We start from the raw sequence: 55,355 nt of genomic DNA, 5'->3' as shown, positions 1-55,355 counted from the left end.
GTTTGCCGAACCAGGCAGCACATCGGCCTCGCCATGGCTGTTGAAATTGCTGGAGCGCAAGCCGCGCAAACTCGCGGCGGTGGCTCTGGCCAACAAGAACGCGCGGATCATCTGGTCGATGATGACCAGTGGTGAGGCGTACCGCCAGCCGCCGGTCGCCGCCTGATCCAAGCGTTTGTGCCGAGGGTTTAGGGGCAGGCAGGAGATGAGGATCGGTCGAACCGACGAACGACGCATTCCGAAAGAAGCATGGCACCCGATGCCGCTATTTTGTTCGGAAGTCGTTCGCGGATTCCATCTAGGCCAAGCGGTCATGGCACCGCGTCAACAGGCCGGACACATGACCGCACTCGAACCGACGCCAGATCCCGCTAAATTCACCTTGAACCCAAAGGGCCGTCCACACATGCTTCTTTCTTTCAAGAAAGAAGGGCTTTCTTAACCTTTCCGCGCCTAATCTAAGGCCACTTCACCTCAGGCGGCATGCTCATGAGGATGGCTTCGGTGTTGCCGCCGGTTTTGAGGCCGAAGGTGGTGCCGCGATCGTAGAGGAGGTTGAATTCGACGTAGCGGCCGCGGCGGATGAGTTGGGCTTCGCGTTCTTCGGCGGTCCAGGCCTCGTTCATGCGGCGGCGGATGATGGCGGGGTAGGATTCGAGGAAGGCGAGGCCGACGTCACGCGTGAAGGCGAAATCGGCTTCGGGGTTGGCTTCGAGGTAGTCGTAGAAGATGCCGCCGGCGCCGCGGGTTTCGTTGCGGTGGGGGAGGAAGAAGTATTCGTCGCACCATTTTTTGAATTTTGGATAGTATTCGGGGTTGTGGGCGTCGCAGGCGTGCTGGAAGGCGGCGTGGAAGGTGGCGGCGTCGGCCTGGGCGGCTTCGGTGCCGGGTTGGAGGGGGGTGAGGTCGCCGCCGCCGCCGAACCAGCCTTTCGAGGTGACGATCATGCGGGTGTTCATGTGGGCGGCGGGCACGCGCGGGCTGTGCATGTGGGAGACCAGGCTGATGCCGGCGGCCCAGAAGCGGGGGTCTTCGGCGGCGCCGGGGATGGATTTGGCGAATTCGGGGCTGAAGGTGCCGCCGACGATGGAGATGTTGACGCCGACTTTTTCGAACACGCGGCCGCGCATAACGCCCATTTCGCCGCCGCCTTCGAGGTGGTTTTTGCCGTCGGGTTCGCGCGTCCAGGGCGTGATGGTGAAGCGGCCGGGGGGGCGGTCGGCCATCGCGCCGGCGTGCTCGGACTCGATCGATTCGAAGGCGGCGCAGATGCGGTTGCGCAGTTCGGCGAACCAGGCCTGGGCGGCGGGTTTAAGGGATTCGTGTGGGATGGCGGGGCGTGCTGCGGTCATGCCCGTCGTTATAGCCGATTCGTGCGGTATTGAAATTTCGGCGGTTTGGGGTCATGCGGGGGGATATTGCGGTGCAATACAACGGGATGGACGAGGGTATCGATGGCTGAAATCGGCGCGGGCTCGGGCGGGCCTGAACACGGAGCACATTTGGATGAGGAGCGGCGGCCGTTTCTGCCAATCCTGTTCGGTGGCCTGGTGCTGGTGGCCGTGTTGGCGCTGGTTTGGGGATTTGCGGCGGCATTGCGACCGCCGGCGGCGGCGATGAGTGCTGCGCCGGTGGGCAAGGGTGCGGCCGTGATGCTGAAAGGGTTGCATTCATGAGTGACGCGCGATCGGGCCTGGGTGGTGCCGCGCAGCCGGCGCCGGGGTGGCTGGCGGCGCGGTTGCCGCTGGCGGCGTGGTATCGGGCGGTGTGGCTGGATCATCAGGTGCCTGAGAATCTGCCGTTTGCATGTTCGTTCGGTGCGATGGTGGGCGTGGCGCTGGCAGTGCTGACGTTGAGCGGTATCTGGCTCGGGCTGGCCTATGTGCCGACGCCGGGGGGTGCGGCGCTATCGATGGTCGAGTATGCGCGGACCGTGCCGTTCGGGTGGTTGATGGTCGATCTGCACCGCGACGGCGCGACGATGCTGTTCATCGTGGTGTATTGGGCGCTGTTTCACGGGATTTATCACGCGGCGTATCGCAACCGGCGCGAATTGGCCTGGGTGATCGAGATCGTGCGGTTCGCGGCGTTCCTGGTGGTCGGGTTTTACGGGTTTGCGATGACCGGGGGGCCGGATGCGCAGGCGGCGATGCTGGCGATGGCGGCGCATGTCGCGACGGTGCCGGTGATCGGGGTATCGGCGGCGCAGGATTTTCTGGGCGGCGATGGGCTGGGGCCGACCAGTGTGGCGCATATGACGATGGCGCATGTCGCGATCGGGTTTCTGGTGCTGCTGATCGCGGCGCTGGGCTATGCCGCCGTGCGGGTGGCGCCGCCGCAACCGGGGCCGCTGGTGCCGCGGGCGGCCTATGCGCCGCAGTTGTTCGGGGCCTTTTTGCTGTTCGCGCTGATTTTCGGGTTGATAATTACGGTTGATCCGGGGTTGGGTTATCCGGTCGCGCCGGTGCTGCCGGACGCGCTGGCGGTGCCGTTGCAATCGGTGCCGCCGTGGTATCTGCTGGTATTTCATGGATTTGCGCGGGCCGGGCTGACGCCGGGGGGTGGCGCGTTTCTGACAATTCTGGCGCTGGTGCTCGTGGGCGCGCTGCCGTGGCTGGATCGCGGGGAAGGTTCGGCCGTTGGTGCGCGGCCGGTTTACGCCGGGTTCGTGGTGGTGCTGGCGCTCGATGTGGCGGTGCTGGCGATTGCGGCGGCGGCACCGGCGGGCGGCGTGTGGTCTGCCGTGGTGGATTTGGCGACGATCTGGTTTTTCATCCATTTTCTGGTGGTGACGCCGTTGGTGACGATGTTCGAACGGCCGCGTGCGGCAACGACAATGGGGGTCGCGTGATGCGGGCGATTCTGGTCGGGTTGGCGGTGCTACTGCCGGCGGTGGCGTTTGCGGGGGCGCCGCAGTTCGGGTTCCAGTCGTGGTTCGGCGGGTTCGACAAGGCGGAACTGCAGGTCGGGTTTGCGACCTATCAGGCGAATTGCGCGCGGTGCCATAGTTTGAACCTGGTATCGCCCGGTGATTTACAGTCGCTGGGGCTGACGCCGGCGCAGGTGACGGCGCTGCTGGCCAAGGGCAAGCCGCCCGCCTTGTCGAAGACCAAGCCGGACGCGGGCGGTGCGATTGCCGGGGATCTGTCGCTGTACGAGGCGGGGCATCGGCGTGGCGCGGCTGCGGTGTTCGATTTGATGACCGGTTATCGGCCCGCGCTGCCGAATATGACGATGCTGCCGGGGCATTATTACAATATCGCGTATCCCGGCGGGCAGATTGCGATGGCACCGGCGTTGCAGCCGGGGTCCGTGATGCTGGCGGATGGCAAGGCGGCGAGCGTGCCGGTGATGGCGCATGATGTCGCGGCGTTCCTGGCTTGGACGGCGGACCCGACGCTCGATGAGCGCAAGGCGACCGGGCTGCGGGCGATTTTTTTCCTGTTGGTGCTCGGCGTGGTCGGGTTTGTTGTGATGGCGACGAGGATGACGCGATGAGCGATGATGTGCGGACGCCGGTGATCGGGATCATCGGCGGCTCAGGCCTGTATGATATCGAGGGGCTGGAGGATCAACGCTGGCAGCGGGTTTCGAGCCCGTGGGGCGAGGCTTCGGACCAGTTGCTGTTCGGCACGCTGGACGGCGTTTCGGTGGTATTTCTGCCGCGGCACGGGCGGGGGCATAAATTATCGCCGACCGATCTGAACTACCGGGCCAATATCGACGTGATGAAGCGCGCGGGGGTGACGGATATTCTGTCGCTCTCGGCGGTCGGCAGCCTGAAGGGCGAATTGCCGCCGGGGCATTTCGTGATCGTGGATCAGTTCATCGATCGGACCTTCGCGCGGGCCAAGAGTTTTTTCGGCGCCGGCTGTGTCGCGCATGTGTCGATGGCGGACCCGGTGTGCCGGCGGCTGGGCGATGCGCTGGAGCGCGCGGCGGTTGAGCAGGGCCTGCCGGTGACACGCGGCGGGACCTATCTGGCGATGGAAGGGCCGCAGTTTTCGACGCGGGCGGAGAGCCATTTATATCGAAGTTGGGGCTGTTCGGTGATCGGCATGACCAATATGCCGGAGGCAAAGCTCGCGCGCGAGGCGGAGATTTGTTACGCGACCGTGGCGATGGTGACCGATTTCGACTGCTGGCACACCGAACATGAGGCGGTGACGGTGGAACAGGTGGTGAAGGTGCTGCTCGGCAATGCCGACAAGGCGCGCGGCCTGGTGCGGGCGGTGGTGCCGGGGCTGGGCGGTGAGCGCCATGTGTGCAGCGCCGGGTGCGATCATGCGCTGGATTACGCGATCATCACGCCGTCCGCCGCGCGCGACCCCGAAGTAGTGGCGCGCCTCGACGCCGTGGCCGGCCGGATGCTGGGCTGAGTTCGAAAAGTTTCTGGCTCTTTTTTCCAGATGACAACGCTTTCTTAATCTTTGCGTGCCTAAGTTTAGGGCAGATTAGAATGACAAAGGAATGACAGGCGTGCTTTGAACAGGCACGAATCTTGCCTGTTTCGGCGCAACAGATCGAGCTTGGGAGCGACATGATGGCTGAAGCGGCACCGCTGACAATCGAGAGCAAAGGGATCATGCCCGTTACGCCGGCGGAGGCACACGGGCGGCCCCGGGCGCTGTTCGGCCTGTGGATGGCGGCGAATGTGGAATTCGCGACGATCACCACCGGCGCGCTCGCAACCGGCGCGTTCGGGCTTTCCGCGACCGATGCGATCATCGCGATCGTGCTGGGCAATGTGATCGGCGCGCTCCTGCTGGCGTTGTTTTCAACCCTCGGGGTCGAGTACGGGCTGCCGCAGATGATTCAAGGTGCGGCCTGGTTTGGGCGCAAGGGCAATAAACTACCCTCATTTTTGAATTTTTTCGGTGGCTTCTCCTGGTTCGGGGTCAATACGATCATCGGCGGCTACGCGCTGCAATACATGCTCGGCACCGGGCTGATCCTGAATATCCTGGTGCTGTGCGCGGTGCAGGTGGCGATTGCCGCGGTCGGGCATGACCTGATCCACGCGGCCGAGAAATATTTTTTCTATTTGCTGGTTGCGATTTTCGTCGTGATGAGTGTGATTGCCGCAGCGCATATCGGCCATCTGCCCGCCGCTCAGCCGAAACTGCTCAAGAACGTCGGCGGCACCTCCGGCGCGTTCATTCTGACCACCTCCGTGGTGGCGGCCTATGTGATGGGGTGGATTCCCTATTCATCCGACTACACCCGCTACCTACGCCAGCAAGGCGATAACGGTGCTACCAAGCGCGCCGTGTTCATCAACGCGTTCTGGGGCACGCTGATCTCGTGCATCTGGATGGAAGTGCTTGGCGCCATCATCGGCGCGACCGTCGCCCTCAGCAAACCATCCGACCTGTTCACCGCCTGGATGCCGCACTGGTTTCACGCGCCGCTCATCATCGCCATCGTGATCGGCACCATCAGCGCCAATATCCTGAACATCTACTCGGCCACACTCTCGTCGCTGGCACTCGGCATCCGGCTGAAACAAAGCCAGGCCGCGCTGATGTGCGGCGTCATCGGCACCATCATCTCCGTGCTCGCCGCCACCAATTTCATCAAGAATTACGAGGATTTCCTGTTCTTCCTCGGCTACTGGACCGCACCCTGGATCGTCGTCACCCTGCTCGCCCACTTTGGGCGGCGACACTCACGGCTCGGCACGATCAGCGCCGGATTCGTCGCCTGGATCATCGGCATCGCCGCCAGCGTGCCGTTTTTCAACCAGTACCCGCTGTTCGTCGGCGCCTTCGCCGCCGCCCATCCCGGGTTCGGCGATATCTCGTTCCTGGTCTCGGCCCTGGTCGCCGGCATCGCATACCTCGCCCTCAGCACCTCCAACCAAACCGCCGCCAAATTCGAACGCCCCCAGGAAGCGATGCGGGTTTAGCACAGGCGGCTGGGCCGTTTGCCGCGGGGGTAAAGCAAGGAAGGCCAGGGGCTCTCCCTCCGGAGCCATTCCAGCGATGAAGAGCATCGCTGGAACCTTCGGCTCCTCCGCTCCTGGACCCCGTTAAAGGCCCCGCGGGCAAGATGCCCGCTACCATATGATGAGGCGCGCGACGCTCGCCGGGCTTTAAAATCCACCAGTTTTAGGCAAGGGGAGGGCGACCCAGGTCAGATCGACGGAAAGTCCCAGGCAGCGCCCTCCCCTTGCCTAAAACTAGCGGGTTCTAAGGGCTCCGCCCTTAGTGGGGGTCGAGGGGGCAAAGCCCCCCGCTTTACTTGCTTTACCCCCGCGGCAAACGGCCCAGCCGCCTGTGCTAGAACTCGAGATCGAGTTCTGTGATCGTATCGGGTTCGTTTTCGGCTTCGGCGATCCATTCGGCCATATCCGGCCACGCGAGGATGGTTTTGATGTAGGTGGTGCAGGTGGGGTCGAGGGGGACGTCGTAGGTTTGGAAGCGGCTGGCGACGGGGGCGAACATGGCGTCGGCGATGCAGGGGGTGGGTCCGAACAGGTAGGGGCCTGGGGAGGCGGCGAAGCAATCGCGCCAGATGGTGGTGATGCGATCGATATCGGCCTGGGCGCCGGACCAGACGGTGAAGCCGGGGCGGTGGGCGCGGATGTTCATCGGCAGGGAGGCGCGCAGGGCGGCGAAGCCGGAGTGCATTTCGCCGCTGATGGAGCGGCAGCGGGCGCGCGAGATGGGGTCAGCGGGCAGCATGGCGGCTTTGGGGTAGGTTTCATTGAGGTATTCGGCGATGGCGATGGTGTCCCAGACCGTGACGTCGCCATCGATCAGGCAGGGCAGCAGGATGGATGAGGTGCGCATGAGCAATTCGGCGCGGGCCTGAGGATCGTCGGCGGCGGCGGGTTCGACGATGAAATCGATACCGGAGAGGCGGGCGAGCAGGAAGCCGCGCAGGCACCACGAGGAGTAGTTATGGCTGGAGATGGCCAGGCGTGCCGGGGGTTTCTGGCGTTTCGGGGCGGTTTCATGCTGGGGTGTCATGCCGCGCTTTCCTTTTCGTGAGGTTTCCGTCATGCTCAAAAATGGTTGTGCGATGTCTCATGTTTGACGAAACGATCAGCAAGGTCTGATCAAAGCGGAAAACCGGTGTCGATGCAAAGCACAAATGTCGTGGCGGCGGTTTGCGTGACCGGCGGGGAACCCACTTTACGTTAACGGGAAATTCAGGTTTCCTGGCTAGTATTGTTCGATCGAGAGGCAGCCGATGACCATGTTGTACGACGTCTACCAGACCCAGGAAGACATGATGGGGCCGTTCCGGTTCGCCGCGCGGAGCCTGGCGCCGATGGTTGATTTGCTCAGCCCGCCGCGTGCGTTCGGCACGGTGGCGCGGGAGATGCGGGCGGCGCTGGAGATTTTCGGCCATAGCGGGATCATGCACAAGCGGCCGGATTTCGGCATTGCCTCGGTCCGGATGGGCAATCGGGACGTGCCGATCATCGAGGAGGTTGCGCACGCGACACCGTTTGGCAATTTGCTGCATTTTCGCAAGGATAGCGACCGTGTGCAGCCGCGGGTGCTGATTGCAGCGCCGCTGTCCGGGCATTTCGCGACGTTGTTGCGCAACACGGTCGAGGTGCTGTTGCAGGATCATGACGTGTATATCACGGACTGGAACAATGCGCGGGACATTCCGCTCAGTGCCGGGCAGTTCGGGTTTGATGATTACGTCGATCACATCATGAGTTTCATGCGCGAGATCGGGCCGGGCGGGCATGTGGTTGCGGTGTGCCAGCCGGCCGTGGCGGTGCTTGCGGCGACGGCGCTGATGGCGGAGGCCGATGATGCGGCGACGCCGCGCACGATGACGCTGATGGGCGGGCCGATCGATACGCGGCGCAATCCATCGAAGGTGAATGCGCTGGCCAAGACGCGCGATATTGCATGGTTCCGCAAGACTCTGATCGCCACCGTGCCGGCGCGTTATGCGGGGGCGGGGCGTGCGGTGTATCCGGGGTTCATGCAATTGGCCTCGTTCGTGTCGATGAATCTGGACCGGCATATCGGGGCGCATCTGCGTCAGTTCCGCTCGATCGTGACCGAGGATGGCGTGAGCGAGACGGCGCATCGGAAGTTTTATGACGAGTATCAGTCGGTGATGGATCTGACGGCCGAGTTCTATCTGGAAACCGTCGAGCGGGTGTTCCAGCGGCATGACCTGCCGACTGGCCGCCTGGTTTGGCGTGGCCAGGCGGTGAAGCCGGAGGCGATAAGCAAGACGTTTCTGTTCACGGTCGAAGGTGAGCGCGATGACATCTGCCCGCCGGGCCAGTCGGTCGCGGCGCTGGATTTATGTTCGGGACTGAAGACGGCGCGCAAGCGTAATTATTTGCAGTTGGGCGTCGGGCATTACGGGGTGTTCAGCGGGTCGCGCTGGGCGAACGAGATTTATCCGCAGTTGCGCGAGATTATTGCTTTGAACAATTGAGGGTGATGGGAAGGAAGACGTCTTTTTTGTAAAAAAGAAGCAAAAAACTTTTTGACTCGGGGGCACGGGCGTTTTCACCGGCGCGGGCCCAAATTAAAGAAGTTTTTTTTGCTTCTTTTTTGTTTACAAAAAAGAAGACCTTCCTTCCTTTCAACTCGCCTGAACCAGCAGCAGGGACCAGCTGACCATGACCGAATCCAGTCCGCAACCATTGGCAGCGCCGCGCATGGTTTCACCGGCGGGGGCGGTGCCGTTGATCGGGCAGCCGGGGGTTTTGTTCATTGATGTGCGCGAGGCCAGCGAGTTGGCGCAGACTGGGACGATCCTGGGGGCGTTGCATGTGCCGCGCGGATCGATCGGGCAGCGTGCCGATCCGCAGAATCCGGATCGTGATGAGGCGCTGGTGGCGGCGCGGCATCTGGTGGTGTTTTGTGCGGTCGGGATGCGTGCGACGCTGGCGGCTCAGACGCTGATGGCGCTGGGATATCGCGATATCACGTGCGTCGTCGAAGGTGGATTTGCGGCGATGCAGCAGGCAGGCGCGCCGACCGCGTAAATCTCGCGGGCCAAACCACCCATGCCCCAGATTCAAAAAGTTTTTTGCTTCTTTTTTCCAAAAAAGAAGTGCTGTCTTCCCCTGCGCCCGACATCCGCAGTTCAGGCACCTTGTGTGGTGTCGCCGCGGCCGCGTGACAGCATGACGTAGAGTCCGGCGGCGATGATGCCGCCGATGAACAGCGAGAAGGTTTTCAATTCGCCGGGGACGAAGCCGGTGCCGATGGCGATCAGGCTGGCGATGATGACGGATTTGACCGCGACCGGGTTGAAGCCGTTGCTGTACCAATAGGTATCGCCGGGGCGGTCGCTGAACAGGGCGGGGACGTCGATTTTCTGGGCTTTCACCAGGTAGAAATCGGCGAGCAGGATGCCGTAGAGCGGACCGATCGCAGCGGCGAGCAGATCGACCGTGTAGTGGATGGCGGCGGGGTTGTTGAACAGGTTCCACGGCATCAGGAAGACCGAGCCGACGGCTGCGATCATGCCGCCCATGCGGAAGCTGATCCGGCGGGGGGCGCAGTTCGAAAAATCGAAGGCGGGCGAGACGAAGTTCGCGACGATATTGATGCCGATGGTGGCGGTGACGAAGGTGAAGGCACCGAGCAGGGCGGCGGTGGTGTTGCCGATTTTGCCGACGGTGATGACCGGATCGGTGATCATGTGGCCGAACACCGGGATGGTACCGGAGACGACGACGACGGTGACGATGGAGAACAGCAGGAAATTGACTGGCAGGCCCCAGAAATTACCTTTGCGGACATCGGCGTTGCTGCCGCAGTAACGGGCGAAATCGGCGAAGTTCAGCGTGGGGCCCGCGAAGTAGCCGGCGACCAGGGCGATGGCCAGGATCATCTGCCAGAGAATGGCGCCGCCGTGGAGCGGGGTGGCGGCGAGGTTGAAGCTGATGTGGGCGATGCCGGCTTGCGACACGATCCATAGGGCGAGGGCGAACATGACGGCGTAGACGGCGGGGCCGGCCCAGTCGATGAAGCGTTTGATGCTTTCCATGCCCTGCCAGAACACGATGGCCTGGAGCGACCAGACGAGGAGGAAGCTGATCCAGCCGAGTTCCGACAGGCCGAGGATGCTGGTTTTTTCGAGGGCGGCGCTGGCGGGATCGAATTTCAGGATCAGGATGTTGAGGGCGCCGGATGCGAGGTAGGTTTGGATACCGTACCAGACGACGGCGATGGCGCCGCGTATGACCGCGGCGATGTTGGCGCCGAACACGCCGAACGAGACGCGGGCGACCACGGCGTAGGGCACGGCTGCCTGCTGGCCCATTTTACCGAGCAGATTGGCGAAGACCTGCACGATGGAGATGCCGATCAGCAGGCTGATCAGGACTTGCCAGCCGGTGAGGCCGGAGGCGAAGAGGCTGGCGGCGAAGACGTAGCCGCCGACGCTGTGGACGTCTGCCATCCAGAACGCGAAAATGTTGTACCAGGTCCAGCTTTGCGATTTTCCTGGCGCGACATTGGACCCGATCCGCGCGAGGGGGGCGAGATCGTCGTTATAGAGCCGATCGGAGTAGGGTGCGGCGACCGAGCCGCCGTTGGGGCCGGCGTTGGGGCCGGCGATGGGCGTGGCGATGGTGAAATCACTCATGGCAGGCTCCTGTCAGGTTGGAAGTCGGAGCCGTCGCGCTGTTGTTTCCCCTAGACCTGGGTGCCGTTCCGGCTTGTCTGGTCTGTTCGTTCTGAGCATATTCGCGGGATCGTCGCCGCGTTGTCAACAAAAATCAGGTTGATTGTGAACAATATTGGGGTTCTGAACGTCGATGCCGAGGCGGCCGCTGGATGGAGCGCCGGTTTGGCGCCGCGCGCGATCAGCGGATTGACCGAGGCGGAGACTGCGATTTTTATCGCCGTGCGTGGCGCGATCGTGGAGCAGCGGTTGCTGCCGGGGACCAGGCTGATCGAGGAAGAACTCGCAGCGATCTATCAGGCGAGCCGCATGCGCATCCGGCGGGTGTTGCTGGCGCTGGCGCATGAGGGGGTGATCGACCTGCCGCCCGGGCGGGGCGCCACGGTGGCGTGCCCGACGCCGGATGAGGCGCGGTCGGTGTTTCAGGCGCGCCGGTTGATCGAGGTCGGCATGGTCGAGGCGCAGGTGGGGCCGATCGCGCCGGCGTTGGCCGGGGTGTTGCGCGCGTGCTGCGATGCCGAGACCGAAGCCGGGCTTGTGCGGGATCGGGCCCGGATGATTGCCGCTTCCGGGCGGTTTCACGTGGAATTGACCCGCGGCCTGGGAAATTCCGTGCTGGTCGAGATTGTTTCGAACCTGGTCGGCCGGTCGTCGCTGATCATTGCGTTGTTCCAGCGCCATCCGGCGCTGTGCTGCCGGATGGATGACCATCAACGATTGCTCGATGCGCTGGTGGCGGGCCGGGTGAAGGCGGCGGCGGGGTTGATGCGCGCGCATCTCGCCGCGATCGAGGCGGGGCTGGATGTGGCGATGACGCCGACGGAAACGAGCGATTTACGGTTTGTCCTGGGGCGGCCCGACGCCGGATAAGGTGGGGTTCTGGCTCCAAGTTCCGCCTTATGAAACCCGTGTCCAGGAATTGCCATGGCGCTGATGACGCGGTATGGACAAAACCGTTAAAAGACGTCCAGTCTGCATAATCGCCCAGTCCAAGACCGAATTCAAAATAGGGGGAACCATGACCGATCAAATCGACGAACAGGCCGCTGCACGCGCTGCGCGCCATCTGCCACGCCGCGCCGTGATGAACGGGGTTTCGCTAGCTGGTGCTGCCGCGCTGATCGCGGCCGGCACGCGCGGCGCCCAGGCGGCAACGGCGGCACCGTTTCCGACGCATCCGCGCTGGAAATTCGTGTTCGTGAACCACGTCACGACCAATCCGTTCTTCGTGCCGACGCAATACGGCATCCACGATGCCTGTGCGCTGCTCGGCTGCGAGTATCAGTGGACCGGATCGCAGACCTCGAACGTGTCGCACATGGTGAACGCGATGAATGTCGCGATTGCCGGCAAGGCGGATGCGATCGCGGTGCCGATTGTCGACCCGACGGCGTTCAATGCGCCGACCAACAAGGCGCTGGCGGCCGGGATTCCGGTGTTTGCGTATAATGCCGATGCGCCGGCGACATCGGGCAACAAGCGGCTCGCCTATATCGGGCAGGATCTGTTCAAATCCGGCTATCAGATGGGCGAAAAAATCGTCAAGCTGGTGGGATCGGGCGATGTCGCGCTGTTCATTGCAACGCCGGGGCAGTTGAACATTCAGCCGCGCATCGATGGTGCGGCCGCCGCGATCAAGAAGCTCGGCAAGGGCATCACCTATCAGGAGATCACCACCGGGCCGACGGTGAACGAGGAATTGACCAAGATCAAGGCGTATTACCTCGGGCATCAATCGGTCAAAGGGATGTTCGCGGTCGATGCGGGCAGCACCCAGGGCGTGGGTGAAGTGATGCAGCAGTTCGGCCTGGCCAAGAAGGGCGTGCATGGCGGCGGGTTTGATCTGTTGCCCAAAACGCTTGATCTGATCAACGAAGGGCATCTGGATTTCACGATCGATCAGCAGCCTTACCTTCAGGGTTTTTATACCGTGATGGAAATGTTCATGTACAAGGCGTCCGGCGGGCTGGTCGGGCCGGCCGATGTGAATACGGGGCTTAAGTTCATCGATAAGAGCTCGGTCAAGCCGTATCTCGATACCAAGACACGCTATGAGGGTAATTCGTCGAAAGCCGCGATCGTGCCGCGGAGCGGCGCGATTGCCGGCTGAGTAAGGACGGCGAGGGGCTCTGCCTCGCCGGTTCCGCTGATCTGGCCTGGGTCACTTTCCCCTTGCCTGAAACGAATGGATTTCAAAGGCTCCGCCTTTAACGGGGGTCCAGGGGAAAGAGCCCCCTGGCCTTCTTCCTACCCCGCCTAACCCCGCATCGGTCAGGAGTTGTCATGAGTGCAACTACACTTTCATTCCGGCAACGCGGCACCAAGCTGCTGGCTCTGCGTGAGGCCAGTATTGTCGTTGTCGCGTTGGTCCTGGTTATCTACTTCTCTGTGGTCAATGCCAATTTTCTGACCGGGCCCAATCTGCAGACCTTGTCGCAGTTCATTGCGCCGTCGGCGATCATTGCGTGTGGCGAGATCATGCTGTTGATCTGTGGCGAGATCGATCTTTCGGTCGGGCAGATTTTCGCGCTGGCGCCGTTCATCATGGCGTTCACCGACCATGCCGGGCTCGGGATGTTCGTGGGCTTCGTGTTTGCGATGATCGTCTCGGCGTTGGTGGGTTTGATCAACGGGGCGATTACGGTGTTGCTGAAAGTGCCGAGTTTCGTGACGACGCTGGGTACGCTGTTTTTGATCAACGGATTTACCCTTACGGTTTCGAAAGGGTATCCGATCAACACGCCTGGCGGGCAGACGATGGCGAATATTTTTGGCGCTGCCGGGTATAACGAATTTCTCTGGGCGATTCTGATCGTGGTGATCATGCATATGGTGCTGCGCCATCGGCGGTGGGGGCTGCATACGATTGCGGTGGGCGGCAATCTGACCGGCGCGACCGAGGCGGGGATCAATGCCGCGCGCATCAAGATCGGTAATTTCATGCTGACCAGTATGCTCGGTGGGATCACGGGTATTCTCGAGGCGTTCCGGATCGGCTCGACCGATCCGCTGGCCGGCGGCACCAACATCATGTTCCTGGCGGTCGCTTCGGGGGTGATCGGCGGTACGTCGCTGGCGGGCGGGTCGGGCACGATCATCGGCGGGTTGATCGGGGCTACGGTGCTGGGCGTGTTGCAGGACGGGTTCACCTTGCAGGGCATCAATGCTTTCACATTCGATATGATTATCGGTGCTGCGATCCTCATTGCGATGATTGCGAACATTCATGTCGGGCGGTTGAACCGCGGAGGACGGTCATGAGCACGGAGGCGCTGCGGGCGGCGGACATCACCAAGAATTTCGGCAATATATCGGCATTGTCGGGGATTTCGCTGCATGTGAACAAGGGTGAGGTGCTCGGCATTCTGGGTGACAACGGCGCCGGCAAATCGACGCTGATGAAGATCATCACTGGCTATCACAAGCCGAGTTCGGGGCAGATGTTCATCAATGGCGAGGCGGTGACGCTGACCTCGGTGGATCATGCGCGGAGCCTGGGGATCGAGTGCGTTTATCAGGATCTGGCGCTGGTGAATACGTTGCCGATCTATCACAATATGTTTTTGAACCGTGAACTGCGCAACCGGTTCGGCATGCTCGATCATGGGGCGATGCGCAAACGCGCGGCGGCGGCGCTCGATGATATCGGGGTACAGGTGCCATCGGTCGATGATGAGGTGGCGATGCTGTCGGGTGGGCAGCGCCAGGCGATCGCGATTGCGCGGGCGGTGTATTCGAACGCGAAAATACTGTTGCTCGATGAACCGTTAGCGGCGATGGGCGCGCGCGAGGCGGGGTTGATCATCGATCTGATCCAACGCCAGCAGGCGCGCGGCGATATTTCGATCATCATGATCATGCATAATTATGCTCAGACTTTGGAAATCGCGGATCGTATCATGATGATGCAGCGCGGTACCGTGACCTTCGAGGGCAATGCCAGGGACACCTCGGTCGAGGCCTTGCTCGACATCGTCCGGCGGGAATACCGCGCGATGCGCGCGGCAGCACAGTGAGAGTGGTATGACGGAAATTCAGAACGCGATTTATCCCAGCCTGCGTGGCCGCGCGGTGTTCATCACCGGTGGTGGCGGTGGCATCGGCGCTTCGCTGGTTCGGCATTTTGCTGAACAGCACTGCAAAGTTGTATTCGTCGACATCGATCAGGCGGGCGGCGAGGCGGTGGTGCGGGATGTCGCCGGCGATCATCCGGCGCCGCTGTTCATTCAGTGTGATTTGCGCGATATCGCGGCACTCAAGGCGGCAATTGCCAAAGGTCGTGACGCTGTCGGCGATTTCACCGTGTTAGTGAACAACGCGGCGCATGACGAACGCCACGATACGATGGCCGTGACGCCGGAATACTGGGACGAACGGCTGGCGGTTAATCTGCGGCATCAGTTTTTCGCAGCCCAGGCGATCATTCCGATGATGCAGGCCGCGGGCGGCGGCGCGATCGTGAATTTCGGGTCGACCAGTTGGCACCTGAGCCAGGGCGGCATGCCGGCCTATGTGACGGCGAAAGCGGGCATCGAGGCGCTGACCCGCAGCCTCGCGCGTGATTACGGGCCTGACGGCATTCGGGCGAATTGCATTCTGCCAGGCTGGATCATGACGAAACGCCAGATCGAGAAATGGCTGACGCCGGAGGGGGAGGCCGACCTGCTCAAGCGCCAGTGCCTGAAGGAAAAGCTGGCACCGGCCGATTGTGCGCGGATGGCGCTGTGGCTGGCCGCCGATGACAGCCGGTTGATCACCGCGCATAATTTCTACGTCGATGCCGGAGCGGTCTGAGCCGGCCGGCACGGCGCGATGATCGGCGTCGATTGGGGGACCACATCGCTGCGCGCGTGGCGGCTCGACCAGGATGGTGCGGTGCGCGACAGGCGTGCCACGGCGCAGGGCATCATGGCGATAACGGACCGTCAGTTCGAGCCGGTGCTGCGTGACATTGTGGGTGACTGGCTGGCGGACGGCGAACGCCGGGTGCTGTTATGCGGCATGATCGGCAGCCGGCAGGGCTGGCATGAGGTGGCCTATCTGCCGTGCCCGGCCGGGATCGATGAGATTGCGGCGCGGCTGACCCCGGTTGCTTTCGCGGGGGCGGCGGTTCGGATTGTTCCCGGTCTCGCCACGATCGATGAAAACGGCGTCGCCGATGTCATGCGCGGCGAGGAGACCCAGATTCTGGGTGCCGCTGCATGTGATGGCACGGCGCGCGTGATCTGCCTGCCGGGCACCCATTCGAAATGGGCGGTGGTGTCGGCCGGGCGGATCGAGCGGTTCAGCACCTATATGACCGGTGAGATGTTCGCGGCCCTGGCTGAGCATACGATTCTGGCGCGCACCATCGTGGCGGGGCCGATCGACCCGGTGGCATTCACCGCCGGCGTGGCACGTGCCACGGAGGCGGGCGGGTTGCTGCATCATGCGTTCGGCGTGCGCACCCAGGTGCTGCGCCAGGGCATGACCGAGGCGGCGGCTTATGCCTATCTGTCCGGGCTGATGATCGGGCATGAGTTGAACGCGGCGCTGGATGGCGTTGCAACGCCGGTGGCTGTGGTCGGCGCGAGCACGCTGGCGGCGCTGTATGTGACGGCGATTGCTTCGCGCGGCGGGGTGGCGATTGCGGTGGATGAGGCCGCAAGTGCCGCCGGGCTGGCACGATTGGGAGAGCGCGCATCATGGACTTGAAATCGTGCCTCGCTGCATCGCCGTTGATCGCGATTTTGCGCGGGGTGACGCCGGACGAGGTCGGGGCGATCGGTGATGTGCTGGTCGCCGCGGGGGTGGGGGTGATCGAGGTTCCACTCAACTCGCCCGATCCGTTGGAAAGCATCGGCCGCCTCGCGCGGCGGTTCGGGGCGAGCACGCTGATCGGCGCGGGGACGGTGATGACGCCGGCGGATGTCGCCGCGGTGGCCGATGCGGGCGGGCGGATCATTATCACGCCGCACGCCGATCCGGCGATCGTGGCGGCGGCGAAGGCGCATAATCTTCAGGCTGCACCAGGGTTTTTTACACCGGCCGAAGCGTTTGCGCTGCTGGCGGCGGGGGCGGATGCGCTGAAGCTGTTTCCCGCCGAAGCAGGCAGCCCGGCAATGCTGCGGGCGATCCGCGCGGTGCTGCCGGCGGGCACCCTGGTGCTGCCGGTGGGCGGGATCGCGCCGGATAACATGGCGCCCTGGCTCGCGGCGGGTGCGGCCGGGTTCGGCATCGGCGGATCACTGTATCAGCGTGGCGATACGCCGGCGCAGGTGGCGGCGAAGGCGGCGCGGTTTACCGCGGTGCTGGCAGCGCCGAACTGATCGTCACGTCAAACGCCTGCCGCGGGTCAGAGGCGGGACGTGTCGTGGCTGGATTGTTTCCGTTCGCTGTAGCGGTCGACCAGATAGGGGGCGCGGTCGCGCAGCAGCAGGGTGAAGCGGATGAGTTCTTCCATCACGTCGACCAGGCGGTCGTAGTAGGGCGAGGCGAGCATGCGGCCGGCTTCGTCGAATTGTTCGTAGGCCTTGGCGACGCTCGATTGGTTGGGGATGGTGACCATGCGCATCCAGCGGCCGAGCAGGCGGAGCGTGTTGACAGCGTTGAAGCTTTGCGAACCGCCGGACACCTGCATGACGGCGAGAACGCGGCCCTGGGTGGGGCGGACGGCGCCGAGTTCGAGCGGAATCCAGTCGATCTGGTTTTTGATGACACCGGTGATCGCGCCGTGTAGCTCCGGGCTGCACCAGACCTGCGCTTCCGACCAGATCGACAGGTTGCGCAATTCCTGGACTTTGGGGTGATCGGCCGTGGTGGTGTTGGTGACCGGCAGGTCGCGCGGGTCGAAGATGCGGGTTTCGGCACCCATGAGGTCGAGCAGCCGGGCGGCTTCCTCGGTCAGCAGGCGCGAATAGGAGCGGGTGCGCAGCGAGCCGTACAGCAGCAGGACGCGCGGTTTATGGGTGGCGCGCGTGGCGGGCTCCAGGCGGGAGAGGTCGGGTGGGGCAAGCAGGTCAGGCTGCAGGGCGGGCATGTCATCCATGGGCGGTCGATCCCACGATCGGCAGCCACAGGGCAAGGGCTGCGAGGGTCGCGATCAGGACCGGCGGGGTGATCAGCAGGCCGATTTTCATATACTGGCCCCAGGTGATGGTGGTGCCCTTTTGCGCCAGCACGTGCAGCCAGAGCAGGGTGGCGAGGCTGCCGATCGGGGTGAATTTCGGCCCGAGGTCGCAGCCGATGATGTTGGCGTAGACCATGGCATCATGGATCGGCGGGGCGACGTTGGGCAGGTGTTCGATGGCCAGCGCGCCGACCAGAACGCTCGGCATGTTGTTCATGATCGATGACAGGAGTGCGGCGAGAATCCCGGTACCGAGCGCGGCAGCCCAGATGCCGTGGGACGCGAACAGTTTGAGCGCGGCGGCGATGTGGTTGGTCAGCCCGGCGTTGCGCAGACCGTAGACCACCAGATACATCCCGAGGCTGAAGATGACGACTTGCCAGGGTGCGCCTTGCAGAATGCGCCGAATGTCGATGATCGGCCCGCCGGTGGTGAACAGGCGCGCGGCGATGGCGAGCAGCAGCAGAGCCGCGATGATGGTGACGAAGGAGACCGGAATGCCGAGCGGTGCGGTGATGAAATAAGCCGCCAGCAGGATCAGCAGGATCGGCCAGGCGGCGCGGAACACCACCCTGTCGCGGATGGCGGTTTTGGGGATATCGAGCGCTGCGACGGCGTAGTTTCGGTCGACCGTGCGGCGGTAGAGCAGGCCGAGTACGGCGAGGGTGGCGAGCAGGGCGACGATGTCGATCGGGATCATCACCACGGCGTAGCGGTTAAAGCCGATGTGAAAGACATTGGCGCTGACGATGTTGACCAGATTGGAAATCACCAGCGGCAGGCTGGTGGTATCGGCGACGAAACCGGTCGCGATGATGAAGGCGAAGGCGGCGGCCGGCGGGAATTCGAGGCTGAGCAGAATCGCCATCACGATCGGGGTGAGCAGCAGGGCGGCGCCGTCGTTGGCGAAGACCGCGGCGATGGCCGCACCGAGCAGGACGATCAGCGGCAGCAGAATGCGCCCCCGCCCACGGCCCCAGCGCGCGACATGCAGCGCGGCCCAGCGAAACAGCCCGGCCTCATCGAGCAGGAGGGAAATGATGATCAGGGCGATGAAGGTGAAGGTCGCGTTCCAGACGATGTGCCAGACCGTGGGGATGTTGCGCCAGTGGATGATGCCGAGCGCCAGATCGACGATCGCGCCGGCCATGGCGCTCCAGCCGATGCCGAGGCCGCGGGGTTGCCAGATGACCAGGGTCAGGGTGGCGATAAAGATCGCGAGAGCAATCATGGGGAACCTGAAGTAAAGAAGGCTTCTTTCTTGCAAGAAAGAAGCAAAGAACTTTTATTGGTTTAGGTTAGGAGGGGTTTTACTGTTTCGGAGGGGCGGCAGAGTTTTACGGTTTCGGCCGTGACCACGATGGGGCGGTTGATCAGGATGGGGTGTGCCATCATCGCGTCGAGCATTGCATCGTCGGTCAGGGATTCATCATCGAGGCCGAGTTGGGCGTAAGGCGTGCCCTTTTCGCGCAGCAGGGCGCGGACCGGAATGCCCATGCGGGCGATCAGGCCAGTCAGTTCCGCGCGGCTGGGTGGGGTTTTCAGATATTCGATGATGGTCGGCTCGATCCCGGCCGCGCGGATCAAATCGAGCACGTTGCGCGAAGTGCCGCAGGTCGGGTTGTGATAGATGGTGATGTTCATGCCGATTGTGCCTGGTTGAGATTGGTTTGGGGTGGTGCGCACGGGGTGCACGCAACGGCGCCCTGGCCGCAGCAGTTTTGCACCAGAAAGCCGATGAAGTCGTTCATTGCGGTGAAATCGGCCGCGTAAATCACGTGACGGCTGGCGCGGCGCTGGGTGACCAGCCCGGCACGCAGCAGCGCCTGGATATGGAAAGTGAGCGACGAGGCCGCGAGGCCGAGCCGCGCGGCAATCTCCCCCGCAGCCACGCCAGGCGGACCGGCTTCGACCAGCAGGCGATAGGCGGCGAGACGGTGCTCATGCGCCAGGGCGGCGAGGGCGGTGACCATCCAATGAGGGTCGGGTTGGTTTGATGTTTCCATGATTATCGAAATGAGGAAATATCGGGGTGGGGCGGGGCTGTCAAGGCAAGGTTTGACGGGGAGGGAGTCTTCTTTTTTGTGAACAAAAAAGAAGCAAAAAAAACTTTGTTAATTTGGGCCCGTGCCGTTGAAAACGCCCGTACCCCAGAGTCAAAAAGTTTTTTGCTTCTTTTTTACAAAAAAGAAGTCCTTTTTATACTTGGCTCTTCGCTTGGCTGTTTCACGAATACCGCCGATACCCACCCGCCGCGCTCATGATGCAAGCGGTGCTGCTGCAATCGTGCTCGGTCGCGAGGGTGATGTCGGCCTGGTAGCCGCGGGTGATGAGTTCCTGGTCGGAGCGTGCGCAAGGTGGCGCGGGCGGTTTCGGATTCGGCGTCGAGCGGCAGGTCGAGCGCATCGATGATGGCGCCCGCGCCGAGCCAGTCTTCGATGGCGGGGCGGATGGTGTGGTCGGCCCAGCGCTCGCCGGCGGGGATGATGCCGATGGCGCCGCCGTTCGCGATGGTTTGTGCGGCGCGGGCGGTGGCGGTGGCGTTGCGCAGGCATCCGGCCAGAATGGGGGTTGTGCCGGCTGCGAGCGTGATGGTGGCGCCGTTGGGCGGTGGCAGGAGGAGTTTGGTGCCGGGTTCAATGGTTTGCAGGCTGTGCGGCGAGAGCGAGTAGCCGCCGCTTTGTGAGCGGCGGGCGGCGCAGAGGGCGCCGGCCTGGCTTGCGGCTTCGGCGGCGCTTGTTGCATCGCCATGGGGGAACGGGATGATGGTGGCGCCGCGTGCGACCGCGATATCGACGGCGGTGCAGAAGGATAGGACATCGATGATGATGAGAACCGCGACATCGGGTTTAAGGGCGAGGAGGCCGTGGTGGCCCCATTCGGTGAACACGCGGGGCTTATCCATTGAGCGGTCCGCTATCCCAGCGTCTGGCGATACATTTCGCCGAAATAGAGGGTGAGTAGTCCGCAAAACGCGGCGGTATGCAATAGTCGGTTTTTGGAGACCGTAAGAACCACGGCGGCAGGAACGATGAAATAGGCGACCTCGAATGCGGCGAACGAAAATCGTGCATGCTCGATCGCCATTTCGATCCAGGTGACGGCGGCGTTGGCGACGATCAGATGGCCGATATAGAGCAGCCAGAAACGACGTGAGATGCTGTCATAATAGGTGCGTAGATCGATGCCGGCATCTCCGATCGCGTCGGGCAGCGTGGTCGCCGCCATCAGGAACAACAGGACGGCGCCGGTCAGGACGAGCAGGAACATTCCGAATGTCAGTTTGCCGGCAATTTGCGCGCCGCCGAACCAGGTCCACCATTGAGTGACGATTTCGACGAAGACGGTCAGGGCCGCCAATGGGGCCAGCCAGTCCCATTTTACCGTCGCCTTCGCGAGCAGCAGCCGGTTGAGGCTGATGCAGAGATCGGCGATGGCGAGGGCGAGGACGATGGCCGCGAACGAAATCAGGTAATCAAATTGGCGCATCCGGGGTTCCAGTTCTGGCCGATCGATCCGTTTCCGTTTAGATAGTGGAAGGGGTCCAAGCAACGGCTTGGTGGAGGTCGGGGAAGCTCAAGCCGCTTCCGCTATAAAACGCGGGGCTAAGCAGATTGTTGGGCGAGCGGCGGCCGGTTACATAAGGGGTAGGGTTGCGGCGGTTTCTGTGCGGGTTTGGGTCCGGGACGTCGGTAGAGCGATGGGCTTCGCATGGGCTCTGCCCATCCTTACTATATCTGAAAGGTGTTGTGCGTGAGTTCAGGATTTCCGCAACTTACTGCTTCGGCCCGAATGGGAGAGACGGGTGTTCAAATCGTCTCACAAATTATTAATAGTTTTGGCTGGATTTTTCGAAGAAACCATCAGGAAACGGATTTCGGCATCGACGGCCACGTGGAAGTTGTTTCTGATGACGGGTTCCTAACAGGACAGATTTTTGCAGTACAGATAAAATATGGCAAATCTTTTTTTAAAAGTAAAAATAGATGGGGCTACATATATCGCGGTGAAGAAAAACATTTCAATTATATATTTAATTATCCATGTCCAGTTTTTATCATAATCTGTAATCCCGATAGCCAAAAATCATTTTGGTCCGTATTTGAACCTAATAAGACTCAGAAAGCGGGGCTAAGCTGGACATTAACGATTGACTTCGAAAACAATTTCGGTCATGCAAAAGAAACAATAAAAACTATACTTCCACCGATATCTAATGGACTTAATTTATTAGACGAATATTGGAATGAAAATCATCTCATTATCAATTCTGACTATATTTATCTAATAATTGACAGGAGTGATATTGAAAACTTAAATATAGATCAAATTCCAGAATTCTTTAAACGACTTAAAGCAACTAAGGAGCTTGCTTATCACTGTTTGGGGCGTATTGAAATCGGATTCCACGGATATGATGAAGATAGCAGAGAGTTATATGAAATTGAACAGTTCCGAAAATATATATCTGCCGTTGTTCCACTCTTACCGGAATTTTTCTTTTTTGTCCGCACTAATGAGCCAAATTTCACCCTGAAGGTTTTCTTTGCTTCGCTTTGTAATTTAGAAAGAGTAATACACGATAGATCAACCGGACTGAAAAATATCATAATCGAGGCAAAATTTCCAGAAATTGAAAATTTCATGGTAGAAAAATTTCAGGGCCTAAATAACATTTCAGAATGGCTTGGTTTGTCAGAAGATGAAAATTATAAAATATCTAGATCAGTTGCGAAATGCATCTTGCCGGAATCTCCAGGGCAAGTTCAGACTGAATAAATATAATCACTTTTAATGCTACCATCGACTGTGCGAAGCGCCGACTTTCGGAGATCCGAAAATTGCGGATTCCAAAGGCTCCGCCTTTGGCGGGGTCGAGGGGCAGAGCCCCTCGCCTTGCTTGCCTTACTTCCCGAGCGATTGGGCAATTTCTTCGGTCATTTTCTTCGCATCACCAAACAGCATCATCGTGTTGTCGCGGAAGAACAACTCGTTATCCACGCCGGCGTAGCCTGAGGCCATGCTGCGTTTTACGAAGAGGACGGTTTTGGCTTTGTCGACTTCCAGGATGGGCATGCCATAGATCGGCGAGGCCGAATTGGTTTTGGCGGCGGGGTTGGTGACGTCGTTGGCGCCGATGACGTAGACGACGTCGGCGGTGGAGAATTCGTTGTTGATGGTTTCGAGTTCGAAGACTTCATCGTAGGGGACGTTGGCTTCGGCGAGGAGGACGTTCATGTGGCCGGGCATGCGGCCGGCGACGGGGTGGATGGCGTATTTGACTTCGACGCCTTCGGCCTTGAGCAGGTCGGCCATTTCGCGGACGGCGTGCTGGGCCTGGGCGACGGCCATGCCGTAGCCGGGGACGATGATGACTTTCGAGGCGTTGGACATGATGAAGGCGGCGTCTTCGGCGGAGCCGGATTTGACGGTTTTGTCACCCATGGTGGCGGCGGGGCCGCCAGCACCTGAATCGGTGCCGAAGCCGCCGAGCAGGACGTTGATGATCGAGCGGTTCATGCCTTTGCACATGATGTAGGACAGGATGGCACCCGAGGAGCCGACCAGCGCGCCGGTGATGATGAGGGCGTAGTTGCTGATGGTGAAGCCGATGCCGGCGGCGGCCCAGCCGGAGTAGGAGTTCAGCATCGAAACGACGACGGGCATGTCGGCGCCGCCGATTGGGATGATCAGTAGGAAGCCCAGCGCGAGGGCGGCGAGGGCGATCAGCCAGAACAGGGTCTGAGAGCCGCCGGAGGCGACGAAGGCGATGACCAGGACCAGGATCAGGATGCCGATCGCAAGGTTGAGGTAGTGCTGGCCCTTGAAGGTGATCGGCGTGCCTTTCATCAGGGCCTGGAGTTTGGCGAAGGCGATGATCGAGCCGGTGAAGGTAACGGCGCCGATGGCGAGGCCGATCGACATTTCGATCAGGCTTTCGAGGCGGAGGTGGCCGGGGGTGCCGATGCCGAAGCTTTGTGGCGCATTGAGTGCGGCGGCGGCGACGAACACGGCGGCGAGGCCGACCAGGGAGTGGAAGGCGGCGACGAGTTGGGGCAACGCCGTCATCTGGATGCGTTTGGCGACGACCGCGCCCACCGTGCCGCCGATGGCGACGGCGACGATGATCAGCCCGACGCCGCCGAGCATCATGCCGGGATGGGCGAGGGTGGCCAGGATGGCGATGACCATGCCGGCCATACCGAGCTGGTTGCCGCGGCGGGAGGTGACGGGGCTCGACAATCCGCGCAGCGCGAGGATGAACAGGACGGCCGAGACGATGTAGGCGAGCGTGATGCCCGGATCGGATGCGTAATTCATGATTCTGGGCGCCCTTACTTGGTCTTTTTACGGAACATCGACAACATGCGCGCGGTGACCATGAAGCCGCCGAAAATATTCACCGACACCAGCATGATGGCGAGGAAGCCGAAGGCATGGGCCGCGAAATCGCCGTGGAGGCCGGCGGCGAGCATGGCGCCGACGATGATGACCGAGGAGATGGCGTTGGTGACGGCCATCAGCGGCGAGTGGAGCGCGGGGGTGACGCTCCAGATCACGTAATAGCCGACGAACACCGCCATCACGAAGACGGCGAACAGGTCGATCAGCGGGGCGCCGTGGGGGCCGCGCGCGGCTTCCTGTGCGGCGAAGCCGGCGGCGTTCTGCGCGAGGATGGACGCTTTATGGGCGAGGGCGGCGGCCTGGCCTGCGAGTTCGGCGGGGGTCATTCGGGGCTCCTAAGGGAAGGGAAGACTTCTTTTTTGTAAAAAAGAAGCAAAAAACTTTTGTTTGTCTGGGTCACGGGTGGTTTCACCTGCTTGGTCTCATGGAATAAAGTTTTTTTGCTTCTTTTTTTTCAAAAAAAGAAGTGCTTGCTTCCTTATGCTGCCGCCTGCTGCACAAAATTCGGGTGAACGATGGCACCGCCCCGGGTCAGCAGCACGCCTTTGACGATGTCGTCCTCGGGCGGGAGTTTCGGGGTTTTGCTGTCCTTGTCCCAGAAATTGGTCAGGAAGGTGAGCAGGTTGCGGGCGTAGAGCGTGCTGGCGGCGACGCCGATGCGGGCGGGCCAATTGCGATAGCCGAGCACGACCACGCCGTTATCGGTGACGATGCGTTCGCCGGGCACGGTGGCGCCGCAATTGCCGCCGGCGTCCGCCGCGATATCGACGATGACGCTGCCCATGCGCATGGCGGCGACGGCTTCCGAGGTCACGATGATCGGGGCTTTGCGGCCCATGACCAGGGCGGTGCAGATGACGATGTCGTTTTTCGCGACGGTTTCGGCGATCAGGGCGGCTTGTTTGGCGCGGAACTCGGCGCTCATTTCCTTGGCATAGGCGCCGGTCTGGGCTTTGCTTTCCTCGTCTTCGACGCCGATGAAGGTCGCACCGAGGGATTTGATCTCTTCCTTGGCGGCGGGCCGGACATCGGTGGCCGAGACGATGGCGCCAAGGCGGCGGGCGGTGGCGATGGCCTGGAGGCCGGCGACGCCGGCGCCGACCACGAAGACGCGGGCTGGCGGCACGGTGCCGGCGGCCGTCATCATCATGGCGAAGCCGCGCGGGAAGGCCTCCGCACCCTCGATCACGGCGCGGTAGCCGGCGAGGTTGGCCTGGGAGGAGAGCACGTCCATCGACTGGGCGCGGGTGATGCGGGGGAGTAGTTCCATCGAGCAGGCATCGATGCCGGCGGCGGCGTAGGTTTGCGCCAGGGACGGATTGCCGGCCGCACCGAGCGTGCCGATCAGCAGGGCGCCGCGCGGGATCATCGCGAGGGTGGCGTCGTCGGGCGCCTGGACGGTGAGGACGACGCCGGCACCCGCGAGGGCGGTTGCGGCATCGGCGACAATTTCGGCGCCAGCATCGCGCAGCGCGGCATCGGAGATGGCGGCGGATTCACCGGCTCCAGCCTCGATGACGACCTGGATGCCCAGGGCCGTGAGTTTCTTGACCGAATCGGGCACCGCGGCGACGCGGGTTTCCCCCGGCAGGCGCTCTTTCAATACCGCTAGACGCATCAGTTCCATCCCTTCGTGCAGCGCATGCAATCGAATATTATGTTGGCCAGCCCCATCGCAAGCGACATAAATGCCACGAGGACGCCGCTTGCCTTGAACTCTCGCACCATGCGCGGGGTGCGATGTCAAGCGTGGCTGGCGCGATGCAGTACGGCCAGGGGTGAACCCCTGGCCGTGCGCTTCGCAAGTCGGTCGGTTTGGTAGCGCTGCGGATCAGCCGGTGCGGCTGGCGCTGCGGTTGCCTTCGCTGCGGCCGCGGGCTGGTGCGGCGTGCGAGCGCTGCTGCGGCCGGCTGTGGCCGGTCTTCGGTGCGCCGCCGCTACGATTCTGGCCACCACCGCCGTTGCGGCCTTGGTTGTTGGCGCGGTTGAGGTGCGGCGGGACCACGCCGCGGGCGGGCACGGCGCCGCCGGGGATCAGCTGCTTGCCGATCAGGCGTTCGATGTCGCGCAGATAGGTAAGCTCGGCGGGTTCGACGAAGGACACCGCGATGCCATCGGTGCCGGCGCGGGCGGTACGGCCGATGCGGTGGACGTAGGATTCCGGAATGTTCGGCAGTTCGAAATTCACCACATGGGAGATGCCATCGACATCGATGCCGCGGGCGGCGATGTCGGTCGCGACCAGAACCTTGATGCGGCCCTGGCGGAACTGATCGAGCGCGCGTTCGCGCTGGCTCTGGCTCTTGTTGCCGTGGATCGCGGAGGCGCCGATATTCGCCGCTTCGAGATGGCGGCAGACCTTGTCGGCGCCGTGCTTGGTGCGGGTGAACACGATGGCGCGTTCGACACCAGGTTCCTTCATCAGGGTGACCAGCGCGTCTTTTTTGGCTTCGCCGGACAGCAGCATGACCCGTTGGTCGATCCGGTCGATCGGCTTGGATTCGACGCTGACCGAGACCTCGCGGGGGTTGCGCAGGAATTCGGCGGCGAGTGCGCGGATCGGCTTGGGCATGGTGGCGCTGAACATCACCGCCTGGCGGCGGGACGGCAGCATCGACATGATTTTGCGGATCGCGGGCATGAAGCCGAGGTCGAGCATCTGGTCGGCCTCATCGAGCACGATCATTTCGGTGCCATCGAGGCGGATGGCGCCGGTGGAGACATGGTCGAGCAGGCGGCCGGGGGTGGCGACCAGCAGATCGACGCCGGGCATCATCTGGCGGGCCTGCGGGCCGGGCTTGGCACCGCCGATCACGACGGCGACGCTCGGGCGGATGAATTTGCCGTAGACGCGTGCGGCATCCGCGATCTGGGTGGCCAGTTCACGGGTGGGGGCGAGGATCAGGGTACGGCAACCGCGCGCGCCGGGGTTGGTGCGTTGCTCGACCAGGCGGTGCAGGATCGGCAGCACAAAAGCGGCGGTCTTGCCGGTGCCGGTCTGGGCGATGCCGACGAGGTCGTGGCCTTCCAGAATGATCGGGATCGATTGGGCCTGGATCGGGGTCGGGGTGGTGTAGGATTCGGCCGTGACGGCGCGAATGACGGGCTCGGCGAGGCCGAGGTCGGTAAAAAGGGTCAAGGAAAATGCTTTCATGGTCCCGCCCCCGGCATGGGGGCGTGACATATAGGTTTAAGGAAGCATGCGTAGAACAGCTGCCCGGTGAAGCGCGCGAGGCTTGGTTTTACCTGCCGCCAACCTGGGATGGGGCACCATTGCGGGCGCCGCGCATCCAGTGAACATTGCCGGCGACGAAACCGCCGCGTCTACGAGCATTGTTCTGTTGCACCGCACATACAAGCTCGGTCGGGGGATTGGCAAGGGTAATCGTGCGCGATTGGGGCAGGGCTGGTGCGCTGGTGCGCCGGGAGTCGCTCTGATCACCGACCGATCGACGTCAGTGCCGGCCGCCCCAGCCACCACGATCGCCGCCGCCCCAGCCGCCGCGGTCACCATCACCCCAGCCGCCGCCCCAACCGCCGCCCCATCCGCCGCCAAGAAACAGGCCGCCGGTCACGACCGGTGCGGGTGCCACATAGGCAGGTGCGGCATAGCCGCCGCCGTAACCGCCGCCGTACCCGTAGCCATAGGTACTGGGGTAGTAGACACAACCCGAAAGACCAATGGCCGCACTGCCAAGTGCGATCATGACCAAGGTTTTGCGCAGTATCGGTTTCATTGGAACACCTCATTGAACACTGGCTGCTATATAGGTGCGCGCTTGTGGCAAGGATGAGGCGGAATGGGACCAAAATTGTAACGTGCGGCAATGTTTCGCCTTGATGCTGCCGCGATCCGGTCCCTATTAGGCCGCAGCCGACGCCGTTTATAAGTCCTGTTCAACACGGCCGCCCCACGGAGACATGCCATGCGACCCAGTTTTCGTTTTGCCCCATTTCGTGTCGCCCCGTTTCGGGTGGTATTGGCGCTGACCACGGCGATCGGGACGGTTTTGCAAGGCATGCCGCTGGCGCAGGCGCAGGATGCCGCCACCGCAACGCCGCCCGAGCGGGTCGGTCAGATCGCGCTGGTGCAAGGGTCGGTTTCGTTCGACAGCGCGGGGGCCAGCCAGTGGAGTGCTGCGGCGCTGAATTATCCGGTGACCAGCGGCGATGCGCTGTATACCCAGCCGGGGGCGGAGGCGGCGGTCGCAATCGACTGGAGCCGGATGACGCTGAACGAGGCGACCGAGTTGCAGGTGACCACGATCGGGCCGCAGGTGGTCGATGCCGCGCTGTCGCAGGGCGAGGTTTATGTCGACGTGCGGAACCTGGCACCGGGGGCGCGCTATGCGATCACGACGCCGCGCGGCACCGTGACGATTGCGCGGGACGGGCAGTATGACATTGTCGCGGGTGATCAGACCGCGCCGACCACGGTGACCGTGATCAGCGGGGCGGCGCAGTTGCAGGGGCAGAACGTGTCGCTGGATATCGCGCCGGGTGAGACCGCGACCTTGCAGGGCGCCGATCCGGTGACGGCGGCGTTGGGGGCGGGGCAGCGCGACCCGTTCGTGGTGCGGCTGCTCGCGGTGCGGTATGCGCCGGCGCCTGCCTATGTGCCGCCGGTGGTCAATCAGATGACCGGCGGGTATCAGCTCGCGCAATACGGATCATGGTCGCAGACGCCGCAATATGGCGCGGTGTGGTATCCGCGCGTCGCATCGAGCTGGGTGCCGTATCGCGAGGGGCATTGGGCCTATGTGGCACCCTGGGGCTGGACCTGGGTGGATAACGATCCGTGGGGGTTCGCGCCGTTCCATTACGGGCGCTGGGTGCAGTATGGCGGGCGGTGGGGCTGGGCGCCGGCGCCGGTGGCTTATGACGCGCCGGCCTATTATCAGCCGGTGTATGCGCCGGCGACGGTGAGTTTTTTCAATGTCGGGACGGGTGTGGCGATCGGGGTGGGGATTACCGCCGCGGCGTTTGCGGTCGGTTCGATCGGGTGGGTGCCGCTGGGGCCGGATGAGCCGTACCGGCCGTGGTATCATTGCCCGCCGCGTTATGTGCAGCGGGTGAACTACTACAACATCCGCAATCCGAATCATTTCACGGATATTCATAATACCACGATCATCAACAATTACGGGCCGGCGCGGTTGATCAATCGGGGGGCGGCGACGGTGTTGCCGGCCGATGCGATGCGGCGGGGTGATCCGGTGGGGCGGTTCGGGCGGCCGGCGCCGGGGGCGGTGTTGGCGGCGGCTCGGCCGGTGCCGCCGCCGGGATTCCGCGGGCCGGTGGCGCATCCGGGTGGGCCGGGGTTCGGAAAATTGCCGGGCGCGCCGGGGGCGATGATCCATCGCATCGCGGCACAGGCACCACGGCCGGCGCCGTTCGCTGCGTCACGCGGGTTGCCGGTGGCGCGGCCTGCGCCGATCCGCCCGGAGGCGATCCGGCCGCAGATCCATGTGATGCCGCGTGGCCCGAATGTGCGGCCCGGCGTTATGCCTCAGGTGGCGCATCCGATGCCGGCGGCGATCGGGCGGCCGATGCAGCCGGGCGGGATGGTTCATATGAACACGCCGCAGGCACCCCGGCCGCCGGTTGGGCCTGCGCGACCCGGGGCAGTGCGGCCGCCGCAGATGCAGCCGCAGATCAGGACTCCCCAGGTGAGGCCGCAGTATCATCCGCCAGTGCAGCAGGCGCGGCCGCAGCCGCAGCAGTTTCATCCCGCACCTCGGCCACAGCAGTTTCACCCGCCGGTGCAGCAGGCACGGCCGGTTGCACGGGCACCGCAATACCATCCGCCGGCGCAGCAGTTTCATCCGGCACCGCGTCCGCCCGCTCGGCCGGCGCCTCGTCCTGCGCCGGGGCATCCGGATCAGCAGCATCCGTGAGGGCTTCTTTTTTGTAAAAAAGCAGCAAAGAACTTTTGTTTGTTTGGGTTATGGGCGGTTTGGTCGGTGGGGGCTGGTTGGTTGATGATTGCCCTATCAGGGGTGGGGTTGCGCGTGGTACGATCGGCTCATGCAAGACCCGGCTTCCGCTGCGATGATTGAACGACGCCGGCGGCGGATGCGGCGCATGGTCGAAGACGTGTTGCTGTTGCCGCTGGCGCTGCTGCTCGAATTTCTGGATCGGGTGATCTGGGATGGTGCCAAGGCGCTGCTGGATTTGATTTCGCGCCTGGCGGTGGTGGCGCGGTTGCGGCGGTTTTTGCAGACGTTGCCGCCGCTGGTGGTGGTGTTTCTGTTTCTGATCCCCGAGGCGATCGATCATTTGAGCGGGTTTTGGGCGACGGTTTTGTTCGTCAAGGGCAATTGGTTCGCCGCGACGATTGTGGCGGTTTTCATCAAGGGGTTCGCGATCCTGGTGGGGTTGTGGATTTATCAGTCGTGCGAGGAAAACCTGATGTCGGTGCGGTGGTTCGCCATTGCGCATGACAAGGTCATTCTGGCGCGCGACTGGGTGCTGGACCGGACGCGGCCGATCCGCCAGCGGCTGCGGCTTGCCTCGCGCGATGGCGAGCGGGGACGGTTGGCGCGGCGCCTGGCGGCGTGGCGGCAATGGATTGCGGCGGCGATGAGCCGCTGGGCGCGGTGAGGTCTGATCTCGCATGAGCCGGTTGGCGCGGGCGCATCTGACACAGGCTGACCCTGTGCTGGGGGCGCTGATCGGTGAGGTGGGGCGCTGCGGGTTGGTGCATGATCGGACGCGCGAGCCCTACGCGGCGTTGATATCGGCGGTGGCGCATCAGCAATTGCACGCCCGGGCGGCGACGGCGATTCTGGGGCGGTTGGCGGCGCTGGCGGGGGCGGAATGCCCGGCGCCGGCGGCACTGCTCTCGCTGGCCGAGGCGGATTTGCGGGGCTGCGGGTTTTCCGGGGCAAAAATCGCCGCCCTGCGCGATATCGCGGCCCGCACGCTGGACGGCACGGTGCCGACCCGCCGCGCGGCAAGCCGGCTTTCCGATGCCGAATTGATCGAACGGCTGTGCGCGCTGCGCGGCATCGGGCGATGGACGGTGGAAATGCTGCTGATTTTCACGCTCGGGCGGCCGGATGTGTTTCCGGTCGATGATTTCGGGGTGCGGGAAGGCTATCGGGTGATCCACGGACTCGACGCACAACCGAAACCGCGGGATTTCGCGGTGATCGGGGAAGCCTACGCGCCGTATCGGACGACGGCGGCATGGTATTTATGGCGGGCGGCGGATCGGGCGAAGGAGACGGCGAAGGGCCGGTAGGGATCGTGTTTGTTACGAAAGCGGAATGAAATAGATGCGGTGGGGCGACGGGTTCGGTAGGGATTGAATTTCGTTGGTCCTGATCCTGGTTTTCGGTGACTGGCGGCGTCCCGGCGGCGATTGGATCGGGCACCTGGGCCGCGCGCGCCACACTGATCGGCGTGGCGGGCGGTGGTTCGGGTTCGTGGTGCGCGGGTTCGCGCGCGGTTGGCTGAGGGATGGCGAGGATGGCCGGGCGTTCGATGCCGAGGGCTTCGAACAGGGGGCGGAGGATGCGGCCGATTGCGGGATTGGTTTCGATCAGTTCGGCCATGGTGGGGTCGGCGAGCAGATCGCGGAGTTGCTGGGCGGGGTAAGTGACGGCGGCGGGCATGTCGTGCGTGCCGGGGAAAACGCGGGGGAGCCAGCCGAAGCCATCCGGCAGGGAGGGGCGTTTGGCGCGATTGGGTTTTTCTGGCGTGAGGCGCTTCCGGCTCGGGGTGGGGCCGCGCAATACAGCGCGCGCAAAGCGGGCGGCGATGCTGGTGAGGCGCTGCCAGATGGCGATGATCTTGGCCCCCGGAAGGTGTTGCGCGTGGCCCTGGTTGACGGCGATTTCGGCCAGCATCGCCATGATGAGGGCGAAGCGGCCGAGGAGTGAGATCGTCAGCGGGGTTGGGGCGGTGCGCACCAGGGGAGATAACCACGGTGGGCGGGGGGTGAGAAAGGAAGAAAGCACTTCTTTTTTGAAAAAAAGAAGCAAAAAACTTTTTGGAGCTGGGGCATGGGCGGGTTGGCTGGCACGGGCCCCGATCAACCAAGTTGTTTTTGCTTTTTTGTTGTTCACGAAAAAGAAGATTGTTCGCTGCGTTTGGTTCGCTGGTGTTCGGGCTGTGGGGTGCGGATTATTTCCGGCGAAGTGATGTGATTGTGGTGCTATCGCGTGAAAGTGGTGGGGTGCAGAAGGGCACCCCACCCTTGCTCTTAGCGACCTGTCCAGTTTTCAGGGTCCATCTCAGAATTCTGGGAAAATCAGAGTGTTGGCGTTCCAGAAACGTTCCCAGTTGGCCTCTGAATGCCGTAGCGGTAGAGGGCTGTCACGCTGTCATCGACGAATTTCGATAGAGCTTTGGAAATGATATCCAAGTTCACTTGCTCGCCGACGAGATGGGCGATGTTCGAAAAATAATAGTCGTTCTTAATCGCAAAGATTTTCCGATACCCGAGGTCTGCCATGAACTTCGTCGTCTCTTCGTGGTTCTGGTAAATCTCACACTGGATGATTGCGGCGTTCTCGACCAGAACACGCTGGGCCCCTTCGAGCACTTGATTTTCGTGGCCTTCGACATCGATTTTGAAGGCGATAGTCTGATTTTTGCCGTGATAAAACTCATCGATTGAGATCGAGAGCCGGGTGCTGGTACTGGGATAATGCTCCATGCCATGGATCGAGGTCGAGATGACGGCATTGATGCCAGATGCGGGTGCCTGGGTGCCAAAATTGACCATTCCGGACTGATCTGAGACGACAAGATCAAAGGCTGTTGCCACCTCCGTCATCTTGTTCGAACTGATGTTCTGGACCAGATGGCAAAAGGCTGTTTCGTCAGGCTCAAAGGCGTATATTTCAGTGACGGTTTTGCAGGTCTTCGTTAAGATTGTGTAGACGCCGACATTGGCACCAATATCAAAGAAAATGTTACACGCAGCCGCCGCAGCATATTGGAAAAAAACATAGGGCTGAACAGGTTCGAAGCTTTGGTGTATCTGGTTTCGATATGCTGACTGGCCAGTCCACGAATATTGATCGAACGTCAAGCTAAATCTCCTGTTTGGGACTTCGAAGTCGAGCTGACCCGAGACCCGCCTTTTACCGCTATGCCTTCTCGTGAATGTATCGTTGATAAGGTTAATGAACCCCTAAAACCCGACTCGAAATTCAATCCTGTTGGATTTTCGGCGTTGCCAATCGTCGCATGATCAGGAAGGCGAGCGCCAGTTGCAACCATGCGAGCGCCGCGTTGATCGTCGCTTCGAAGTCCTTTGACAGGCGACGCGCGCGGTTGATCCCGCCGAGCGTTCGCTCGACCACCCAGCGCTGGGGCAACACGATGAATCCCTTGACCACCTGATCGGTCCGCTTGACGAGCGTTACGGTAATGCGGCTGGCTTCGAACGCCGCTCGCTGCGCCTCATCGCCTTGATAACCTCCGTCAACGAAAGCCATTTTCACCCGAGGGAGATAACCACGGTGGGCGGGGGGTGAGAAAGGAAGAAAGCACTTCTTTTTTGAAAAAAAGAAGCAAAAAACTTTTTGGAGCTGGGGTATGGGCGGTTTGGCCGGCACGGGCCCCGATCGACCAAGTTGTTTGTGCTTTTTTGTTGTTCACAAAAAAGAAGATTGTTCGCTGCGTTTGGTTCGCTGGTGTTCGGGCTGTGGGATACGGATTATTTCCAGCGAAGTGATACGATTGCGTTGCTATCGCGTGAAAGTGGTGGGGTGCAGAAGGGCACCCCACCCTACGCTTGCTTCTTTTTTGAAAAAAAGAAGCAAAAAACTTTTTGGATCTGGGGCATGGGCGGGTTGGCTGGCACGGGCCCCGATCAACCAAGTTGTTTGTGCTTTTTTGTTGTTCACAAAAAAGAAGATTGTTCGCTGCGTTTGGTTCGCTGGTGTTCGGGCTGTGGGGTGCGGATCATCTCCGGCGAAGTGATACGATTGCGTTGCTATCGCGTGAAAGTGGTTGGGTACACGGAAGGGCATCCCACCCTTGCTTCGGTTTCGGCTCTCTCAACCTGTTCTCGGCCATGGCGCCAGAGACAACAATGCATTAACTCTCGCTCCGGACCTCTTTCTGTGGCCCGCCATATATTTGAAAGGTGGCTTTTAGATGGAAAAAACTGCAGAATTAACACACGAAAAGCCGCGCGTTTCCATACAGAGAATACAATTTTCGGGAGGGCAGGAGTTTGACTTCCAGGCCAACGAAAAAATTCTTGTGGTCGGTCCTAATAATTCTGGAAAATCGGAGTTCCTGCGAGAGGTTAATGCTGCTATCGGATGGATGGAACCGAATATTTCTTTTGCTAGCAACAAAGTTGTCAAAGATCTTTATCTTTCAAAGGAAGGAACTTCCGCAGAGCTTGAAGTATTGCTGCGTGAGTGCGGCGAAAAAATTGACCATGATTTGATCGAATACCAAAGTTACCGGATACATATTAACCAAACCATTTTTTTTTCGCAACGCTTTCTTGGCCCCCTAGCACCACTGTATTGCAAGAACCTTGGCGCTGAAGGTCGGTTGGCTATCACCGCAGTTCAAAAAGGCGTTGGCGCCGACGGCCATCGTTCGAAACCACAGCACGTCATGTATGACAACGACAAAGTTACAAAGCGAGTAAGTAATCTTTTTAAGAAAGCCTTTGGTAAGGATTTGTTCTTCGATTTTCGGGCGAATCCAGACATACCTATTTATGTCGGCATCGCGCCTGATCAATCGGTGTTTCCAGATCGTGTCTCCGACGAATATGTAAATACGGTGCGCGAAAGTCCGCGCCTGGACCTTCAAGGTGACGGAATGAAGAGTTATGCAGGCATTCTTTTCGAAGTGATTGCGATCGAGCATGACATTACTCTACTGGACGAACCAGAGGCATTCTTACATCCTCCTCAAATGAGACGTCTCGGCGAAACCCTCGCCGCAGAAACACAGAATCAAATATTTGTTGCAACGCACAGTAGTGACATCTTGAGGGGGTTCTTGAACACAACAGGCAGGAACGTTAGAATTATACGTCTTAGAAGAGATGGGGATAAAAATCACGCTACCATGACAAGTCCGGAGCGACTTAATGAACTTTGGGACCAACCAGAACTTCGATATTCAAATGCACTTGACGGGATCTTCCATGAGGAGGTGGTAATTTGCGAGGATGATAGCGATTGCCGGCTATACAACTCCATCGCTGATTTTCTCGGGAAGCAAATGTCAAAAGGTTTTTGGCCGGACACGGCGTATATCCCGTGTGGCGGCAAGTCGGCAATACCAAAGATTGCAAATGCATTACGAGAGATCGGCGTTCGAGTGAAGGTTGTCGCCGATATTGATATCCTCAATGACGAGCATATGCTGAAAGCTGTGATTGATGCGGTCGGCGGGGATTGGAAGGCGGTCGCAGTAGATTGGAAGCAAGTCGACGAAGCAGTACGAAATGGGGTTAAACCGCTTTCAAAAGACCAAATAAAGGATGGTATTAGACAAATAATTGATGGACACTCGGAAGATGGTTTGCCTAAGTCGGCAATACAGGATTTGCTGAAGCAAACTTCGCCGTGGGCAATGGTGAAAAAATACGGCAAGAGCCATATTCCTAATGGACAGGCACAAGCCGCGTTCATGCGGTTGGACTTTAATCTTCGGGCTATGGGCGTTTTCATAGTTCCAGTTGGGGAGGCAGAAAATTTCTGCCCAGAGATTGGAAGCCACGGACCTCGATATGTGTCAAAAATTTTTACAACTTACCAATTGGGTGATCCTCAACTTAAACAGTTGCGTGAATTTGTAGCCAGTATTTTCGGAAATAATCTCGTCTAAGAACCCGACTCGAAATTCAAGCCTGTCGGGTTTTTGGCATTGCCAATCGTCGCATGATCAGGAAGGCGAGCGCCAGTTGCAACCATGCGAGCGCCGCGTTGATCGTCGCTTCGAAGTCCTTTGACAGGCGGCGCGCGCGGTTGATCCAGCCGAGCGTTCGCTCGACCACCCAGCGCTTGGGCAACACGACGAATCCCTTGACCTCCTTATCGGTCCGCTTGACGACCGTTACGGTAATGCGGCTGGCTTCGAACGCCGCTCGCTGCGCCTCATCGCCTTGATAACCCCCGTTAACGAAAGCCCTTTTCACCCAAGGGCTCTTGCGGCGAACGGCCCCCAGCAGCGGCGCGAGTGCGTCGCGGTCTTGCGTGCTGGCATTGGTGATCTGGCATTCGATGGGCAGTCCGAGCGTATCAACGGCGAGATGGCGCTTGCAGATTTAGATTAGCCAGCTGAGCCCGCCGACGGAGGTAGCGGTACAGTATCTTGTGCTTGTGCAAGGCGTTGGTAGAGAACGGAAGCGTCCTTTCTATCTTGATGGTCGTCTCGCTTTTTTCTCTGAAGTTCGAAAACCTCTGTCTCGATGAGGTGTTTTATCTCCCAAGAAGGCACAACAATCGTCATTGAACTAGCAATTTTGACTACATCGCCTCTTTTCAGCGATGTATTGCCGCTGCCTGCAATTACTTCAGCATCTTCGCGGAATTGCGCTCGATGCACTCCGATTAAGCATAGATCTGGGGCTTTCTTTGCTCGTGAAAAAAGGCTGGATATCGGATTTTTTGAATCCTCCCACGCCCTTATATCGCTATCTGGATTGTACCATGTCCAAACAGGAGAGCCTGAAAAACCGGTCCGTGATCTCGTATCATTAAGAAAAGCTGGCCGTGCAAATCTATCGCCAGACCCAATACTTACTGACACCCCATCCTGCGCAAATGCCGCTAAACTTCCAAACCGCGCCACTGGCGAGTTGACTGTCCCGGGGCCCATATGATCGGCGAATAGACCGACCATAATTGTCTGGTCGCCAATATACGCACGGCCGCCTCCTTCATCGTAGCGCAATAGATCAAGTTCATGGACCCAAGTAATATCATCTGACCATTCTAAAGTCTCTGGATTAAAAGAGAGTTCATCAGTGACATCGATTACTGCGAGATCGTCTGTTTTGGAATGCGTCCACTGGTCTGGGTTGTATTCCAACAATCTAGTGCCGCCGTCTTTTGTGTTAATTCTGATCATTGGTGCATTAACAACAACGTGCTGATTTGATACTGCATAGACGTGCCACAAGTGCGGTTGATCCCGAGAATGGTAGCCTACCAAAAACCCCGTTCCATCCGGATTTTTGCTTATTTGCCCATCCATAGTGTGCCCAAAAAGAAAAAAGACACAACGGAGCATCCGAGGCGTCAGGCGTGGCATCTAGACTGGCCTCCGATACTATGTAAACTGGACATTTGCTTTACCTCAAGCCGAGAATTTTTCTCAAAAATAAAATCATAAATTAAATTCCTAGGCAATCTAGGATACATTAAGTAATATATTGCGTCAAGTAATTCGTCAATAGAACTTTTTATTAAGCCTGTGCATCTGCGAGCGCGCGTGCCTTTAGTTAACAAAAGTTTTTTGCTACTTTTTTACAAAAAAGTAGCGATTGTTTGATGCTGACGTCGCACCCCCGCCGCTGCCCTTGGCGTGAGCCTGATTTTAAATATAATCATCGGTGAGGAAACGGGGGAAAGCATAATGCATATTTTGATCATTGGCGCGGCCGGGATGTTGGGGCGCAAGTTTGCGGCGCGGGTTGCGGCGGATGGGGTGATTGGGGCGGCGCCGGTGACGCGGTTGACGTTGGTGGATGCGGTTGCGCCGGTGGCGCCGGCGGGGTTTGAGGGTGATGTGGTGACGCATACGCTCGATTTGTCGGTGCCGGGGAGTGCCGAGGTTTGTGTGGCGGGGCGGCCGGATGTTGTGATGCATCTGGCGGCGATTGTTTCGGGCGAGGCGGAGCGGGATTTCGACAAGGGGTATCGGATCAATCTGGACGGCACGCGGTTGTTGTTCGAGGCGATCCGGGCGGAGCATATGCGGTCGCATTATATGCCGCGGGTGGTGTTTTCATCGTCGATCGCGGTGTTTGGGGCGCCGTTTCCCGCGGTGATCGGGGATGAGTTTTTTACCACGCCGCTGACCAGTTATGGGGTGCAGAAGGCGATTGGTGAGTTGTTGCTGACGGATTATTCGCGGCACGGGTTCATGGACGGGATTGCGATCCGGTTGCCGACGATCTGTATTCGGCCGGGGACGCCGAATGCTGCGGCTTCGGGGTTTTTTTCCAATATTCTGCGCGAGCCGTTGGCGGGCAAGGAGGCGGTGTTGCCGGTGGATGAGGGGGTGCGGCACTGGCATGCCAGCCCACGGGCGGCGGTTGGGTTTTTGGTGCATGCGGCGACGATGGATCTGGCGCCGTTGGGTTGGCGGCGGACGTTGAGTTTGCCGGGGCTTTCGGCGACGGTGGGTGAGCAGATCGAGGCGTTGCGGCGGGTTGCGGGGGATCGGGCGGTGGGGTTGATCCGGCGGGAGCCTGACGAGACGATTGCGCGGATTGTGGCGGGGTGGCCGACGAGTTTCGAGGCGAAGCGGGCGCGGGCGTTGGGGTTTGAGGCGGAATCGACGTTCGATGAGATTATTCAGGTGCATATCGAGGATGAGATGGGGGGTGTGGTGGCGGTTTAGGGAGGGGAAGAGTCTTCTTTTTTGTGAACAAAAAAGAAGCAAAAAAAACTTTTTTAATTTGGGCCCGTGCCGGTTTCAACGCCCGTGCCCCAGAGTCAGAAAGTTTTTTGCTTCTTTTTTTCAAAAAAGAAGGACTTTCCTTCGGCTTTTTTTGATTTCTTGGGGAGGATACAGGCAAAATGACAACAAAAATCGCATTGGTGACCGGAGCGGGCAGTGGCGTGGGCCGGGCGGCGGCGTTGGCGTTGTTGGCGGATGGGTATTTCGTGGTGCTGACCGGGCGGCGGGCGGATGCGTTGGCGGAGACGATCGGGCTGGCGGCGGCGCCGGAGCGGGCGTTGGCGATTCCGGCGGATGTGACTGATCCGGCTTCGGTTGCGGCGTTGTTCGAGGCGGTCAGGTCGCGGTGCGGGCGGCTGGATTTGTTGTTCAACAATGCGGGGAACAATGTGCCGAGCACGAATTTCGGGGATTTGACGTTCGAGCAATGGACTCATGTGGTTTCGGTGAATTTGAACGGGGCGTTTCTGTGCGCCAATGCGGCGTATCGGATGATGCGGGATCAGACGCCGCAGGGCGGGCGGATTATTAACAATGGGTCGATTTCGGCGCATACGCCGCGGCCGGGGTCGGCGCCTTATACCGCGACGAAGCACGCGATCACCGGGTTGACCAAGACGATCGCGTTGGATGGGCGGGCGCATAATATTGCGTGCGGGCAGATCGATATCGGGAATGCGGCGACGCCGATGACGCGGCGGATGGCGAGTGGTGTGCCGCAGGCGGATGGGACGATCAAGCCGGAGCCGACCATGGATGTCGATGTGGTGGGGAAGACGCTGATTTATATGGCGGGGCTGCCGCCGGATGCGAACGCGATGTTTCTGACGGTGATGGCGACGACAATGCCGTTCGCGGGGCGCGGGTAGGGGCGCGCGTGGCTTGATGGGTCGGCGCAGGGTGCGGCGGGCGATTTTGCTTTGCGGCGGGGCGATCCCGGCCTAGGGTGACTCAATCATAGGTTGAGGCTTGCGGTGGGTGCGGCGCTGATCATTGCCGAGCGGTCGGTTGGGGTGGTGGCGCGGGCCAGGGGTGCTGGGCGTGCGGTGCTGGGTGGTTGGCCGGGTCGGGTTCTGGGGGCGGAGCGCGGGCGGCTGTTTTTGTTTCTGCCGGTCGCGATGGGTGGCGGCGTGCTGGTGTATTTCGATCTGACGCGGGAGCCTGCGGTGTGGGTTTCGGGCGGGCTGGTCGCGGCCGCGACGGGGTTGTTGGCGCTGGTGTGGCGCTGGGCGGTGCCGCGCGGTGTGGCGGTGTTGTTGCTGGCGGCGGCGTTGGGGTTCGGCCGGGCGCAGGTGCAGACGCTGGCGATGCCGAAGCTGCTGGTGGTGCCGCATCATGGCGTGACGATTACGGGGCGTGTGGTCGGGGTGGATTTGTTGCCGACCGGGCGGCGGATCAGAATTGCGCAGCCGACGCTGAACGGCGGGGCGGTGCAGGCGCGAGCGGTGCGGGTGAAGTTGCGGCGGGGCGATGATATCGCGGTCGAGGCGGGTGACTCTGTGCGGTTGCGGGCGTTGTTGTATGGGCCGTCGCGGCCGGCTTATCCGGGTGGGTGGAATTTCGGGCGGGATCAGTATTTCGCCGGGCTCGGGGCGGTGGGATTTGCGATTTCGCCGCTCGATGTGACGGCGCGGGCACCGCCGGGGTGGTTCAGCGCGCTGCGCCAGGTGCGCGAGGCGATTGCGGCGCGGATTTTGCGGGATATGCCGCTCGATACCGGGTCGATCGCGGCGACGTTGCTGACCGGGTTCGAGGATTCGATTCCGCCGGCGGAGCGGCAGGATTTCATCACGGCGGGGCTGGCGCATATTCTGGCGGTGGCGGGGCTGCATATCGGCATCGTGATGGCGACGCTGTATGCGTTGGCGCGGTTTATCGTCGGGTTTTCGGAGTTCGTGCTGCTGCGGGTGCCGGCGAAGATTGTGGCGTCGGTCGTGTCGTTTGTTGGCGGCGTGGTCTATGCGGCGCTGACCGGGTTTCATGTGCCGATCGTGCGCAGCCTGGCGATGGCCGCGCTGGTGCTGGCGGGGATTATCGCGGGGCGGCGGGCGTTGTCGCTGCGGGGCCTGGCGCTGGCGGCGCTCGCGCTGATGATGATCGAGCCGCAGGCGGTGCCGGGGCCGAGTTTTCAGATGAGCTTTTCCGCCGTGCTCGCGTTGATTGCGGGGTATGAGGCGGTCGGGCGGCGGTTTTCGATCGGCGGGGCGTCGCACGGCGCGCGGCTGGGCCGGCATGTCGCGGCGCTGGCGTTTACCTCGTTTCTGGCGGGTGGTGCCTCGATGCCGTTCGCGGCGTATCATTTCCAGCAGATCGAGCCGTATTACGTGCTTGCCAATCTGATCGCGGTGCCGCTGACGGCGCTGGTGGTGCTGCCGCTCGGCATGGCGGCGCTGGTGCTGATGCCGCTGCATCTCGCGCGGTTGGCGCTGGTGCCGATGGGGTGGGGTATCGCGGTGATCCTGCGGGTGGCGCGGCTGGTCGGCGGGTTGCCGCACGCGCTGATCGAGATCAGCCCGAGCCCGGGGTACGCGGTTGCGCTGGTCGCGATCGGGCTCGCGCTGGTCGGGTTGCTGCGGTCGCGCGCGCGCTTCGCCGGGATCGCGCCGATCGCGCTGGGGGTTCTGGCGATGACGCTGGGACGCGCGCCGGATGTGCTGGTGTCGCCGACCGGCAATCTCGCGGGGGTGCGCGATGGCGGCGTGGTGCGGATTGTCGAGGCGGGGCGCGTGGATAAATTCACCCTGGCGCAATGGCGGCCGGTCTGGGCCGGGGATGCCGTGCGGCACGGTGCTGCCGATGATGTGTGCGACAACGGGCGCTGCGCGTTCGCGGCCGGGCGGGTGCTGTACCTCGCGGATCGGACCGCCGGGGCCGGCGGGTGCGGTTCAGCCGCGGTGGTGATATCGCCCCGGCCCCTGCGCGGCACCTGCCGCCGGCACGGGCGGTTGGTGATCGATCGGTTCAGCGTGTGGCGCAACGGCGCCATGGCGGTCTGGTTCCGACGAAACCGGCTGGTGGTGCGCACCGATCGCACCGTGCAAGGCAACCGCCCCTGGGTTCCGCCGTGGCCACCGCGCTGGCACCATGCCGGGCGGTGGTGAGTTTGAGCCCGTGGGTAAGCAAGGCGGGGGGCTTTGCCCCCTCGACCCCCACTAAGGGCTTAGCCCTTAGAACCCGCTAGTTTTAGGCAAGGGGAGGGCGCTGCCTCGGTGGTTCCGTCGATCTGGCCTGTGTCGCCCTCCCCTTGCCTAAAACTAATGGATTTTAAAGGCTCCGCCTTTAACGGGGTCCAGGGGCAGAGCCCCTGGCCTTGCTTAATCACGGCTCAAACTCAAGGCCGGCCGGCATCAGCGTCGGAGGTTCGGGGCGCGGTGTCGGGCGGGGGAGGCGGTGGGCGGTTTCGTGGGCGAGGATGTAGCTGCGGGTGGTGGCGTTGGTGTGGTGGCGGGGGCGGGTGGTGGCGAGGCGGGCGGCTTCGGCGATGGCGGCGATGGTGGTGACGAGGCGACCGGCGAGCAGCCCGCGGGCGAGGTAGAGTGTGGCGCGGGGCAGCATGCCGGCGGTGCCGTGCCAATCGTGTGCGATCAGCAGGCGGTTGCGCACGACGTAGCGCCAGCGGCCGTTTTGCCAGTTGACGCGGGCTTCGGGCGAGACGGCGTGGGTGATGGCGAGGTCGCCGTGGTGTTCGATATGCCAGCCGGCGGCGATGGCGCGGCGGGCGAATTCGTATTCTTCCCAGGCGAAGAACAGGCTGGCGTCGTAGCCGCCGAGGCTGTCGAAGCAGGGGCGTGAGAGGGCGTGGCCGCAGCCGACGAACACGGTGGTGGTGAAGCGGCGGGCGGCGGCGGCGAGCAGGGATTTCGGGTAGCCCCAGCTTGAGGTGTCGAGCGAGGTGCCGTCGCTGGCGAGGATGCGAAAGCCGATGGCGCCGAGGTCGGGCAGGATGGCCAGGCGGGCGGCGGCGCGGGCGACGACATCGGGTGTGGCGAAGGTGGCATCGTTGTCGAGGGCGATGATGGCGCGGCCGTGGCCGAGCGCGGTGGCGAGGTTGCGTCCGCCGGGCACGCCGCGATTTTCCGCGATGGCGTAGAGGGCGGTGTTGGGCAGGGTGGCGACGAGTGTGGCCAGCGCGGTGCGGGTTTCGGGCGGTGAGTTCTGGTCGAGCACGATGACGTGGTGATCGCAGCCGGTTTGGGCGGCGGCGGAGCGGATGGCGGCGATGGTGGCTTCGGTGCGGTGGTGGCTGAGGATGATGACGTCGGCCGCGTAGGGTGTGGCGGGCGGCGGGGTGCCGGCGAGGAGGGTTGCGGGTTCAGAAGGCATTGCGGCCCCCGATGACGGCGGGGATGGTGCGCAGCAGGATGGCGAGGTCGAGGCTGGGGGACCAGCGTTCGATATAGTCGAGATCGGCGGCGACGCGGGCGGCGATCATGTCCGGATGGTCGGTCGGGCCGCGCAGGCCGCGCACCTGGGCGAGGCCGGTGAGGCCGGGTTTGACGCGGTGGCGCACGCCGTAGAATTCGAGCGCCTGTTCGAAGGTGAAATCGCCGGCGCTGGTGTGGGGCGCGTGCGGGCGCGGGCCGACCAGGGACATGTCGCCGCGCAGCACGTTGAAGATTTGCGGCAATTCATCGAGCGAGAGGCGGCGCAGGATGGCGCCGATCGGGGTGATCCGGCGGTCGTCGCGCCGGGCCTGGAGCGGGGCGGATGTCCGTGCGGTGGTCTGCATGGTGCGGAATTTGAAGACGGTGAAGGGCGCGCCATCGAGCCCGATGCGGCGCTGGCGGAACAGGATCGGGCCGGATGGGGCGAGCAGCAGGGCGATCAGGCCCATCAGCGGGCCGAACAGGATGAGCAGGATTGTGGCGCCCAGCAGGTCGAAGCCGCGTTTGTAGGCGGCGGCGAGCGGGCGGATCGGGCGGTCGAGCACGGTGACCATGCGCAGGCTCTGGCCTTGGGCGATGCCGCCGGCGCCGATTTCGGCGACGGCGTCGAAGGCGAGGCGCACGCGCACCGGCTGGTCGGCGAGGCTTGCCAGCAGCGCGTCGATCCGGCGTCGGGCGGCGGCATCGTCGGACCGGCGGGTGAAGACCAGGATATCGGTGATGGTGCCGGCGCGGATCATGGCGGCGAAGGTATCGGCCGCGGTGATGACGCGCAGGCCGGCGGATTGCGGCAGACCCCAGGCGAACAGGTAGCCGAGGTTGCGGCCGGACAGGCGATCGAGCCGGGCGCGCAGGTCGCGGTCGCACGGGCCGGCGATCACGAGGGCGATGCTGCCGCGCGGGGCGGTGCGTTCGGCGCGGCGCCACCAGAGGGCGATGAGGGTGCGGGTGCCGAGGATGAGGCCGGCGGCGAGGGCGAAGGCGGTGGCGGCCCAGGCGATCGAGGCGGCAAGCGGCGGGGTGGCGGGTGCGGTGCGCAGCAAAGCGAGGCGGAGCAGGATGACGACGTGGGCGGCGATCAGCGTGCGCAGGATGGCGGGCGCATGATCGAGCGGGGCGCGCGCCGGGGCGGGCGCGTAGAGCCCGGCGAACAGCATGAAGCCGATGGTGAACGCGGCGTAGGCGAGCCAGTTGGTGGCACCGGTGGTCAGGGTGGGGGCGGGGCCGATCAGCAGGCCGGCGAGGCGCGGGGCGGCGAGGGCGGCGGTGGCATCGGCCAGGATCAGCAGGCCGACGCCGCTGGCCCAGCCGAGCGCGTGGCGCAGGGGATAAACGTCAGGGTTGTGTGATGCTGCGGAGTCCCGCGTGGTTTTTGGGGCGGCGGTGAGAAAAACATGGGCGTCTTGATGCGGCATGCCGGTCCAGCTCCGCCTCAGGTTCGCGACATGCAACCAGAGGTTTTACAGAGTTAACCGAAAACGAGGCGCCGTGAAAGTAAAAAATTGATTAAAAAGCCAGATGCAGCGCCGGCTGCGACCGCGAGGATGGGATAGTGGCGCGGCAGGACGAACAGGGCGAGCAGCAGGGAGTACGCGCCCCGGTTGAGTATGAAGCCGAGCAGATTGACCGCGAGGAAGCGCAACCATTGCGTGTGGGCGGCGCGGTGGGTGCGGTCGCTGAAGGTCCATAGCCGGTTGAGCGCCCAGTTGATGCTCGCGACGATGAAATAGGCGACCGCGCCGGCGCCGTAGAGGCCGAGGCTGGGGATCAGCGCGTAGACGAAGGCGACATCGAGGCAGAAGCCGAGGGCACCGACCAGGCCGAAGCGCAGGAACTCGCCGCCGGCGGCGCGATGGCGCGCGGGCAGGCGGGCGGTGAGGAAGGCGATGGGGGACGGGAGGGATGCCACGCGCGCTCGATACCAGCCCGGCGCGCCGGCGGAAAGGCTTCGGGCGGTTGGTGCGTTGGTTCGAGCGGGCGGAAAATGAGCGTGGAGATTGATGGGCAATAAAAAACTATGCTGACATTGTTTCAAAAAGCGGTTCAGGCGGCTTTGCGGCGTCGGACCGCTCTTGACCAAACCGATTCCGCGCCATCATCATGCGACGATCAGCCAGGAGGAACCAATGGCCCAAATCAATCTCACGGTGAACGGCAAGGCAGCGCATGCCGAGGTCGAGTCACGGACGCTGCTCGTCGAGTTGCTGCGCGACCAACTGCATCTGACCGGCACCCATGTCGGCTGCGACACCAGCCAGTGCGGCGCGTGTGTGGTGTCGGTCGATGGCAAATCGGTGAAATCATGCACCATGCTCGCGGTTCAGGCCGAGGGCGCGCAGGTTATCACGATCGAAGGGCTCGCGGCGGCCGATGGCACGCTGCACCCGATGCAGGAAATGTTCCGCGAGCATCATGGCCTGCAGTGCGGCTTCTGCACGCCGGGCATGGTGATGAGCGGGATCGATCTGGTCGAGAGCCATCCGGATGGTCTGACCGAGCAGCAGATCCGCGAGGGTCTGGAGGGCAATATCTGCCGCTGCACCGGCTATCATAATATCGTCAAGGCGATCGCGGCGGCCTGGCCGCTGATGCACGACAAGCAAATGCCACAAGCCGCCGAATAAAAGAGCGGCTGGGTGCTGCCGCGCCGGTATCGTTCGGCGCGGATTCGATAAAACGGGAGAGTATCCATGAATGACATGTCAAATCCGGTGATCATCAAGGGCGGCATCGGGGATTCGCCGAAGCGCACCGAGGATCACCGGTTTCTGTCCGGCAAGGGCCGCTATACCGACGATATCAATCGTCCGGGTCAGGCCTATGCGTATTTCAAGCGCTCGGATGTGGCGCATGGCGTGATCAAATCGATCGATACCACGGCGGCCGCTGCGATGCCGGGGGTGGTTGCGATCTATACCGGCGAGGATATCGCCAAGGCGGGCATCGGTGGCGTGCCGTGCGGCTGGCAGTTGCACAGCAAGGACGGCTCGCCGATGGTCGAGCCGCCGCACCCGATTCTGGCGCAGGGCAAGGTGCGCTATGTGGGCGATGCGATCGCGATGGTGATTGCCGAGACCACCGAGCAGGCGAAGGATGCCGCCGAGGCGCTGGTGATCGATATCGAGACGCTGCCGGCGGTCTCCGAGATGCGGGCGGCGACCGCGCCGGGGGCTGCGCTGGTGCATGATGCGGCGGCGGGTAATATTTGTTTCGATTGGCACATCGGCGACAAGGCGGCGGTCGATGCGGCGTTCGCGACCGCGTTCAAAATTGCCAAGATCGATGTGGTGAACAACCGGTTGATCCCGAACCCGATGGAGCCGCGTGCCGCGATCGGGGATTTTGATCAATCATCGGGCGAGCACACGCTGTATACCACGAGCCAGAATCCGCATGTGATCCGGCTGTTGATGGGGGCGTTCGTGCTGCAGATCCCCGAGCATAAATTGCGGGTGGTGGCACCCGATGTCGGCGGCGGGTTCGGTGCCAAGATTTTCCATTACATCGAGGAAGCGGCGGTCACCTGGGCGGCGGCGAAGCTCAACAGGCCGGTGAAATGGACCTGCGAGCGCGGCGAGGCGTTTATCACGGATGCGCATGGGCGCGATCATATCACCCACGCCGAGTTGGCCATGGCCGAGGATGGCAAGTTTCTCGGGCTGCGGGTGAACACGATGGCGAATATGGGGGCGTATTTGTCGACCTTCGCGCCCTCCGTGCCGACCTATTTGTCGGCGACGCTGCTGGCCGGGGTTTACACCACGCCGGCGATTTATGGTGAGGTGAAGGCGATTTTCACCAACACCGTGCCGGTCGATGCGTATCGCGGTGCCGGGCGGCCGGAGACGACGTTTTTGCTGGAGCGGCTGGTCGATGTCGCGGCGAAGGAAATGGGGATGGATCGGGTGGCGATCCGCCGGCGGAACTTCATCCCGATCGATGCCTATCCGTACCAGACGCCGGTTGCGCTGATGTATGACAGCGGCAACCACGAGGCGACGCTGGCGCGCTGCATGGAAATCGCGGACTGGAACGGGTTCGAGGCGCGGCGGGCGGCGGCGGCGCAGCGGGGCAAGCTGCGCGGCATCGGCATGTCGACCTATCTCGAGGCGTGCGGCATCGCCCCTTCGGCGGTGGCGGGTGCGCTCGGGGCGCGGGCTGGGCTGTATGAGGTGGCGAATGTGCGGGTGCACCCGACCGGATCGGTCACGGTGTTCACCGGCACGCACAGCCATGGCCAGGGGCATGAGACGACGTTTGCGCAGCTGGTGGCCGATCAGCTCGGCGTGCCGTTCGAAAGTGTCGAGGTGGTGCATGGCGATACCGCCAAAATCCCGTTCGGCATGGGTACGTATGGCAGCCGGTCGCTCGCGGTCGGAGGCTCCGCGATGGTCAAGGCGATGGACAAGATCATCGCCAAGGGCAAGAAGATCGCGGCGCATCTGATGGAGGCGGCGGTCGACGACATCGAGTTCAAGGACGGCAAATTCACCGTCACCGGCACCGACAAATCGAAAAGCTTCGCCGAGATCGCGATCACGGCCTATGTTCCGCACAACTACCCGATCGAGGAGGTCGAGCCCGGGCTCGACGAGACCGCGTTCTATGATCCGAAGAACTTCACCTATCCAGGTGGGTGCCACATCTGCGAGGTCGAGATCGATCCCGAGACCGGCGTGGTGCAATTGATCGCGTTCACCGCGGTGGATGATATCGGGCGGGTGATCAATCCGATGATCGTGCATGGCCAGGTGCATGGCGGCGTGACCCAGGGGATCGGGCAGGCGCTGCTGGAACATGCGATCTATGACGAGACCGGACAATTACTTTCGGGATCGTTGATGGATTACACGATGCCGCGGGCGGATAATATCGTGAATATCCACGTCGGCACCGAATCGACCATGTGCACGCATAATCCGCTTGGCGCCAAGGGAGTCGGCGAAGTCGGCGCCATCGGCAGCCCGCCGGCGGTGATCAATGCGGTGGTCGATGCGTTGCGCGATTATGGGGTTACCCATGTCGATATGCCGGCGACGGCGCAGAAGATATGGTCGATTATCAATGCGGGCATCAATGCGGGCGCGCCGCGCATGGCCGCCGAGTAAAGGAGACAGAGCGATGTATGATTTCGAATATCACAAGCCGGGCGCGATCGACGATGCCGTCAAGGCGCTCGGCGCTGATGCGGAGGCGAAGGCGCTGGCGGGCGGCATGACGTTCATTCCCGTGCTCAAGCAGCGCCTGGCGAAGCCGAGTGCGGTGGTCGATCTGGCGGGTCTTGGCCTGACCGGCATCCGGCGCGAGGGCAATGCGCTGGTGATCAAGGCGATGACGACGCATCGTGAAGTGGCGATGTCATCCGAGGTGGCGAGCGCGATTCCGGCGCTGGCCGAACTTGCCAGCAACATCGGTGACCGGCAGGTGCGGTATCGTGGCACGATCGGCGGGTCGCTCGCCAATAACGACCCTTCGGCGTGCTATCCGTCGGCGGTGCTGGCGCTGGGGGCGACGATCGTGACGAGCAGGCGCCGCATTGCGGCGGCGGATTATTTCCAGGGCATGTTCACCACGGCGCTGGAGCCCGACGAGTTGATCACTGAAGTGTCGTTCCCGATTCCGGAAAAGGCGGCTTATGCCAAATTCCCGAACCCGGCCTCGCGCTATGCGATGGTGGGGGTGTTCGTTGCCAAGACCGCCGCGGGCGCGCGGGTTGCGGTGACGGGTGCGGGCAATGACGGCGTGTTCCGCCATGCGGCGATGGAGGCGGCGCTCGATCAATCCTTCACCGCCGATGCGCTGAAGGATGTGACGACGCCGGAGAGCCTGATGAACGGCGATATCCATGCCGGGACGGCGTATCGGGCGCATCTGGTGGGGGTGATGGCGCGGCGGGCGGTGATGGCTTGTAAGTGAAGGCAAGCGGTTCTTTGTTGAAAAAACCAAAAAACTTTCCGTCCTTGAGTCCGTGCCGGTATCACCAGCACGGACCAAACGAATAAAAGTTTTTGGTTCTTTTTTCAAAAAGAACTTCTTTTTTCCTTCCGCCCCACGCCCATGACCCTCGCGGACGTAATGGCCGCAATAAACGACCGCGGAGCGATCAGCGGCGAGACCCTGCGGTCGATCGATTGGGGTGACGCCGTCTGTGAGGATGCGCATTTCATCGACTGCCAGTTTGCGGATACCGCGTTCGGTGCGGCCGATTTTACCGGCGCGCGGTTCGAGCGGTGCCAGTTTGCCCGCTGCGGGTTTGCCCGGACGGTGCTGCGCGATGCTGGCTTCGAGGAATGCCGGTTCACCGTGCCGGGCGATCCGCCGGTCGGGTCGCGGTTTGCGTTCGCGGATTTGCGCAATGCGCGGTTCCGGCGGTGCGATTTATCTTTTGCGGTCTTCGAGCGTAGCGATCTGCATGCGATCGAGATGCATGGTTGCAATTTGCGCGGCGCGCGGCTGCATCAGGTCGATTTCGGCCGCGCGATTGGCCGCAAGAACGTGGTGACCCGCGCGGTGTTCAATGATTGCAATTTCGATTTCGCGGAGCTCGCCGATGCGTGCCTGCCCGGGTGCGACCTCGCGCGCTGCCGGTTTCGCGAGGCGGATCTGGGCGGGGTCGATTTCACCGATGCCGATCTGAGCGGCGGTGATTTCACCGAGGCGATCACAACGGGGATGGCGCTGGCCGGCGCCGATGTGCGGGGTGGTGATCTTGGCGCGCTCAATCTGCTCGCGCTCGCCAGTTTTGCGCGGCTGAAAATTACGCAGAGCCAGGGGGATGGGTTGTTGCAGGCGCTGCGGATTGATCTGCACCCCGATCCGGCCGGGTAAGATCGGCCGGGCGTGCCGCGCCGTCAGGTGCCGTCGGCCATCAGCCCGTAGCGGTGCATTTTGCGATAGAGCGTGTTGCGGCTGATGCCGAGTGCTGCGGCGGAGGCCGCGATGCGCCAATGGTGTTGTTCCAGCGTCTCGACGATATGGGCGCGTTCGTCCGGCGGTATCGCAGCGATGGCGGCGGGCGGGGTGGGCGGTGGCGCGGCCTGGCTGTGCAGGCGTGGCAAATGGGCGCGTTCGATGATGCCGCCTTCGGCGAAGGCGATGGCGGTGCGCATTGTGTTGCGCAGTTCGCGAAGATTGCCGGGCCAGTCATGGGCCAGCAGATCGCGTTGCGCGTCCGGTGCGATGGTGATGTCGCTCGAGGCTTCCTCGCGGCAGATTTGTTCGATCAGGGCGGCGCGGTCGGTGCGGGCGCGCAAGGGTGGCATGGTGAGGGCGACGCCGTTGAGGCGGTAGAACAGATCCATCCGGAAATCGTTGCTGGCGACCAGGGCTTCGAGGTCGCGGTGGGTGGCGCTGATGACGCGGATATCGACGGGGATCGGCGTCGAACTGCCGAGCGGGACGATTTCCTTTTCCTCGAGCAGGCGCAGCAGGCGGGCCTGGATGGAGAGCGGCATGTCGCCGATTTCATCGAGGAACAGGGTGCCGCCGTGGGCGGCGAGCGCCTTGCCGCGCATGCCGCCGGTCCGGGCTCCGGTGAAGGCGCCGGCCTCGTAGCCGAATAATTCGCTCTCGATGAGCTGTTCGGGGATGGCGGCGCAGCTCATCGCGATGAAGGGTTGGGCGTGGCGCTCGCTGGCGCGGTGGATGGCGCGGGCGAAACTGTCCTTGCCGGTGCCGGTTTCGCCGAGCAGGAGGATGTTGATGTCGCGGTTCATCACGCGTTCGGCGCGCCAGACGTTGTCGGCCATCACGGGGTCGGTGCCGGCGAAGTTGGCGAGCGAGGGGAAGGCGGGGCGGTGCGGCTTGGCGATGTTGCGCGCCGCCACGCTGGACTTGCCGTTGCTGGAGTGAGCGGTGCTACCGGGCAGGCTGGTGCGCGCGCGGGGGCGTGCTTGTTTGGCGGGCCAGATGCTGGCGAAGCCGTGGCGATCCGCGCCGTGCGCGATCGGCCAGATCGCGAAGGGCTCGGCTTCGGCGTGTTCGAACAGACGATCGGTCGTGATGTCGAACAATTCGGCGACGCTGCGGCCGAGCAGGGCCGTGTGGTCGGCTTTGCCGAGCTGGGCGGGCACCGTGCTGTCGACCGCGCGGATGGTGCCGTGCTCGTCGATCGCCAGCAGGCTGTCGTAGGGCAGGCCGACCAGTTCGGGGCGCTCGTGAAAGCGCAGGATCAGGCAGTCGCGATAACTATGGGTGAAATGCATCTGCTCGATGATGCGGGCCGACATGCTGACCAGGGCGATGGTGGGCACCTGGGCGGCGCGGCTGTCGTCGCAATCGAGGGAGGAGGCGTCGAGCACGCCGAGCAGGGTGCCGTTGGCACCCCAGATGGGCGCGGCCGAGCAGGTCATGCGGCTGTTGCGGGTGAAATAATGGTCTTCGCGGTGGACCACGCGGGCGCGGCGGTCGTGCAGGCAGGTGCCTGGGCCGTTGACGCCGGCGTGGCGCTCGTTCCACAGAAATCCGGGCGCCATGTTGGCGGTGCGGGCGCTATCGGTATTGGCGTTGTCGGTGAAGGCATCGAGGATGGCGCCCGAGGCATCGGCCAGCATCAGCACGTAGCGCGCGGCGGCGGCGGATTGGGTGACCTGATGGTTGATCTGCCCGAGCAGGCGATGCATTTCGACCCGGCCGACGCGCTCGAACAGGCCGCGTTCCTCGCGCAGGAGTTTCAGGGCGGCGCCACCGATGTGTTCGCCGGGCGGCGGATGATCGGGGTCGAGGTGGTAAAGATCGCGGCAGCGCTGCCAGGCGGCTTCGATATAGGCTTCGCGCGGCACATAGGTTTCGCGCAGATTGGCCGCACCGCGCGGCTCTGGCCGTTGCTCTGGCCGCGCAATCGGGCGCGGCTGAGGGCCGGCGGTTACCAGACCTTCGGGACTCAGCGTGCGGCGATCGAGCGAAGCGGGTCCCGCCGTTGCGGCGTGGGTCATGCTGGACGGTTTCCTCATTTTCGTGCTGGCCAGACATATCACCGCGACCAGATCAGACAAGTGTAGCAGAGTGTCACATCGTTGGCGCGTTTTGTCACGCAGGATTGAAGGATAGGTGACAGAGTTGTCATCCGGTGTGGGCGAATAATGGGCGCGCGCCTTGGACTTGGCGGCTCGGGCGGCGGTGGTTCGCCTTGGCATGATCCTTGCTGATGGAGCTGTGGCCGGACAAATCCGGCTCCCAATAAACGACTTGCGGACTTTGCCTGATGGCGCGGCCGCGTAACTGGAGGAAATTAAATGGCAAGACTAGGAGGATCGTCGCTGAGTCGTTCGCTCAGGTTGGCGACGCTCGGTGTTATCGGTGCCGGCGCCTTCGTGCTCGGCGCCCAGGCGCAGACGCCCGCCAGCACCTCGCTGACATCGATGCAGAAGAACCCCGACAACTGGGTGATGCCGACCGGCACCTACAACAACTGGCGCTACAGCCCGCTGAAACAGATCAATACCAAAAACGTCAAGAACATGCAGGTTGCGTGGTCGATGTCGACCGGGACCGATCGCGGGCTGGAAGGCCAGCCGATCGTGATCGGCAACATGATGTATTACGAGACGTCGTATCCGAATTTCGTCTACGCGATCGACCTCAACCATCCGGACCAGATCGCCTGGAAATACGAACCCCCGCACGACGATAATGCACCACCGGTCGCCTGCTGCGACGTGGTGAACCGCGGCCCCGCCTATAGCGACGGCATGGTCTATGCCGATGCGCTCGATGGTGTGCTCTATGCGCTCGACGCCAAGACCGGCAAGGTCGTGTGGCAGGCGAAGAACGCGCACCCGCAGGATGGCCAGACCATGACGGGCGCACCGATGGTGGTGGGCAAGAACGTGATCGTCGGCGTTGCCGGCGGTGAATACGGCGTGCGCGGCTACATGACGGCGTATGACGCGAAAACCGGCAAGCAGGTGTGGCGTGCCTACAGCGAAGGTCCGAACAAGGACATGCTGATGAGCGCCACGCACACGATCAACGGCGCAACTGGTAAGCCGATTGGAGCGCACTCCAGCATCAAGACCTGGCAGGGCGATCAGTGGAAAGTCGGCGGCGGCACCACCTGGGGCTGGTTTTCGTACGATCCGAAGCTGAACCTGATGTATTACGGGACCGGCAACCCGGGCACGTGGAACCCGAGCCAGCGCCCCGGCAAGAACCGCTGGTCGATGACCATCATGGCGCGTAACCCGGAGACCGGTGAGGCCAAATGGGTCTATCAGATGACCCCGCACGACGGCTGGGACTATGACGGCGTCAACGAAATGGTGCTCGCCAATGTCGATGATCACGGCAAGACCGTGCCGGCGCTGGTGCATTTCGATCGTAACGGCTTCTCGTATGTGATGAACCGCGAAACCGGCGCGCCGATCGCGATCCATAAATACGACCCGTCGGTGAACTGGGCGACGGGGATCGACCCCAAGACCAATGAGCCGATCGTCGATCCGGCCAAGATGACCAGCGACGGCAAGGATGTGAAAGACATCTGCCCGGCTTCGCAGGGCGATAAGGACGAACAGCCGGTTTCCTATGATCCGCAGACCAAGCTGTTCTACGCGCCGCTGAACCATTTGTGCATGAGCTATCAGGCGTTCAACGTGAAGTATAAATCGGGCTTCCCGTTTGTCGGCGCGATCGTGAACATGATCCCCGGGCCGGGCGGCTATCGGGGCCGGTTCATCGCCTACAACCCGGTGACCGGCAAGACCGTTTGGCAGAAGCACGACATGTTCCAGGATTGGGGCGGTGCGATGACCACGGGCGGCGGGCTTGCGTTCTATGGCACGCTGAAGGGCATGTTCCGCGCGGTCGACGCCAAGACGGGCAAGATCCTGTATCAGTTCAAGACCCCGTCGGGCATCATCGGCAACCCGATCACCTACATGCATGATGGCAAGCAATATGTTGCGATCCTCAGCGGCGTGGGTGGCTGGGCCGCGATCGGCATGGCTGATAATCTGCACAAGGCGAGTGCGGGTCTCGGCGCGGTCGGTCTGAACGCGACGCTCACCGACTATACCAACCTTGGCGGTACGTTGATGGTGTTTGCGCTGCCCTCGAAAGTGGCCAGTGCCGACTGATCACGTCTGACGATCCAGCCCGGGTCTCCCCTGCCCGGGCTGGTTTTTTTCTATCTTGCCGTGCCTTGATTTGCCTGCTTTGAGCGGTCTGGCGCGCGATCCGCCTGAACTGCGCGCGTATGTGATTGGAGTGAAACACCATGAAAAATTCGGCCTTTCGTTGGGCGTTGCTGGCTGGAATGGCGGGCGCGATGTCCCTCGCGCCGCATGTCGCCGCCGCCGCCAATGCCGAGCCTGCCGCAAGCAGCCATGTGCTGCGGGTCTGCGCCGATCCGGATTACCTGCCCTATTCGAACCGTGCCGGACAGGGGTTCGAGAACAAGGTGGCCGAACTGGTCGCCAAGGCGATGGGGCGCAAGCTCGAATACACCTGGGCGAGCTATCGCGGTCATGGCGGCTACTCGAATTTCCTCGCCGAGAATCTCGACGCACGGAAATGCGATGTCGTGATGAACCTGCCGTATGGCGATCATGAAGATGGTTACACCAAGCCGTATTATCGGTCGTCCTACGTGTTCATCACGCGCAAGGACAAGCATCTGCACATCCGCTCGATGAATTCGGTCTCGCTGAAGATGGTCAAGATCGGCTTTGAGGAGGATACGACGCCGGAAACCGCGATCAAGCTGCTCGACCTGATCGGCAATGCGGTGCCGTTTCACATCGCCAGCAATCCCACCGCCTCGCCCAAGGAATTGTTGCAGGCGGTGCAGGACGGCAAGGTCGGCGTGATGATCACGTGGGAGCCCGCGATCGGCGATTTCCTGAAGGATTACCCGGATCTGCAGGTGGCGCGTGTACCATCCGAGGAATACGGGCCGGGCCTGCCGACGGTGAACTACACCTATGGCATGTCGATGGGCGTGCGAAAGCACGATACGGCGCTGAAGGATGCGCTCGACAAGGTGATTGCCGCGCACAAGACCGAAATTACCGCGACGCTTGCGAAATTCGACGTCAAGCTGATGGCGAACCCGCGGCACGTCAATTTTCCAAATCAGTAACCGAAACTTCTGGATGAGAGCAGGACGCATGAAGATTAGCCCGCATTATGCATGAAGGTCGGCGAGCATAGCGTAAACCGTTGATTCGTTGTAAGTATTTGTTGTTGAGACAAAACTTCACCACGACGGA

51 protein-coding genes and 1 pseudogene are annotated in these 55,355 nt (G+C 62.1%); 30 read left to right on the top strand and 22 right to left on the bottom strand.

The window, feature by feature from the left end:
* A pseudogene (locus tag BW994_RS15565) lies at window positions 1-166 on the top strand (IS110 family transposase); the annotation flags it as partial.
* 292 nt (window positions 167-458) lie between these two features.
* Here BW994_RS15565 and hemF read toward each other — a convergent pair.
* Complete coding sequence (hemF, locus tag BW994_RS15560) at window positions 459-1,352, bottom strand: oxygen-dependent coproporphyrinogen oxidase (protein ID WP_029314250.1); 894 nt, start codon at window positions 1,350-1,352, stop codon at window positions 459-461.
* A 102-nt stretch (window positions 1,353-1,454) separates the two neighbouring features.
* Here hemF and BW994_RS15555 point away from each other — a divergent pair, with 102 nt between their 5' ends.
* The 5 genes from BW994_RS15555 to BW994_RS15535 all read left to right on the top strand — a co-directional run bounded on the left by BW994_RS15555 (window position 1,455) and on the right by BW994_RS15535 (window position 5,908).
* On the top strand, window positions 1,455-1,676 hold the full coding sequence (locus BW994_RS15555) for a hypothetical protein (protein WP_029314251.1): 222 nt from the start codon (window positions 1,455-1,457) through the stop codon (window positions 1,674-1,676).
* Entirely contained in the window at window positions 1,673-2,851 is a 1,179-nt protein-coding gene (locus BW994_RS15550; RefSeq protein ID WP_051657662.1) for a cytochrome b N-terminal domain-containing protein, read from the top strand. The genes BW994_RS15555 and BW994_RS15550 overlap by 4 nt, the downstream gene beginning before the upstream one ends.
* The gene (locus tag BW994_RS15545; RefSeq protein ID WP_081849242.1) at window positions 2,851-3,498 is read left to right on the top strand and encodes a cytochrome c1; all 648 of its coding nucleotides are present in this window, start codon (window positions 2,851-2,853) and stop codon (window positions 3,496-3,498) included. The genes BW994_RS15550 and BW994_RS15545 overlap by 1 nt, the downstream gene beginning before the upstream one ends.
* Window positions 3,495-4,379 carry an S-methyl-5'-thioadenosine phosphorylase gene (locus BW994_RS15540; RefSeq protein ID WP_029314256.1) on the top strand — a complete coding sequence of 295 codons (885 nt, stop codon included), beginning with the start codon at window positions 3,495-3,497 and terminating at the stop codon, window positions 4,377-4,379. Before BW994_RS15545 ends, BW994_RS15540 begins: the two co-directional genes overlap by 4 nt.
* Window positions 4,380-4,501: 122 nt before the next feature.
* Window positions 4,502-5,908: a purine-cytosine permease family protein gene (locus BW994_RS15535; RefSeq protein WP_245594241.1), complete on the top strand. Its 1,407-nt coding sequence runs from the start codon at window positions 4,502-4,504 to the stop codon at window positions 5,906-5,908.
* Between the two features lie 373 nt (window positions 5,909-6,281).
* Here BW994_RS15535 and BW994_RS15530 read toward each other — a convergent pair whose 3' ends face one another.
* Window positions 6,282-6,974, bottom strand: coding sequence for a glutathione S-transferase (locus BW994_RS15530; RefSeq protein ID WP_051657481.1), 693 nt, complete (start codon window positions 6,972-6,974; stop codon window positions 6,282-6,284).
* A 229-nt stretch (window positions 6,975-7,203) separates the two neighbouring features.
* Here BW994_RS15530 and BW994_RS15525 point away from each other — a divergent pair, with 229 nt between their 5' ends.
* Window positions 7,204-8,421, top strand: a complete 1,218-nt coding sequence (locus BW994_RS15525) for a polyhydroxyalkanoate depolymerase (protein ID WP_029312739.1) — start codon at window positions 7,204-7,206, stop codon at window positions 8,419-8,421.
* A gap of 187 nt (window positions 8,422-8,608) precedes the next feature.
* Window positions 8,609-8,977, top strand: coding sequence for a rhodanese-like domain-containing protein (locus BW994_RS15520; protein ID WP_029312740.1), 369 nt, complete (start codon window positions 8,609-8,611; stop codon window positions 8,975-8,977).
* A gap of 101 nt (window positions 8,978-9,078) precedes the next feature.
* Here BW994_RS15520 and BW994_RS15515 read toward each other — a convergent pair whose 3' ends face one another.
* Window positions 9,079-10,587: an NCS1 family nucleobase:cation symporter-1 gene (locus tag BW994_RS15515; RefSeq protein WP_081849148.1), complete on the bottom strand. Its 1,509-nt coding sequence runs from the start codon at window positions 10,585-10,587 to the stop codon at window positions 9,079-9,081.
* A gap of 144 nt (window positions 10,588-10,731) precedes the next feature.
* On the opposite strand from BW994_RS15515, the gene BW994_RS15510 reads away from it, so the two are divergent.
* The 7 genes from BW994_RS15510 to BW994_RS15480 all read left to right on the top strand — a co-directional run bounded on the left by BW994_RS15510 (window position 10,732) and on the right by BW994_RS15480 (window position 16,934).
* Complete coding sequence (locus BW994_RS15510; RefSeq protein ID WP_162176810.1) at window positions 10,732-11,496, top strand: GntR family transcriptional regulator; 765 nt, start codon at window positions 10,732-10,734, stop codon at window positions 11,494-11,496.
* Window positions 11,497-11,644: 148 nt separating this feature from the next.
* A complete protein-coding gene (locus BW994_RS15505) occupies window positions 11,645-12,736 on the top strand; it encodes a sugar ABC transporter substrate-binding protein (protein ID WP_029312743.1) in 1,092 nt (363 codons plus the stop codon).
* Window positions 12,737-12,909: 173 nt separating this feature from the next.
* Window positions 12,910-13,887, top strand: a complete 978-nt coding sequence (locus tag BW994_RS15500) for an ABC transporter permease (protein WP_029312744.1) — start codon at window positions 12,910-12,912, stop codon at window positions 13,885-13,887.
* On the top strand, window positions 13,884-14,642 hold the full coding sequence (locus BW994_RS15495; protein WP_029312745.1) for an ATP-binding cassette domain-containing protein: 759 nt from the start codon (window positions 13,884-13,886) through the stop codon (window positions 14,640-14,642). The genes BW994_RS15500 and BW994_RS15495 overlap by 4 nt, the downstream gene beginning before the upstream one ends.
* 7 nt (window positions 14,643-14,649) lie before the next feature.
* Window positions 14,650-15,420, top strand: a complete 771-nt coding sequence (locus tag BW994_RS15490; RefSeq protein WP_029312746.1) for an SDR family NAD(P)-dependent oxidoreductase — start codon at window positions 14,650-14,652, stop codon at window positions 15,418-15,420.
* A gap of 18 nt (window positions 15,421-15,438) precedes the next feature.
* A complete protein-coding gene (locus BW994_RS15485) occupies window positions 15,439-16,320 on the top strand; it encodes a 2-dehydro-3-deoxygalactonokinase (RefSeq protein WP_029312747.1) in 882 nt (293 codons plus the stop codon).
* Entirely contained in the window at window positions 16,311-16,934 is a 624-nt protein-coding gene (locus BW994_RS15480; RefSeq protein ID WP_029312748.1) for a 2-dehydro-3-deoxy-6-phosphogalactonate aldolase, read from the top strand. The genes BW994_RS15485 and BW994_RS15480 overlap by 10 nt, the downstream gene beginning before the upstream one ends.
* Before the next feature lie 26 nt (window positions 16,935-16,960).
* Here the strand turns inward: BW994_RS15480 and arsH are convergent, their stop codons facing one another.
* The 6 genes from arsH to BW994_RS15450 form a co-directional block, all read right to left on the bottom strand.
* Window positions 16,961-17,653, bottom strand: a complete 693-nt coding sequence (arsH, locus tag BW994_RS15475) for an arsenical resistance protein ArsH (protein ID WP_029312749.1) — start codon at window positions 17,651-17,653, stop codon at window positions 16,961-16,963.
* The gene (locus tag BW994_RS15470; RefSeq protein WP_029312750.1) at window positions 17,646-18,965 is read right to left on the bottom strand and encodes an arsenic transporter; all 1,320 of its coding nucleotides are present in this window, start codon (window positions 18,963-18,965) and stop codon (window positions 17,646-17,648) included. Before BW994_RS15470 ends, arsH begins: the two co-directional genes overlap by 8 nt.
* A gap of 62 nt (window positions 18,966-19,027) precedes the next feature.
* Entirely contained in the window at window positions 19,028-19,378 is a 351-nt protein-coding gene (arsC, locus tag BW994_RS15465; protein WP_029312751.1) for an arsenate reductase (glutaredoxin), read from the bottom strand.
* Window positions 19,375-19,740 carry an ArsR/SmtB family transcription factor gene (locus BW994_RS15460; RefSeq protein ID WP_029312752.1) on the bottom strand — a complete coding sequence of 122 codons (366 nt, stop codon included), beginning with the start codon at window positions 19,738-19,740 and terminating at the stop codon, window positions 19,375-19,377. Before BW994_RS15460 ends, arsC begins: the two co-directional genes overlap by 4 nt.
* A gap of 173 nt (window positions 19,741-19,913) precedes the next feature.
* The gene (locus BW994_RS15455) at window positions 19,914-20,639 is read right to left on the bottom strand and encodes a 2-phosphosulfolactate phosphatase (RefSeq protein ID WP_051657471.1); all 726 of its coding nucleotides are present in this window, start codon (window positions 20,637-20,639) and stop codon (window positions 19,914-19,916) included.
* An 11-nt stretch (window positions 20,640-20,650) separates the two neighbouring features.
* Window positions 20,651-21,223: a hypothetical protein gene (locus tag BW994_RS15450; RefSeq protein ID WP_051657472.1), complete on the bottom strand. Its 573-nt coding sequence runs from the start codon at window positions 21,221-21,223 to the stop codon at window positions 20,651-20,653.
* A gap of 264 nt (window positions 21,224-21,487) precedes the next feature.
* On the opposite strand from BW994_RS15450, the gene BW994_RS15445 reads away from it, so the two are divergent.
* Window positions 21,488-22,513: a DUF4365 domain-containing protein gene (locus BW994_RS15445; protein WP_211252794.1), complete on the top strand. Its 1,026-nt coding sequence runs from the start codon at window positions 21,488-21,490 to the stop codon at window positions 22,511-22,513.
* 126 nt (window positions 22,514-22,639) lie between these two features.
* Here the strand turns inward: BW994_RS15445 and BW994_RS15440 are convergent, their stop codons facing one another.
* The 5 genes from BW994_RS15440 to BW994_RS15420 form a co-directional block, all read right to left on the bottom strand.
* The gene (locus tag BW994_RS15440; RefSeq protein ID WP_029312754.1) at window positions 22,640-24,055 is read right to left on the bottom strand and encodes an NAD(P)(+) transhydrogenase (Re/Si-specific) subunit beta; all 1,416 of its coding nucleotides are present in this window, start codon (window positions 24,053-24,055) and stop codon (window positions 22,640-22,642) included.
* Between the two features lie 14 nt (window positions 24,056-24,069).
* Window positions 24,070-24,465 (bottom strand): NAD(P) transhydrogenase subunit alpha, encoded by a 396-nt coding sequence (locus BW994_RS15435; protein ID WP_029312755.1) that lies wholly within the window; start codon window positions 24,463-24,465, stop codon window positions 24,070-24,072.
* 152 nt (window positions 24,466-24,617) lie between these two features.
* Window positions 24,618-25,757 carry a Re/Si-specific NAD(P)(+) transhydrogenase subunit alpha gene (locus BW994_RS15430; protein WP_175612127.1) on the bottom strand — a complete coding sequence of 380 codons (1,140 nt, stop codon included), beginning with the start codon at window positions 25,755-25,757 and terminating at the stop codon, window positions 24,618-24,620.
* A gap of 213 nt (window positions 25,758-25,970) precedes the next feature.
* Window positions 25,971-27,278 (bottom strand): DEAD/DEAH box helicase, encoded by a 1,308-nt coding sequence (locus BW994_RS15425; RefSeq protein ID WP_051657483.1) that lies wholly within the window; start codon window positions 27,276-27,278, stop codon window positions 25,971-25,973.
* Between the two features lie 316 nt (window positions 27,279-27,594).
* Window positions 27,595-27,876 (bottom strand): hypothetical protein, encoded by a 282-nt coding sequence (locus BW994_RS15420; RefSeq protein WP_051657473.1) that lies wholly within the window; start codon window positions 27,874-27,876, stop codon window positions 27,595-27,597.
* Window positions 27,877-28,065: 189 nt separating this feature from the next.
* On the opposite strand from BW994_RS15420, the gene BW994_RS15415 reads away from it, so the two are divergent.
* From BW994_RS15415 to BW994_RS15400, 4 genes are all read left to right on the top strand, one after another.
* Window positions 28,066-30,036, top strand: coding sequence for a FecR family protein (locus tag BW994_RS15415; protein ID WP_081849151.1), 1,971 nt, complete (start codon window positions 28,066-28,068; stop codon window positions 30,034-30,036).
* Between the two features lie 154 nt (window positions 30,037-30,190).
* Window positions 30,191-30,742, top strand: a complete 552-nt coding sequence (locus BW994_RS15410) for a hypothetical protein (RefSeq protein ID WP_029312760.1) — start codon at window positions 30,191-30,193, stop codon at window positions 30,740-30,742.
* Between the two features lie 13 nt (window positions 30,743-30,755).
* Window positions 30,756-31,385, top strand: coding sequence for a DNA-3-methyladenine glycosylase family protein (locus BW994_RS15405; protein WP_029312761.1), 630 nt, complete (start codon window positions 30,756-30,758; stop codon window positions 31,383-31,385).
* A 73-nt stretch (window positions 31,386-31,458) separates the two neighbouring features.
* Window positions 31,459-32,025, top strand: a complete 567-nt coding sequence (locus BW994_RS15400) for a hypothetical protein (RefSeq protein WP_029312762.1) — start codon at window positions 31,459-31,461, stop codon at window positions 32,023-32,025.
* Between the two features lie 371 nt (window positions 32,026-32,396).
* Here BW994_RS15400 and BW994_RS15395 read toward each other — a convergent pair whose 3' ends face one another.
* Together BW994_RS15395 and BW994_RS15390 are read right to left on the bottom strand one after the other, a co-directional pair.
* Complete coding sequence (locus tag BW994_RS15395) at window positions 32,397-33,182, bottom strand: FkbM family methyltransferase (RefSeq protein WP_076454691.1); 786 nt, start codon at window positions 33,180-33,182, stop codon at window positions 32,397-32,399.
* Window positions 33,183-33,303: 121 nt separating this feature from the next.
* Window positions 33,304-33,711, bottom strand: coding sequence for a transposase (locus tag BW994_RS15390; protein ID WP_217696472.1), 408 nt, complete (start codon window positions 33,709-33,711; stop codon window positions 33,304-33,306).
* A 544-nt stretch (window positions 33,712-34,255) separates the two neighbouring features.
* Here BW994_RS15390 and BW994_RS18940 point away from each other — a divergent pair.
* Window positions 34,256-35,959: an ATP-dependent nuclease gene (locus BW994_RS18940; RefSeq protein WP_081849153.1), complete on the top strand. Its 1,704-nt coding sequence runs from the start codon at window positions 34,256-34,258 to the stop codon at window positions 35,957-35,959.
* A gap of 16 nt (window positions 35,960-35,975) precedes the next feature.
* On the opposite strand, the gene BW994_RS15375 is transcribed toward BW994_RS18940, so the two are convergent.
* Together BW994_RS15375 and BW994_RS19340 are read right to left on the bottom strand one after the other, a co-directional pair.
* A complete protein-coding gene (locus BW994_RS15375; RefSeq protein ID WP_211252798.1) occupies window positions 35,976-36,398 on the bottom strand; it encodes a transposase in 423 nt (140 codons plus the stop codon).
* Window positions 36,399-36,403: 5 nt separating this feature from the next.
* Window positions 36,404-37,387, bottom strand: a complete 984-nt coding sequence (locus tag BW994_RS19340) for a hypothetical protein (protein WP_139334151.1) — start codon at window positions 37,385-37,387, stop codon at window positions 36,404-36,406.
* A 324-nt stretch (window positions 37,388-37,711) separates the two neighbouring features.
* Here BW994_RS19340 and denD point away from each other — a divergent pair, with 324 nt between their 5' ends.
* The 3 genes from denD to BW994_RS15360 all read left to right on the top strand — a co-directional run bounded on the left by denD (window position 37,712) and on the right by BW994_RS15360 (window position 41,862).
* A complete protein-coding gene (gene denD / locus BW994_RS15370; protein WP_029312767.1) occupies window positions 37,712-38,701 on the top strand; it encodes a D-erythronate dehydrogenase in 990 nt (329 codons plus the stop codon).
* 179 nt (window positions 38,702-38,880) lie between these two features.
* Entirely contained in the window at window positions 38,881-39,630 is a 750-nt protein-coding gene (locus tag BW994_RS15365; protein WP_029312768.1) for an SDR family oxidoreductase, read from the top strand.
* A 93-nt stretch (window positions 39,631-39,723) separates the two neighbouring features.
* Window positions 39,724-41,862 (top strand): ComEC/Rec2 family competence protein, encoded by a 2,139-nt coding sequence (locus BW994_RS15360; protein ID WP_281247778.1) that lies wholly within the window; start codon window positions 39,724-39,726, stop codon window positions 41,860-41,862.
* Between the two features lie 217 nt (window positions 41,863-42,079).
* Here BW994_RS15360 and BW994_RS15355 read toward each other — a convergent pair whose 3' ends face one another.
* The 3 genes from BW994_RS15355 to BW994_RS15345 are packed head-to-tail and all read right to left on the bottom strand — an operon-like array spanning window position 42,080 to window position 45,055.
* A complete protein-coding gene (locus BW994_RS15355) occupies window positions 42,080-43,084 on the bottom strand; it encodes a glycosyltransferase family 2 protein (protein ID WP_051657479.1) in 1,005 nt (334 codons plus the stop codon).
* Window positions 43,074-44,561 carry an exopolysaccharide biosynthesis polyprenyl glycosylphosphotransferase gene (locus BW994_RS15350; RefSeq protein ID WP_081849154.1) on the bottom strand — a complete coding sequence of 496 codons (1,488 nt, stop codon included), beginning with the start codon at window positions 44,559-44,561 and terminating at the stop codon, window positions 43,074-43,076. Before BW994_RS15350 ends, BW994_RS15355 begins: the two co-directional genes overlap by 11 nt.
* Window positions 44,562-44,614: 53 nt before the next feature.
* Window positions 44,615-45,055, bottom strand: a complete 441-nt coding sequence (locus BW994_RS15345) for a GtrA family protein (RefSeq protein WP_029312772.1) — start codon at window positions 45,053-45,055, stop codon at window positions 44,615-44,617.
* A 217-nt stretch (window positions 45,056-45,272) separates the two neighbouring features.
* On the opposite strand from BW994_RS15345, the gene BW994_RS15340 reads away from it, so the two are divergent.
* The 4 genes from BW994_RS15340 to BW994_RS15325 all read left to right on the top strand — a co-directional run bounded on the left by BW994_RS15340 (window position 45,273) and on the right by BW994_RS15325 (window position 49,974).
* Window positions 45,273-45,770, top strand: coding sequence for a (2Fe-2S)-binding protein (locus BW994_RS15340; protein ID WP_029312773.1), 498 nt, complete (start codon window positions 45,273-45,275; stop codon window positions 45,768-45,770).
* 66 nt (window positions 45,771-45,836) lie between these two features.
* Window positions 45,837-48,254, top strand: coding sequence for a xanthine dehydrogenase family protein molybdopterin-binding subunit (locus BW994_RS15335; protein WP_035229563.1), 2,418 nt, complete (start codon window positions 45,837-45,839; stop codon window positions 48,252-48,254).
* A gap of 13 nt (window positions 48,255-48,267) precedes the next feature.
* Window positions 48,268-49,062, top strand: a complete 795-nt coding sequence (locus BW994_RS15330; protein ID WP_029312775.1) for an FAD binding domain-containing protein — start codon at window positions 48,268-48,270, stop codon at window positions 49,060-49,062.
* Window positions 49,063-49,203: 141 nt separating this feature from the next.
* Window positions 49,204-49,974, top strand: coding sequence for a pentapeptide repeat-containing protein (locus BW994_RS15325; protein WP_051657480.1), 771 nt, complete (start codon window positions 49,204-49,206; stop codon window positions 49,972-49,974).
* A 23-nt stretch (window positions 49,975-49,997) separates the two neighbouring features.
* On the opposite strand, the gene BW994_RS15320 is transcribed toward BW994_RS15325, so the two are convergent.
* On the bottom strand, window positions 49,998-52,079 hold the full coding sequence (locus BW994_RS15320; RefSeq protein WP_139334150.1) for a sigma-54-dependent Fis family transcriptional regulator: 2,082 nt from the start codon (window positions 52,077-52,079) through the stop codon (window positions 49,998-50,000).
* Between the two features lie 300 nt (window positions 52,080-52,379).
* Between BW994_RS15320 and BW994_RS15315 the strand changes: the two genes are divergently transcribed.
* Together BW994_RS15315 and BW994_RS15310 are read left to right on the top strand one after the other, a co-directional pair.
* A complete protein-coding gene (locus BW994_RS15315) occupies window positions 52,380-54,221 on the top strand; it encodes a methanol/ethanol family PQQ-dependent dehydrogenase (RefSeq protein WP_029312778.1) in 1,842 nt (613 codons plus the stop codon).
* 140 nt (window positions 54,222-54,361) lie between these two features.
* The gene (locus BW994_RS15310; protein ID WP_029312779.1) at window positions 54,362-55,225 is read left to right on the top strand and encodes a transporter substrate-binding domain-containing protein; all 864 of its coding nucleotides are present in this window, start codon (window positions 54,362-54,364) and stop codon (window positions 55,223-55,225) included.
* The last annotated feature ends 130 nt before the right edge of the window (window positions 55,226-55,355 follow it).

This window comes from Acidiphilium rubrum (genome assembly GCF_900156265.1).
GTDB classification, from domain to species: Bacteria; Pseudomonadota; Alphaproteobacteria; order Acetobacterales; family Acetobacteraceae; genus Acidiphilium; species Acidiphilium rubrum.
Note: the sequence above shows the minus strand (reverse complement) of the source record. Positions and strands in the feature narration are given on the sequence as shown.

Coding starts and splice junctions, on each gene's coding strand:
- hemF (WP_029314250.1), bottom strand. CDS start 1,352: ATGACCGCAGCACGCCCCGCCATCCCACACGAATCCCTTAAACCCGCC.
- BW994_RS15555 (WP_029314251.1), top strand. CDS start 1,455: ATGGCTGAAATCGGCGCGGGCTCGGGCGGGCCTGAACACGGAGCACAT.
- BW994_RS15550 (WP_051657662.1), top strand. CDS start 1,673: ATGAGTGACGCGCGATCGGGCCTGGGTGGTGCCGCGCAGCCGGCGCCG.
- BW994_RS15545 (WP_081849242.1), top strand. CDS start 2,851: ATGCGGGCGATTCTGGTCGGGTTGGCGGTGCTACTGCCGGCGGTGGCG.
- BW994_RS15540 (WP_029314256.1), top strand. CDS start 3,495: ATGAGCGATGATGTGCGGACGCCGGTGATCGGGATCATCGGCGGCTCA.
- BW994_RS15530 (WP_051657481.1), bottom strand. CDS start 6,974: ATGACACCCCAGCATGAAACCGCCCCGAAACGCCAGAAACCCCCGGCA.
- BW994_RS15525 (WP_029312739.1), top strand. CDS start 7,204: ATGTTGTACGACGTCTACCAGACCCAGGAAGACATGATGGGGCCGTTC.
- BW994_RS15520 (WP_029312740.1), top strand. CDS start 8,609: ATGACCGAATCCAGTCCGCAACCATTGGCAGCGCCGCGCATGGTTTCA.
- BW994_RS15515 (WP_081849148.1), bottom strand. CDS start 10,587: ATGAGTGATTTCACCATCGCCACGCCCATCGCCGGCCCCAACGCCGGC.
- BW994_RS15505 (WP_029312743.1), top strand. CDS start 11,645: ATGACCGATCAAATCGACGAACAGGCCGCTGCACGCGCTGCGCGCCAT.
- BW994_RS15500 (WP_029312744.1), top strand. CDS start 12,910: ATGAGTGCAACTACACTTTCATTCCGGCAACGCGGCACCAAGCTGCTG.
- BW994_RS15495 (WP_029312745.1), top strand. CDS start 13,884: ATGAGCACGGAGGCGCTGCGGGCGGCGGACATCACCAAGAATTTCGGC.
- BW994_RS15490 (WP_029312746.1), top strand. CDS start 14,650: ATGACGGAAATTCAGAACGCGATTTATCCCAGCCTGCGTGGCCGCGCG.
- BW994_RS15485 (WP_029312747.1), top strand. CDS start 15,439: ATGATCGGCGTCGATTGGGGGACCACATCGCTGCGCGCGTGGCGGCTC.
- BW994_RS15480 (WP_029312748.1), top strand. CDS start 16,311: ATGGACTTGAAATCGTGCCTCGCTGCATCGCCGTTGATCGCGATTTTG.
- arsH (WP_029312749.1), bottom strand. CDS start 17,653: ATGGATGACATGCCCGCCCTGCAGCCTGACCTGCTTGCCCCACCCGAC.
- BW994_RS15470 (WP_029312750.1), bottom strand. CDS start 18,965: ATGATTGCTCTCGCGATCTTTATCGCCACCCTGACCCTGGTCATCTGG.
- arsC (WP_029312751.1), bottom strand. CDS start 19,378: ATGAACATCACCATCTATCACAACCCGACCTGCGGCACTTCGCGCAAC.
- BW994_RS15460 (WP_029312752.1), bottom strand. CDS start 19,740: ATGGAAACATCAAACCAACCCGACCCTCATTGGATGGTCACCGCCCTC.
- BW994_RS15455 (WP_051657471.1), bottom strand. CDS start 20,639: ATGGATAAGCCCCGCGTGTTCACCGAATGGGGCCACCACGGCCTCCTC.
- BW994_RS15450 (WP_051657472.1), bottom strand. CDS start 21,223: ATGCGCCAATTTGATTACCTGATTTCGTTCGCGGCCATCGTCCTCGCC.
- BW994_RS15440 (WP_029312754.1), bottom strand. CDS start 24,055: ATGAATTACGCATCCGATCCGGGCATCACGCTCGCCTACATCGTCTCG.
- BW994_RS15435 (WP_029312755.1), bottom strand. CDS start 24,465: ATGACCCCCGCCGAACTCGCAGGCCAGGCCGCCGCCCTCGCCCATAAA.
- BW994_RS15430 (WP_175612127.1), bottom strand. CDS start 25,757: ATGCGTCTAGCGGTATTGAAAGAGCGCCTGCCGGGGGAAACCCGCGTC.
- BW994_RS15420 (WP_051657473.1), bottom strand. CDS start 27,876: ATGAAACCGATACTGCGCAAAACCTTGGTCATGATCGCACTTGGCAGT.
- BW994_RS15415 (WP_081849151.1), top strand. CDS start 28,066: ATGCGACCCAGTTTTCGTTTTGCCCCATTTCGTGTCGCCCCGTTTCGG.
- BW994_RS15410 (WP_029312760.1), top strand. CDS start 30,191: ATGATTGAACGACGCCGGCGGCGGATGCGGCGCATGGTCGAAGACGTG.
- BW994_RS15405 (WP_029312761.1), top strand. CDS start 30,756: ATGAGCCGGTTGGCGCGGGCGCATCTGACACAGGCTGACCCTGTGCTG.
- BW994_RS18940 (WP_081849153.1), top strand. CDS start 34,256: ATGGAAAAAACTGCAGAATTAACACACGAAAAGCCGCGCGTTTCCATA.
- BW994_RS19340 (WP_139334151.1), bottom strand. CDS start 37,387: ATGCCACGCCTGACGCCTCGGATGCTCCGTTGTGTCTTTTTTCTTTTT.
- denD (WP_029312767.1), top strand. CDS start 37,712: ATGCATATTTTGATCATTGGCGCGGCCGGGATGTTGGGGCGCAAGTTT.
- BW994_RS15365 (WP_029312768.1), top strand. CDS start 38,881: ATGACAACAAAAATCGCATTGGTGACCGGAGCGGGCAGTGGCGTGGGC.
- BW994_RS15355 (WP_051657479.1), bottom strand. CDS start 43,084: ATGCCTTCTGAACCCGCAACCCTCCTCGCCGGCACCCCGCCGCCCGCC.
- BW994_RS15350 (WP_081849154.1), bottom strand. CDS start 44,561: ATGCCGCATCAAGACGCCCATGTTTTTCTCACCGCCGCCCCAAAAACC.
- BW994_RS15340 (WP_029312773.1), top strand. CDS start 45,273: ATGGCCCAAATCAATCTCACGGTGAACGGCAAGGCAGCGCATGCCGAG.
- BW994_RS15335 (WP_035229563.1), top strand. CDS start 45,837: ATGAATGACATGTCAAATCCGGTGATCATCAAGGGCGGCATCGGGGAT.
- BW994_RS15330 (WP_029312775.1), top strand. CDS start 48,268: ATGTATGATTTCGAATATCACAAGCCGGGCGCGATCGACGATGCCGTC.
- BW994_RS15325 (WP_051657480.1), top strand. CDS start 49,204: ATGACCCTCGCGGACGTAATGGCCGCAATAAACGACCGCGGAGCGATC.
- BW994_RS15320 (WP_139334150.1), bottom strand. CDS start 52,079: ATGACCCACGCCGCAACGGCGGGACCCGCTTCGCTCGATCGCCGCACG.
- BW994_RS15315 (WP_029312778.1), top strand. CDS start 52,380: ATGGCAAGACTAGGAGGATCGTCGCTGAGTCGTTCGCTCAGGTTGGCG.
- BW994_RS15310 (WP_029312779.1), top strand. CDS start 54,362: ATGAAAAATTCGGCCTTTCGTTGGGCGTTGCTGGCTGGAATGGCGGGC.